This is a genomic window from Paracoccus sp. L-17 (genome assembly GCF_056857655.1).
The window spans coordinates 1-55,268 of the sequence record NZ_JBSXNM010000036.1 but is presented as its reverse complement, the minus strand read 5'-3'; the positions used below and the strand labels follow the sequence as shown (position 1 = coordinate 55,268).

Here is a 55,268-nt window from a genome sequence, read left to right as displayed (position 1 = left end):
GCGCGGGTCATGCCGATCAACAATTACATCGTCGCGACCGAACCCCTTGGCGACGATTTCCCCGAGATCCTGCCCGAACGCAGCGCCGTCGCCGATACCAAGTTCGTGGTGAATTACTGGCGGATGGATGAGGATCGCCGGCTGATCTTTGGCGGTGGCGAGACCGTGCGCTACAAGTTTCCCCAGGACATCGCCTCGGTGGTCCAACCGCACCTGTTGTCGGTCTATCCGCAGCTTGAAGGCGTGCGGCTGACCCATGCCTGGGGCGGGACTCTGGCGATCACGATGAACCGGATGCCCTGTTTCGCCCGGCCGGCGCCGAATTGCCTGTCGGCCAGCGGCTTTTCGGGGCACGGGGTCGCGATGGCGACGCTGGCGGGCCGGCTGATGGCACAGGCCGTGACCGGCCAGGCCGGGGGCTTCGATGCGATGGCCGCCGTTCCCACGCGCGCCTTTCCCGGCGGCCGCGTCCTGCGCAGCCCGCTGCTGGTTGCCGGAATGGCGTGGTACGGGCTGCGCGACCGGCTGGGATTCTAGCCCGATTTCAGGCCCAGACCTTCCAGCACGCGCTGGCGCAGCAGGCCGGAATCGCGATCGGGGATACCCAGCAATCCCGCCACCAGCCGGATCAGCGTCTCTTCGTCGGCGGCGCGGCGGGAATCGGCATAGGCGACCTCCCACATGGCCGACAGGACGCCGGCGCGGTCCTCCAGCGGGATCCGGTCCTTGATCAGCCGGGTAAAGCGCACCGTGTCGGGGGCCTCGGCCTCGATCATTTCCGCAACGGCGCGGCGTTCGGCGGCCTCGGCCATGTTCAGACCACGGCGGCGCGCCAGGATCTGGTCGATCCTCTGCCTTTCGCTGGTCTCGTAGCGATCATCCGCCCGGGCGACCCGGACCAGAAGCGCCGCGATCGCGACCTCCGCATCCTGAGCCTGCAAGGGTGCGTCGTCGGTATCGTCGGCAAAGAGGCGGGACAGGAGATTGCGGAACATGCACGTGATCTTATGGGATTTGTCGGCGGCTGCAAGCACTCAGTCCCAGCCCTCGACGATCACCAGATCGACCTGGGAGACCGGATCGCGCAGCGCCTTGGCCCTCCGGTATTCCGGGCTGTGATAGCAGGCCCGAGCCGCCTCGATCGAGGGAAATTCCAGCACCACGCTGCGCGGCCGGGCGGCACCCTCGACCACGTCCTGCGGCCCGCCCCGGACCAGAAACCGCGCCCCGTATTTCGCGAAGGCGGCGGCATTGGCCTGCCTGTAGGCCTCGTAAGCCTGCGCATCATCGACCGAGACATGCGCGATCCAATAACCCTTCATTCGACCTCCGGTATGGTGATGCGGCCTTCCGCGACCTTCGCCGCCCGGCCAGAAATCCGAATTTCGGTCAGGGCGCCGTCCCGCACGATGGCGGTCAGGCCGATCCGCGAGGGTCGCCCCATCTCGATTCCCTGTCGAAGCGCGATCCGGTTCTCGCCCCTGCTCAGCACGCCCGATGCCAGCAGCGGCCCGGCAAGGATGGCCGAGGCCGAACCGGTGGCCGGGTCTTCGGGTATGCCGGCCGTGGGCGCGAACATCCGGGCGCGATAGCCGCCCCGATCCGGGGTATAGAGATAGGCGCCCACGATCCCCGGCACCACCGCCTGCGACCAGCAGGGTTCGACCGGGCGGGCGGCGGCCAGAGAGGCCGGATCGCGAATGGGAACGAACAGGAATGCCGGACCGCCCTGCCAGATGCCCGGCTGATGGCCGTCTGGCCCGATCGCATCCGCCGGCAGATCAAGCGCCCGCGCGATCAGGCCGGGTTCGGCCCGCCCCGGCAGCATGACCGGCAATCGCGGCGCAATGAAATCCGCCTGGCCGTCGCGAACCTGGACCGGAACCGGCCCGGCCTTTTCCTCCAGCACGATCCGCATGTCGCGCCCCTTCGACAGATGCAGGGCGCAGCCGATGGTCGGATGGCCCGCGAAGGGTATTTCGGCGGTCGGCGTGAAGATGCGGACCCGCGCGGTATGGGCCCGATCGCGCGGTGCCATGACGAAGATCGTCTCGGACAGGTTGAACTGGCGCGCCATCGCCTGCATCTGCGCCGTGGTCAGGATGTCCGCGTCCGAAACCACGGCCAGCGGATTGCCGCTGAACGCGCGTTCGGTAAAGACGTCCCAGATCTGGAAGCCCAGCATTCGCCATGTCTCCGTGGTCGGACCGCGCGGCGGTCTCAGTATTTCTGCGGCACGTAGAGATCGCGCGGCAGCACCTCGCGCTCGTAATCGGGGTTGAAGACGCGTTGCGGCAGATGAACCTCTTCATGGGGCACATCGGTATAGGGCATCAGCCCCAGCAGGTGACTGATGCAGTTCAGGCGGGCCCGTTTCTTGTCGTTGCCGGGGACGATGTACCACGGCGCCTCGGCGATGTTGGTGCGTTCGAACATCTCTTCCTTGGCCTTGGTATAGGCTTCCCAGCGGACCCGGCTTTGCAGATCCATCGGCGACAGCTTCCATTGCTTCAGCGGATCATGGATGCGCATCAGGAATCGCATCTGCTGTTCCTCGTCGGTGACCGAGAACCAGTATTTCACCAGTCGAATCCCGGACCGGACCAGCATCCGTTCGAATTCGGGAACGTCCTGGAAGAACTGCTCGATCTCGTCGTCCGAGGCAAAGCCCATGACCCGTTCGACGCCCGCGCGGTTATACCAGGATCGGTCGAACAGCACGATCTCGCCGCCCGCCGGCAGATGCGGAACGTAACGCTGGAAATACCATTGCGTCTTTTCGCGGTCGGACGGGGCGGGCAGGGCCACCACGCGGGCCACGCGCGGGTTCAGCCGCTGGGTGATGCGCTTGATCGCGCCGCCCTTGCCGGCGGAATCGCGGCCCTCGAACAGGACCACGACCTTTTCCTTGTGATAGCTGACCCAGTCCTGAAGCCGGATCAGTTCGGCCTGAAGGCGCAGAAGCTCGTGGAAATAGCGGCTGCGCGGCATCTGTTCGGGATGGTTCTCGCGATAGATGCGGCGCACCTCCTCGGACAGGATCGCGTCTTCCAGCTCGATCTCGATGTCCTCGTCCAGCGTGTCCTGCAATTCGGCTTCCAGCCAGTCCTTGGGCTCGTCCATCATTCGTGTTCTCTGCGCTTTCTCACAACGACATCCAGGGCGGGAATGGAAAGGTTCTGCATCCGTCGGCATCCCGACCGGGCCGCGCCGCGGCCGGGATCAGGGGGCGCGGCGGCGATGGCGGGCCCGCCGGGGCCTGCCAGCAGCGCAAGCAAGATGGCGGTGGGGCACATCCCAAGCTTCCGTGTTGCGAACAGCAGGATGTTCCCACGCGGTCGGGCCCGGTGCAAGCGGGCTCAGCCGATCTCGGCGATATCGACGCCGTGGCTGCCGATCTGGCTGCCCGAAAGGCGCAGCGAGCCGGTGATCGGCGCGGTATCGGAATAGTCGCGGCCGTAGCCGATCACCACATGATCGGCCGAGACGAAACAGGCATTGGTCGGATCATATTCGGTCCAGCCCGCCTCGATCCCGGTCCAGGCCCGGACCCAGGCATGCATCGCGTCCGCGCCTTCCAGCCGGGGCCGTCCGGGCGGCGGCTGCGTGCGCAGAAAGCCCGAGACATAGCCCGCCGGAATGCCCAGGGCGCGCAGGCCCGCGATCATGATCTGCGAGAAATCCTGACAGACGCCGTGGCGGTGTCGGAACGCCTCGGCGATGGGGGTATCGACCTGCGTGGCACTGGCGTCGAACCGCATCACCTCGTGCAGCGCAAGGCCCAGCCTCTCGGTCGCCGCACGCGCCGTGGGGGCGCCCGCGGTCGCGCGCGCGGCGAAGGCGGCGATGTCTGGCTCGGGGGCGATGCGCGGCGAGGGGCGCAGGAAATGATGTGGCGAATGGCGGCCGAGATCGGCAATCTCGGCCAACTCGGGGGCCAGGCGGGGCAGGGGCGCTGAAAGGTCCAGCACCGAATCGATCCCGTGCCGCGTCACCTGGCCGGTCATCTCGAAGCTCAGACTGGTCATGCCGGCGGGCAGGACCAACTGGATCACCTCGGTGCCGAAAAAATCGGCGAAGGTGCCGCGCTCGACCGGGGCGGGGGTGATCTCGACCTCGCAGCGCTCGACGCTCTGGATGGCGGGGATCGTTGTCGGGCAGATCCGCAGCAATTGCCGCCCGGCGCCGGTTGGCCGGGCAAAATCATAGCGAAGCGTCAGGCGAAGGCGATATCGCATCAGTGGAAGTAGTCCGTGGTCAAGAGATCCGACAGCGCGGCGATCCGCGACCGCATCGACCACAATGCCGCGGTCGTCAGTGCCTCGGGTTCGGCGGTGGCGATCTCGGCGTGAAGGCGCAAAACCGCCCGGGCCAGCGGCGACAGGGCGCCGTGATCATTGGCGGCGGGCAGCGCGTCGATCTGGTCGCGCAAGCCGTCGATCTGATGGCGCAGCGCGCGCGGGTTCAGCCCATCCAGCGCCAGCAGATCCAGCACCGTTTCGCGCGTGGTCGCGGTGGCGAAGCGGCGGCGATGGGTCAGGACGCTGTCGGCCATGTCGATGGCCAGATCCAGCGCCCCCTCGGGCGCATCCGGATCGGCCAGAACCGCCAGCGCCGCCGAGATGCCCATGGCGCGTTCATGCAGCCGGCCGATGGACAGGAAATGCCAGCCGGTAAAGCGATACATGTTCTCGTGGACCAGTCCCGAAATGCCCGCCAGCTTGCGCAACAGCGCGCTGAGCGCGCGGGCGGCGTCGTCGCCCGGCGTTACCCGCAATGCCATGCGCCGGGCGCTGCGGTCCAGATCGTGCAGCGCCAGCCATGCATCGGGCGAGAAACGGTCGCGCACCGCGCCGGCGCTGGCAATGGCGGCGGCCAGATTGTCCAGCAATGCCTGCGGAATGCCCTTGTCGGCTGCAAGGCCCATCAGGCGGAACAGCGGCGTCGCGGCCGCCCTCAGCGCGTCGCTGGTCGCGTCGCCTTCGGCAAGGCGGCCGTGATACGCCCGCATCAGCCGCACGATGGTTTCGGCCCGTTCGACATAGCGGCCAAGCCAGAACAGGTTGTCGGCGGCGCGCGCGGGCAGGGCGCCGGGCGTCCGCCGCGGCCGGTCGGCACGGGCCGGGCGGCTCAGCGTCACCGCGGCCACGGGTTCGGGACTGATGACCCAGACATCGGCGGCGCTGCCGCCCTGCTGCATGGCGATGGCCGAGGCGTCCTCGGATGCGCCGATGCGCGCGAAGCCGCCGGGCATGGCCGTCCAGCCCTGTTCGGTCCGCGCCAGATAGACCCGCATCGACATCGGACGCGGCACCAGCCGCCCCTCGACCAGCGCCGGCGTGGTGGACAGCGTCACCGCCTCTTGTGCGACCAGATCCGACCCCCGCGCCGCCAGCCGCGCCGCCAGCGCCCGGGGCGCCAGGTCCGAGGCGCGGACCTGGTCGGCATTGCGGTCGAAGGGCATCGCCGTGGCCAGCGCGTCCGACAGAAACATCCGGTCCGGCGCATCCAGGACGGCGGCGCGGGCGCTGGCATCGCCGCACCACCAGGTCGCGATATTGGGCATGGCCAGCGGGGTGCCGGTCAGATCGCGGGCCAGTTTCGGCAGGAACGCCATCAGCGCGCGCGTTTCCAGCACGCCCGAACCGATCTGGTTGACCATCGTGACCTGCCCGGCGCGCAGGGTCGCGACCATGCCGGGCGTGCCGATCCGCGAGGCCGGATCCAGTTCCAGCGGATCGGCATAGCTGGAATCGAGCCTGCGCCACAAGACCTCGACCGGCCGCATTCCGGAGACGGTTCGCACCGTCAGCCGGTCGCCCGCAACCGCCAGATCGCCGCCCTCGACCAGCGTGATGCCCAGATAGCGCGCGATATAGGCATGTTCGAAATAGGTCTCGTTCATCGGGCCGGGGGACAGGATCGCCACCCGGCCGCCGCCGCGCCCGGCCTGGGCCAGCAGCGCATCGCGGAAATCGCGAAAGAAGCCGGCCAGCCGGTGCACGTTTTCCTGACCATAGACTTCGCCTAAGGCGCGCGCGGTGGCGACGCGGTTTTCCAGCGCGTAGCCCGCCCCCGAAGGCGCCTGTGCCCGGTCGGCCAGCACCCACCAATTGCCGCGCGGTCCCCGGCCAAGTTCGAAGGCGAGGAAATGCAGGTAATGCCCCGAACGCGGCCGCACCCCCACCATGGGGCGCAGCCATTCGCGATTGCCAGCCACCAATTGCGCCGGAAGCCGCCCCGAGGCGACCAGATCATTCGGTCCGTAAAGATCGGCCATGACCGATTCCAGCAGATCGGCGCGCTGGATCAGGGCGGCCGAAATCTGCGCCCAGTCGGCCTCGGACAGCAGGACGGGAATATGGCTCAGCGGCCATGTCCGCTCGGTCGATTGCCCGGCGCCGTATTGGCGAAAGAACACCCCGCTATCCAGCAGGTACCGGTCGGCGCGGGCCAGATCGCGGGTCAGTGCCTCGGCGTCCAGGGCGCCGATATGGCCGGCCAGACGCCGCCACAGCGGGCGGATCGCGCCTTCGGCATCGACCATCTCGTCGGGTAGTCCCGGCAGCGCGCGATAGAGGCCCCGCCCCGCCCCGTTCAGGCCGTCGATCCGCACATCGCCCGGCATGATGCCTCAGATCCCGACCGCGCGCCGCAGATCCAGCGTCATCGGAAATTCGCGATGCGGCCGTTCGGGCGCGACGACATGGAAATGGCCCGGACGATGGCCGAACGGCTGGAACCGGGCCAGTCGGCGCGCCTCGGCCTCGTTGTTGTTGACGGGGAAAGTCTCGTAGTTGCGCCCGCCGGGATGGGCGACGTGATAGACGCAGCCGCCAAGCGCGAGGGCCGACCAGGTGTCGAAGATGTCGAAGGTCAGCGGCGCATCGACCGGGATGACGGGATGCATCGCGGAGGCGGGCTGCCATGCCTTGAAACGCACACCGGCCACGGCCTCGCTCGCGCCGATATCTGTCAGCGGCAGCGCGCGGCCATTGCACAGCACCTGATAGCGGGTCGGATCGGCGGCGGACAGCTTGACCTGCAAACGCTCGGTCGAGCTGTCGGTATAGCGCACGGTGCCGCCAAGCGCGCCGGTCTCGCCCAGGACGTGCCACGGCTCCAGCGCCTGGCGCAGTTCCAGATGCACGCCCTCGACCTGAGTCTCGCCGCAGAAGGGAAAGCGGAATTCGGCCTGCGCCCTGAACCATTCCCGTTGCATCGGAAAGCCGTGGTTCGTCATGTCCTGCAAAACGTCGCAGAAATCGGTCCAGACGAAATGCGGCAGCATGAAGCGGTCATGCAGGGCCGTGCCCCAGCGGGTCAGATCACCGGTCAGCGGTTCGTTCCAGAACCGCGCGATCAGGGCGCGCAGCAGCAATTGCTGGGCCAGGCTCATCCGCGCATCGGGCGGCATCTCGAAGCCGCGAAACTCGACCAGTCCCAGCCGCCCGGTCGGGCCATCGGGGGAATACAGCTTGTCGATGCAGATCTCGGCCCGGTGGGTGTTGCCGGTCACATCCGTCAGGATGTTGCGCAACAGCCGGTCGGCCAGCCATGGCAGCGGGGCGGGGCCGCGACCGGGCGCGGGGATCTGGGACAGCGCGATTTCCAGTTCGTAGAGCGCGTCGTGGCGGGCCTCGTCGATGCGCGGGGCCTGAGAGGTCGGACCGATGAACAGGCCCGAGAACAGATAGGACAGCGAGGGATGGCGGTTCCAGTACAGGATCAGGCTGGCCAGCAGATCCGGGCGGCGCAAGAACGGACTGTCATTCGTGGTCGCGCCGCCCACGACGACATGGTTGCCGCCGCCGGTGCCGGCATGCTTGCCGTCGATCATGAATTTCTCGGCCCCCAGCCGCGACTGGCGGGCATCGTCATAGACGCCCTGCGTGATCCGGACGCAATCCTGCCAGCTTTCGGCGGGATGGATGTTCACCTCGATCACGCCGGGATCGGGGGCGACACGGATCACGTTCAGCCGCGGATCGTGCGGCGGCGCATAGCCTTCGACATGGACCTTCAGATCCAGCCGCAGGGCGGCGGCCTCGACCGCGCGCAGCAGATCCAGGTATTCCTCCAGCGTGGCGACGGGGGGCATGAACACGCAGAGCCGGCCGTTCTTGGGCTCGACCGACAGCGCGGTGCGAACCAGCCCGGACAGGTCGTGTTCGCCATCGCCCCGGGGCTGGCCCTGTTCGACGACCCCCTGAACCGGGCCGCCGGCCACGAAACTGGCCATCGGCTGGGACTTGCGCGCCGGCGGGATCGGCGACGGATCGGCCAGGGGCGGGCGGTCCACGGCGGGATCGGTCGGGTTGATATAGGGATAGACCGAGGGTGGCAGCCAGGGCAGCGAATTCAGCGGCAGGCGATAGCCGACCGGGCTGTCGCCGGGCACCAGGAAGACATGTCCGCGCCGCAGCCGCCACTTTTCCGAATACCAGCGCAGGTGGGATTTCGATTGCCAGCTTTGCACCGGCAGCACGAAGCCGACGGGTTCGGTCAGGCCGCGATCGAAGACGGCGGCGATGCGGTGCCGTTCCTCGGTATCGTCGAGCTTCGAGTTTTCGGGCGTCACGTTGGGCGGCAGCTTCGCTTCGCGCACCAGCCATTCGGCCGGGTCTTCATAGGCGGGCATGACATTGGCGTCGCTGACATCCAGTTCCCGCGCGACCTCGCGCAGCAATTCCTGCGCCTGCAACGGCGTGACCGCGCCCTCGTCGACCTCTTGCGCGATCAGGTCGGGGTTCTGCCAGACCGGCTGGCCGTCCCGCCGCCAGTAGATAGAGAAGGTCCATCGCGGCAGGGTTTCGCCCGGATACCATTTGCCTTGCCCGTAATGCAGAAATCCGTTCGGTGCGAAACGCTTGCGCAGCCTGCGAACCAGCTTGTCGGCCAGGACGCGCTTGGCCGGGCCGACGGCGGCGGTGTTCCATTCCTCGCTTTCGAAGTCGTCGATCGACACGAAGGTCGGCTCGCCGCCCATGGTCAGGCGCACATCGCCCTTGCGCAGGGCGGCATCGACGGTCTCGCCCAGCCGGTCCAGGCTGGCCCATGCCTCGTCGCTGAACGGTTTGGTAATGCGCGGATGCTCGGCCACCCGGCGCACCTGCATGTCGAAGTTGAAATCGACCTCGGCAAAGCTGGCCGCGCCGCTGATCGGGGCGCAGGACCGGTAATGCGGCGCGGCGGCCAGCGGGATATGGCTTTCACCGGTCAGCAGGCCGGATGTCGGATCCAGCCCGATCCAGCCCGCGCCGGGCAGATAGACCTCGGCCCAGGCATGAAGGTCGGTGAAATCGACCTCGGTGCCCGAGGGACCGTCCAGCGCCTTCAGGTCGGGCTTCAACTGGATCAGATAGCCCGACACGAAGCGCGCCGCGAAACCCAGGTGGCGCAGGGCATTGACCAGCAGCCAGCTGGAATCGCGGCAGGATCCGCTTTTCAGCGACAGCGTTTCCTCGGGCGTCTGGACGCCCGGCTCCATCCGGATCGTATAGCCGGTTTCGCCCGCGATCCGGGCATTCAGGTTGACCACGAAATCGACTGTTCGGGTCTTCTGGCGCGGGATGCTGTCCAGCAGCTTGCGCAGCAGCGGTCCCGCCGGTTCGGCCTGCCGGTAGGGCACCAGCTCCTCGGCCAGGTCGGGGGCGTAATCGAAAGGCCATTGGTCGGCGCTGTCCTCGACGAAGAAGTCGAACGGGTTGTGGATGCTCATGTCCGCGACCAGATCGACCTCGATCTTCAATTCGCGCACCGGTTCGGGAAAGACGAAGCGGGCCAGCCAGTTTCCAAAGGGATCCTGCTGGTGATTGACGAAATGATCCGCGGGCGAGACTTTCAGCGAATGCGACAGCACCCGGGTGCGCGAATGCGGCGCCGGCCGCAGGCGGATGATCTGTGGACCCAGGCTGACCGGGCGGTCGTATCTGTAGTGGGTCAGGTGGTAGATGCTGGCCTTGATCGACATGATCCGTCCCTGTTCGGCTTTTGCTCAGCTTACACAATGCGCAGCCGAGGGCGAGACACAAAGCCGGCTTGTCCTTGCCGGCGTGCCGGCAGGGGCGCTGCCCCTCTTGGCCTGCGGCCAATTCACCCCGAGGTATTTGGCAAGAGCGCGAGGCGGCCGAGGGCATCCTGCAGCCGGTCCCATTCGGCGGCGCTGCCGGGAATGCCAAGGCGAAGCCAGTGGCGCGAATAGGGGAAGCGGCGGGTCCAGATACGGGCATGGGCCAGGCCGTCGCGCGCCTGTCCAGCATCCGGCGTGTCATAAAGGCGGAACAGGTGAGTGCCGCCCAAGGGCTGCCATCCGGCGCGCTGCGCCACATGGTCCAGATGCAGGCTGGCCTCGGAATGATAAAGGATCGCATCCTCGGCCCAGTCGCGATCGGCCATGGCCCTGGCGCCGATCTCGAGCGCGGGGCCGTTGACGGGCCAGGGCCCCGATTCTTCGGCGATCCGCGAAAGGATGGCGGGGGCGGCGATGACGAAGCCGAGGCGCAGGCCCGCGAGGCCCCAGAACTTGCCGAAGCTGCGCAGAATCAGGGTATTGTCGGGACATGTGGCGGCCAGCGACAAGTCCGGGCGTGGATCGGCGAAACTTTCGTCCACCAGCAGATGGCCGACCCGGCCCGCGAGGCGGCCGAGGGTTTGCGGCCGCCATTCGCGGCCGTCGGGGTTGTTCGGGTTCACGAGAACCGCCAGATCCGCCCCCGCCATGTCCTGCGGGTCTTTCACCTCGTCGACCGTCCAGCCCGCCGCGCGCAGGCTGGCCGCGTGTTCGTTATAGCTGGGCGCCAGGACCGAGGCGCGTCCGCGCGGCAGCAGCCGTGGCAACAGCTGGATCGCCGCCGAGGCGCCGGCGACCGGCAGCACGCGGGAAGGATCGCAACCCAGCCGGCCGGCGGCGACACCGATCAGACGATCGCGGGCCGCGGCGGTCGGCAGGGCCCGCCAGACGTGATCGGGAAGGGTGCCAACCGGCCATGGCCTGCGGTTGATCCCGGTCGAAAGGTCCAGCCAGTCCCCCGTGCCAAAGCGCCGCGCCGCGCGGTCGATATCGCCCCCGTGATCGCGGTCCATGCCGTTCTCCCCGTTCCGTCCACGCCATTCGTTAACGAATTTTCACTTTACTCGCGAGAGATTCGCGCCCACGATATATGGTAGGAACATTCGGGCACCTATGCCCGGTATTGTCCACAGACCGAGGGTTAGCGGCGACAGAATCGCTCCCGCAGAGAGGCAGGATCCAGGCTATGGCTCAGACCGATCATTTCATTCCCAGCGACGAGATCCATCCCATCGATATCGTAGAGGCTGTCGCCGCCCATCACGAATGGGATTTCGACCGTCTCGCCGACGACCAGATCGCGATGGTGGTCGAGGGGCAGTGGCGCAGCTATTCGCTGACGCTGGCATGGTCGCCGCGCGAAGAGGTGCTGCGCCTGATCTGCACCTTCGACATGGACCCGCCAGCCGACAAGCTGCCGCTGGTCTACGAGACGCTGAACCTGGCCAATGATCAGGTCTGGGACGGGGGCTTCACCTTCTGGGCGCAGCAACGGCTGATGGTCTGGCGCTATGGGCTGGTTCTGGCCGGCGATCAGGTCGCCTCGGCCGAGCAGGTCGACCGGATGATCGGCAATGCCCTGATCGGGTGCGAACGGTTCTATCCCTCGTTCCAGCTGGTCGGCTGGGGCAACGCGGAACCCGCAGCCGCGCTGGACATCGCCCTGGGCGAAGCCTTCGGACGGGCCTGAGGGTCCGTTGCGCCCTGCCGATGCGAGAAACCGCGCATGATGATCGGTTTCGACGATTTCATGAAGGTCGATATCAGGGTCGGCACGATCGTCCGGGCCGAACCTTTCCCCGAGGCGCGAAAGCCAGCCATCAAACTGTGGCTGGATCTTGGGGAACTGGGCCAGCGCAAATCCTCGGCCCAGATCACGAAACATTATACACCCGAAGCCCTGGTCGGAAGGCAGGCCCTGTGCGTGGTGAATTTTCCGCCGCGCCAGATCGGTCCGGTCATGTCCGAGGTGCTGGTTCTGGGCGTGCCCGACGATGCCGGCGAGGTGGTGCTGATCGCGCCGGATCTGTCCGTGCCTGACGGGGGAAGGTTGTTCTGATGAAGCTTCTGGTCACGCGCCCGATGACGGATCGGGCGACCGCATCCATCGCCGCGCAGTTCGATGCGACCTTCCGCGACAACACGCCGCTGGACGAGGCGGGCGCGGCGCGGGCCTTGCGCGACTATGACGCGATCCTGCCGACGCTGGGCGACGCCTTCACGGCGGGTGCCTTTGCCGGCGGCGATCTGCGCTGCCGGATGCTGGCGAATTTCGGCGCCGGCTACAACCATATCGACATTGCCGCGGCGCGGGCGGCGGGGGTTGCGGTTTCGAACACGCCGGACGTGGTGACAAACGCCACCGCCGATATCGCGCTGACGCTGATCCTGATGGCGATGCGTCGGGCCAGCGAGGGCGAGGCGCTGCTGCGCGCGGGCAAATGGACCGGCTGGAACCCGACGCAGCTTCTGGGCGGCCATGTCAGCGGCGCGACGGTCGGCATCATCGGCATGGGCCGGATCGGCAAGGCGATCGCCCGGCGCTGCCATCTGGGATTCGGGATGCGGGTCGTCTTTCACAACCGCTCGACCGTTTCCTCGCTGGATATTCCCGCCCAGCAGATGCCCGGCCTGTGCGAGACCCTGGCGGCCGCTGATGTGGCAGTGGTCGCGGTTCCCGGCGGCGGCGGCACCCGGCACATGATCGGCGGGCCGGAACTGCGCGCCCTGGGGTCGGCGGGCTATCTGGTCAATATCGCGCGGGGCGACGTGGTCGAGGAAGCGGCGCTGATCGAGGCACTGAACAGCGCAACGATCGCCGGGGCGGGGCTGGATGTCTACGAGGCCGAACCCCACATTCCGCAGGCCCTGATTCAGGCGCCCAATGTCACCCTGCTGCCGCATCTGGGCACGGCCACGGAAACGGTGCGGACGGATATGGGGATGCGGGCATTGCAGAATCTGCTGGACCATCGCAACGGAGGACGGGCGCGCGATCTGGTGAACTGACTTATGTTGGTTCTTGGAACCGCGGCCTCTGTCCGGCCGTTGTTCCCGCGATCATCAAGACCAAAGGAGGTCGCTATGAATTGGGATGTTGTCCAAGGCAAGTGGAAACAGGTCAAGGGTTCGGTCCAGGAAAAGTGGGGCGAACTGACCAATGACGAGCTGGATCAGATCGACGGCAACAAGGATCGTCTGGCTGGAAAGCTTCAGGAGAAATACGGCTGGAGCAAGGACGAGGCCGATCGCGAGATCGACAATTATTTTCGCGACAGCGTCTAGGGCCGATCCTTGACGCGCGACAGCGAGGGGCGCCGGGAAGGCGCCCTTTTTCATGGCGCCCGGCTGTTCGATGATGCGGCCGGCGGCGGTCGGGCTTGCTCCGGGGCTCTTTCCATCCGGCCGCAAATCCCGGAATATGCAGCCATGACCAAGACAGACCATCCTCTGGCTTCGAAGGCGCTTGCGCTTGTCTGGATCGGGATCGGGGCCGCCGATCCGTCGCTGGCCGTCAATGCGGCCATGCCGTCGGTGATCGCTGATCCGCCGCGTTCAGGCGGTTCCTGGCGGATTATTGCAGTGGGAAAGGCCGCGCGCGCCATGGCGATGACGGCGATGAAGCAATTGCCCGACGCGCAGACGCTGATCGTGACCAATGCCGGCAACGATGCGCCGCTGATGCGGGCCGAGGTGCTGCGCGCCGGGCATCCGGTGCCGGACGAGGACGGCGCGCAGGCCGCCCGCCGGGTTGCGGAGAGACTGGCTGAAAGCCGCCCGGCAGATCGGATCCTGGCGCTGATCTCGGGCGGCGGTTCGGCGATGTTGCCCGCCCCGGTCGAGGGGGTGACCCTGACCGAGAAGCAAGAGGTCAACAGGCTGCTGCTGGCATCGGGCGCCGACATCCGCGAAACCAACCTGATCCGGCAGGCCTTGTCGCGACTGAAGGGCGGCGGCTGGCTGCGTCAGGGGCCGGCGCCGATCACGGCGCTGATCCTTTCGGATGTTCCGGGTGACGATCTGCGGGTGGTGGCCTCGGGGCCGACGGTCGCGCCGATCGGAACCATCGCCGAAGCGGCACGGACGGCGCGCGCGCTGGAGATATGGGATCGGCTGCCCGATGCTGTCCGCGCCGCCCTGTCGCGGTCCGATGATCGCGGCGATCTGCCCGAGGCGCGCAATATTCTTGTCGGCTCGAACAGGCACAGCGTTCAGGCCATGGTCGCAGCCGGAGGATGTGACGGGGCCGTGCCGCTGGAGGGCGATGTCGAGGATTGCGCCCGTGTCTTGGTCGCTGCGGCGCGGCAGGCACGTCCCGGTGTTCCGCTGGTCTTCGGTGGCGAGACGACCGTGCGCCTGACCGGCAAGGGCATGGGCGGACGCAATCAGGAATTGGCCTTGCGGTTCGCGCGGGCTGCGGCGGAAGGGGGATTGAAGGGTGACTGGTGCTTTGCCTCGGTCGGCAGCGACGGCCGCGACGGGCCGGGCGAGGCAGCAGGCGGCATCGTCGATCCCGGTACGCTGACGCGGATCGAGGCGGCGGGCATCGATCTGGACCGGGTGCTTGCCGACAACGATTCCACCCCCGCGCTTGCCGCCGCAGGCGGTTTGGTCCAAACCGGACCGACAGGCACCAATGTCGCCGATCTGGCCGTTTTCCTGCGCGGCGCCGAAATCTAGACCCGGACCGCAAGGGAACGATTGCCGATGATCTACGCCTACGAGATTCGCAATGGCCGCTTGTCGCGTCTGGCGGACCTTGCCGATCTGCGCCGCGCCGTCTGGATCGACGCGGTCGTTCCCACCGAAGACGAGGTGACGCAGATACGCCAGCTTGGCCTCGAGGTTCCCAGTCTGGCCGAGATGGAAGAAATCGAGATCTCCAACCGTCTGTATCGCGAGGACGGCTTCGACTACATGACGGCCGTTCTGCCCGGCGAACGCGCTGATGGCCAGCGCGCGGCGATGCCGGTCAGTTTCATCCTGTCGTCCGAGCGTCTGGTGACAGTCCGTCACCATGCGCCCCGGCCGTTCCTGACCTTTCCCGCGAGGGCCGAACGATCGACCCTTGGCTGCGGCACGGTGGACAGGCTGTTCTCGGGGCTGGTGGAAGAGATCATCGCGCGCCTGGCCGACATCCTCGAAAATTCGGGTCGGCTGCTGGACGAGACGACCGCGGGCGTGTTCGAAAGCCGCCCCGGCGCGACCGGGCGCCGCGCGCGCGGCACGGCCGATCGCCTGCAAACGGCGCTGCGCGAGGTGGGGCGCGAGGCGGACCTGATGGCTCGGGTGCGCCTTGGCCTGCTGACGGTCGAACGGATTCTGGCCTTCTATACCGCGACCATCGACGAACGGCCCGAACCCGAAAGGCTGCGCCCCGTGATCCGGGGCCATATGCGCGACATCCAGGCGCTGGAAGTCCATGCCGATTTTCTGGGCTCACGGGTCAGTCTGGCGGTGGACACGACCCTGGGCATGATCAATCTGGAACAGAACAACACGGTGCGCATCCTGTCGGTGATCGCAGCCCTCTTCCTGCCGCCGACGCTGATCGCCAGCATCTACGGGATGAACTTCACCTCGATGCCGGAACTGGACACCGCATGGGGCTATCCCGCCGCGCTGCTGCTGATGGCGGCAACGGCCGGGGGAACGTGGCTGGTGCTGCGCTGGAAGAACTGGCTGTAGCCCGGAGGCGGCTATCGGCCTGCCGCACTTGGGGCAGGGACGGCCAAGATCCTACATCTGGTCGATCAGGTCCAGCATCTGGGGTGGAAGCTGATCCTCGCGAATCGTGAAGACATGCGCGCCGGCCTGCCGGTCGGTGACGGTGATGCGATAGGTCATCATGTCAGCGCCCCGGCGCGCGCCAGATTTCGAGGCAAGCTGGCTCAGATCGCGCGGCTCGAACGCCTCGCAGATTTCCTGCCGCATCTGCGGGGTCTGCTGATCCACGTCGATCCGCTTGTTCATGGCGGCGGCCGGAACTCCGGCAAAGCCGCCGCTGGACGATATTTCGATGATCATGGCAACACACCCGGCGCCTATCGCTGCACAACCCATATGCGCAGAAGATAAGGCGGGAAAGGCGGTCCGGCAAGATCACCGAAAGGATAGGGGCAGGCCGGACGCGCCGCCGGACCCCGGAAAACGACCGAGGTCGCCCTAGCCCGGCAGTCCGACCAGCTTCCAGGCCCGTCGCAGCAACACCATCTCGGGGCTGCCCATGCCGTAAAGCGTGATCGCGGCGGCGACGGTCTGGTCAGACCATTCGGCGAAGGTGGCCAGCGGATTGTTCATCTCTTGCAGGGCGCGATACCAGATCTGGCCCGGCTTTTCCCAGGATGGCCCGCCCAGCAACATGCAATACAGATAGAAGGCATGGTTCGGGATCCCGGAATTGATGTGGACGCCGCCATCGTCGTCCTTGGTGGACAGGAAATTGTCCATGTGAAAGGGTTGCGGATCCTGACCCAGAAGATCGTCGTGATAGGCTGTGCCTGGCGCCTTCAGACTGCGCAGCCCGACGCCCTTGATGTCCGGACCCAGCAATTCGCCCCCGATGATCCAGTCGGCCTCCGCCGGTGTCTGCTTCAGCTGATGCTGGACCGAGATCGCGGCGAAGACGTCGGCCAGGCTTTCGTTCAGCGCGCCCGACTGATCCTGATAGATCAGCCCGCCGGAATACTGGATCACGCCATGGGTCATTTCATGCGCGATCACCGTGGGGTCGATGAAACTGCGAAACAGCTTTCCGTCGCCATTGCCGAAGGCCATCTGATCGCCATCCCAGAAGGCGTTGTTGTAGTTGCGCCGGTGGTTCACGGTCGCCAGCAGCGGCATCCCGTGACCGTCCAGCGAATCGCGGTCGAACTGATCGGCGTAAAGCGAAAACACCTCGCCCATCGCATCATACATGCGGTCGGCATCCGCGATCCCGGCGGGCGGATCGCCTTCCGCCCGGACCAGCGTGCCGGGAAGGGCCGCCTTGTGCTGGCCGTCATGGACGCGGCGGTCGGGGCGGTACCGGCTGGCCCTTGCGCCACGCTTTCGTCGCGCGACAGCGGCGGCTGGCGGCATATCGGGGCCGGGCGTGCCGGGATGGACGTGATCCTCGCGTTCCTGGCGCAGTTGCTGCGTCTGCTTCAGCAGGCTGCGCGCCATTTCGGCAGTGCGTTCATCGCCCCGCAAGGCGATCACGCGCAGCATGTGGGGCGGGACGATGCACTGGATCGAGCGGATGGGGTCGCGCGAACAGACCGAATGGCACATGCGTATTCACCTCTGGCTGGAGAATCGAGGTTAACACAGCCCGTACCCGGAACAAAGACGGAACATGAGTCGCTGCTCACCGATCACCCGCGGCCGAAAGGGCGTTCAGTCCAGCCGCTTGCCGCTTTTATCGTCGAAGCGATGCAGGGCCTCGGGGGCGGCATTCAGGCGCAGCCTGTCGGACAATTCGCCATGCGAGGGCAGGGCGATCGTCACGTCGGCGCCGTTGACCTTGCCGTGGACCAGGCGCTGTGCGCCCAGTTCCTCGATCGCGCCGACCTGCATCTCGATCGGGCCGTCGGGATCGGGAACCAGATCCTCGGGGCGGATGCCGATCACGGCGGCATGGGCGCTGCCGGGCAGATGCGGCACGGCGCGGGCCGGAATCAGGTTCATTGCCGGGCTGCCGATGAATCCGGCCACGAAGGTCGAGGCGGGACGGCGATAGACATCCAGCGGGGTGCCGATCTGTTCGACCTGACCGGCATTCAAAACGACCAGCCGATCGGCCAGTGTCATCGCCTCAAGCTGGTCATGGGTAACGTAGATCGAGGTCGTCCGCAGTCGTTTCTGCAAGTCCTTGATTTCCAGGCGCATCGCCACGCGCAACTTGGCGTCAAGGTTGGACAGCGGTTCGTCGAACAGAAAGGCTGCCGGTTCGCGCACGATGGCGCGGCCCATTGCCACGCGCTGACGCTGCCCGCCCGACAGGGCACGCGGCTTGCGGTCCAGAAACGGGCCGATTTGCAGGATTGCGGCGGCCTCGTCCACGCGCCGGGTGATCTCGGCCTTGGGCGTGCGGCGGTTCTTCAGGCCGTAAGCCAGGTTCTGACGCACCGACATATGCGGATAGAGGGCGTAGTTCTGAAACACCATCGCGATGTCGCGGTCGGCGGGTTCGACCTTGTTGACCACGCGGTCACCGATCCGGACCTCGCCTTCGGTGATGCTTTCCAGTCCCGCGACCATGCGCAGAAGCGTGGATTTGCCGCAGCCCGATGGCCCGACCAGAACGATGAATTCACCGTCAGCGATATCAAGCTTGACGCCGCCCACGGCGCGGCTGCCGCCGGGATAGATCTTGCCGAGATTGTCCAGTTTGATGGATGCCAACTTATTTCTCCGTCTCGACGAGACCTTTGACGAACAGCTTCTGCATTCCGATCACCACCGCGACGGGCGGCAACATGGCCAGCACCGCGGTCGCCATGACCAGATGCCATTGCGGCAGACCGTCGACGGCGTCTGCCATGCGCTTGATGCCGGCGACGATGGTGTAATATTGCGCATCCGTGGTGATCAGCAGCGGCCACAGATATTGATTCCAGCCATAGATGAACAGGATCACGAACAGGGCCGCCATGTTGGTTCGTGACAGCGGCAGCAGGATGTCGCGAAAGAACTTCATCGGCCCGGCGCCGTCGATCCGCGCGGCCTCGACCAACTCGTCGGGCATGGTCAGGAACACCTGTCGGAACAGGAAGGTGGCGGTGGCGCTGGCGATCAGCGGAACCGAGAGCCCGGCATAGGAATTCAGCAGGCCCAGCCCCGCCACGACCTGAAAGGTCGGCACGATGCGGACCTCGACCGGCAGCATCAGCGTCACGAAGATGCACCAGAAGGCCAGCCCGCGAAGCGGAAAGCGGAAATAGACGATGGCGAAGGCCGACAGGATCGAGATGGCGATCTTGCCGATGGCGATCGACAGCGCCATGACAAGGCTGTTGAACATCATCCGCGCGACCGGCGGTGTGCCGCTGGTCGAGACGCCGCTGTCCAGCATCCGGGCATAATTCTCGACCAGATGGGGGCCGGGCCACATCGGCACGGTGCCCGACATGAAATCGGTCGCGGACCGGGTCGAGGCGACGAAGGCCACCCACACGGGCAGGGCGACGATCACGACGCCGAGGATCAGCACCAGATGGGCGAGGATGTTCAGGCCGGGGCGATTTTCGATCATCAGTATTCGACCTTCTTTTCGACCCAGCGGAACTGGATGATCGTCAGCGTGATCACCAGCAGCATCAAGACCACCGATTGCGCCGCCGAACTGCCGATATTCTGTCCCACGAAACCGTCGAAATACACCTTGTAGACCATGATGTTGGTGGCCCGCGCGGGTCCGCCCTCGGTCGTGGCGTCGATGACGCCGAAGGTCTCGAACATGGCATAGACGATATTGATCACGAGCAGAAAGAAGGTCGTGGGCGACAGCAGCGGAAAGGTGATGTCGAAGAAACGCCTGACGGGGCCGGCGCCGTCGATGGCGGCGGCCTCGCGCATGGAGGCCGGAATGGCCTGCAGGCCGGCGACGAAGAACAGGAAGTTGTAGCTGATCTGCTTCCACGCGCTGGCGATGACGACAAGGATCATCGCATCGGTCTTGGAACTGACATGGTTCCAGTCATAGCCGATGACATCCAGCACATAGGGCATGATGCCGATGGTCGGGTTGAAGATGAACCACCACAGGATGCCGGCCACGGCCGGCGCGACCGCATAGGGCCAGACCAGCAGGGTTGTGTAGACGCGCGCCGATTTCAGCATCCGGTCCACGGCCACCGCCAGCAGCAGCGCCACGCCCATCGACACGACCGTCACGGAGACGGCGAAAACCGCCGTGACCTTCACCGATTCCAGGTATTCCGGACTGTCCAGCAGCGCCCGGAAATTCGCCAGCCCCACGAAGCTTGTATTGATGCCAAAGGCGTCTTCGCGCAGGAAACTTTGCCTGATCGCCTGGCCGGCGGGCCAGAGGAAGAAGATGAAGGTAATGGCCAGCTGTGGGGCCAGCAGCAGCCATGGCAGCAACTGATTGCTGAAAATTGTGCGCTTCATCGCATCTCCGGGTGGTGCGGGCCGGTCGGCAAGGGATGGGGACCGCGACCGATCGCGGCCCCCGATCCGTTCCTACTGGTTTTGCGCCTGGAATTCCTCGAGCAGCTTGTTGCCCCGCTCGACCACCGAATCCAGCGCGCCCTGGGCGTCTTTCGAACCGGCCAGAAGCTGTTCGAATTCCTCGTCGATGATGCCGCGGATCTGGACGTAATTGCCAAAGCGCAGACCCTTGGAATTCTCGGTCGGCGGGTTCAGCGTGATCTCTTTCAGGCCGGTATCGGCGCCGGGATTGTCGGCGAAGAAGCCCGACATCTGGTCCGCCGCAGCCTGCGTGATCGGCAGATAACCCGAGAACGAGGCCCAGTCGGCCTGAACATCGGGCGAAGAGAGATATTCGAAGAACCTGGCGGCGCCCTTGTATTCCTCCTCCGGGCGTCCCGACAGAACCCACAGGGTCGCGCCGCCGATGATGGTGTTTTGCGGCGCGCCCTCGACATCGTCGTAATAGGGCAGCATCCCGAAGCCGACCTGGAAATCCTGGGCATTGGCCAGGACACCGGCACGGCTGGCCGAACTGTTCATGATCATCGCGCATTCCTGCGAATAGAACATGGGCGGTGCGTTGTCGCCGCCGACCGGGCCGCCATATTTGAAGATGCCTTCATCGGCCCATTTCTTGAGGTTTTCCCAATGCTTGACCTGAACCGGGCCGTTCAGCGACAGCCGCGCATCCAGTCCGCCGAAGCCGTTCTGTTCGGTGCCGACCGGCTGGTTGTGCCAGGCGCTGAAATTCTCGGTCTGGATCCAGCTGACCCAGCCGGTGGTGAAGCCGCAGGACGCGGCGCCCGAATCGATGATCTTCTTCGAGAATTCTTCCATCTCGCCCCAGGTCTTCGGGGGCTGTTCCGGGTCCAGGCCGGCCTTCTCGAACACATCCTTGTTGTAATACAGGATCGGCGTCGAGCTGTTGAACGGCATCGACAGCATGTTGCCGTCAGTGTCCGTATAATAGCCCACGACCGCCGGCAGGAAGGCGTTCGGGTCGAACTGGACATCGTTGTCCTGCATCAGTTGATAGACCGGGACGATGGCGCCCTGGGCGGCCATCATGGTTCCGGTGCCGACCTCGAAGACCTGCACGATGGTCGGCTGCTGCTTGGCGCGGAACGCCGCGATGGCGGCGGTCATCGTCTCGGGATAGGTGCCCTTGTAGGACGGGACGACCTTGTATTCGTTCTGGCTGTCATTGAAGCCCTGGACGATTTCTTCCAGCTTGGAGCCCAGCTCGCCGCCCATGGCGTGCCACCACTGGATTTCGGTCTGGGCATTGGCGGCCGACAGCGACGCGATCAGCGCCACCGCGGAAGCGGTAATCAGGCGTTTCATGTTCTTCCTCCCCTCAGGAGTTGTGGATCGCTACCGGACCTAGCGGTCTCGCATGACGGAAGCGCAACTCTTTCGTGAGGCAAATGTGACAGTCTTTGACCAGACGGTCAACGCGGATCGCCGCTGCTCTTTTCCTCGGCCTTTTGCGGGCCTTTGCCGCCAAGGACCCGCCTTGCCGAAGCGATCAGCGGAATGATTGTGGCCGACAGCGCGGGATTGATCAGGTATTCGACCAGCGGGATCAGAATCAGCCCCAGCAGCAGGCCGAAGATTCCGTCGAAAAAGGCGGTGGTCATCCAGGCGACTGCGCCCGGCGCCCGTGGAACCGCCTCGGCAGCCTTCGCCGCGGTCTCCTCGATCCAGCCATAGATGACTTGCCAGCCCATCTCGGAGAGGCCGTGCAGGATGATGTTGCCGCCGACCCACAACATCGCGGCGGTGCCGACGATGGTCAGAGTCTTCATCAGGCCCGGCATCACCTTGACGATGCCGCGACCAAGCGAGGCCAGCGCACCGCTGCGCCCGGTCGCCAGATGCACGCCCAGATCATCGGCCTTCACGATCAGCGCCACCGCGCCATAGACGGCCACGGTGATCCCGATGGCCACGACGAACAGGATCAGCGCCTTCGTCCACAGCGTGTCGCTGGCCGGAATGGTCGACAACGCGATGGTCATGATCTCGGCCGAGAGGATGAAATCGGTCTTGATCGCCCCCGCCACGCGCTTCTCCTCCAGCGCCGCGCCGGCGCCTTCGGGGCGGATGTGTTTCTGGCTGTCGTGGCGGTCTGTGCGGACAAAGATCTGGGCGACCTTCTCGGCGCCTTCGAAACACAGATAGCCGCCGCCGATCATCAGAAGCGGCGTGATCAGCCAGGGCGCGAAGGCCGACAGCAGCAGGCCGACCGGCAGCAGGATCACCAGCTTGTTGAAGATCGACCCCTTGGCGATCTTCCAGACGATCGGAATCTCGCGGCTTGCATCGAAGCCGTCTACGTATTTCGGCGTCACCGCCGCATCGTCGATCACGGCTCCGGCCGCCTTGGCGCCGGCCTTGGCGGCCTGTCCCGCCACATCGTCGATGGACGTGGCCGCGACCTTCGAGATGGCCGCGACATCGTCCAGAAGCGCAATGAGTCCGCTCATGCCCGCATCTGTCCTTGCCCCGTTTTCCGTCCCAACCGTGACGATGCAACGCGCGGCGCGCAAGGCGGTTCGGGGGTTCGGACAGGAAAGTTCGGGGGTTCGGACAGGAAAAAGGCCCGCGCGGAAGGGGATTCGCGCGGGCCAGTCGACCCGCCGGGGAAGGCGGGCCGGTCTGTGCCGTATTACATCATCTTCGGCATCAGAACCGTGTCGATCACGTGGACGACGCCGTTCGCCTGCTTGACATCCGGCGTGGTCACGGTCGCGACAGTGCCGTTTTCGTCGGTCAGCTGCAGCGCCTGATTGTCGGGGTTGATCGAGGCAGTCAGTTTGCAGCCGCCCACGGTGTCGATTGCATAGCTGCCGCCATTATCCTTGATCATCTTGCCGATGGCGGGCGACATCGCGTCCGCGGCGGCGACATGGCAGGTCAGGACCTTGGTCAGCATGTCCTTGTTTTCAGGCTTCAGCAGGTCAGCCACGGCTTTCTCGGGCAGTTTCGCGAAAGCGGCGTTCGTGGGCGCGAACACGGTGAACGGTCCGGGTCCCATCAGCGTTTCGACCAGACCCGCGGCCTTAACCGCCGAGACCAGCGTGGTCAGGTTGGGCGCGTTCGAAGCGTTCTCGACGACGTTGTTCGTCGGCAACATCTCGACGCCGCCGACCATCGTGTTGTCGGCGTAGGCGCCTCCGGCAAGGCTGAGGGCGATGGCGGATGCGGCAAGCGCGGTGGTGAAGCGTTTCATGAATCTTCCTCCGGGTTGGAACAGCCGGTTTTCGGCTGCGATACCCACAGGCACGGAAGCATTCAGGATAAGTTGCGCGGCCGGCGGGGCCGCCCGGATCACGTCGGCGTGAGCGGCGCTATCGCGACGATGGGCCCGGTTGCCTGCCCGGTGGGCGAGCCGCCCTGAGGTTCGTCCGACAGCGCGATCTGGACGCCCTCGTCGGGGTTCAGATCCGAGGGCAGTTCCATCCGCGCATTGCCCGATCGCGGCACCAGGCCCAGCGAGATCGGGTCCGAACCGTCGGGCTTGATCCACCAGATCTCATAGTCGCGGCCCTCGGCGGCGGTCCCCTGTTCCAGCGCGATCTCCATCTCGCGGCCATCCAGCCGGGCGGCGACGCGCAGGCTGTCGTCTTCGGACACGAGTTGTGCCTGGTAATCGGCGGCGACGGGCGCGGTGGTCGGCGTCTGTCCGGGCATCCACAGGAACAGGGCGACGGCCGCGACCGCCACCAGGCCGGTCAGCGCGCCGATGGGCCCGCGCCACCACGGCGCCGCGCGCGCCGACGGGTCGTCGGCCAGCGGCGCGCGTCCATGGCCCAGCTGTTCGCGGATGCGCTGCCGCGCACGGGCAGGCGCCATCACCGGCGTCAGGTTCAGCGCAAGGCCCGCCAGTCGCTCTTGCCAGTCGCGCACGGCCTGGGCGAAGGCCGGATCCTGCGCCAGCCGCGCGACGGCGGCCTGTGCCTCGTCCCCGTCAAGCAGGCCAAGGGCCAGTTCCGCCGCCAGCGCGTCGTCTTCCTGTTCCGGGGTCAGGGGCGTGTCCTCGTTCATTGACCCACGCAATCCTTCAGGCGCAACAGGCTGCGGCGCAGCCAGCTGCGGACGGTGTTGATCGGCTTGCCCTCGCGGGCGGCCAGATCGGCATAGGTTTCCCCTTCCAGATAGACGGCGCGGACGGCACCGGCCTGCGGCTCGCCCAGTTGTGCAAGGCATTCATCCAGCATCCGGCGCTCCTGGGCGCGGATCGTCGCGGCCTCGGGGCCGGGCTCGGCCGAGGGGACCGCGTCGGCGGCCTCGGCCGGCGCCGTGGCAGGACGGGACTTGCGCGCCCGAAGCCGGTCGATCGAGCGGTTGCGGGCGATGGTGATCAGCCAGGTCATCGGCGACAGGCCGTTCGAGGCATAGCGCGCCGCATTCTGCCAGATCCTGACATAGACCTCTTGCAGGGTCTCTTCGGCTTCGGGACGGTCCTTCAGCAGCGACAGGCAGACCGCATGCAGTTTCGCCGAGGTCGCGTCATACAGCGCATCGAAGGCCTCGCGGTCGGCCAGGGCCACCCGCGCGATCATTTCCTCCAGCTCGACCCTGCGCGCCTCTTTCAAAGCCACGTTCATTCCCATCCTTGTTCGCAGGGCAGATTAGGCAGGGTCTTCGCACACGTCAACGCGACCCTGTCTTGCGCGCGCCGCACGAATGCGCGATCAAGGCGGCGTTGCGAGGAAAGGGCCCGATGATGCTGGACATGAACGCCAAACCCACCGAGGAAATCGACCTGCGTGAAACCTTCGGGCTGGACAGCGACATGAAGGTCAGGGGCTTTGCCGAGCGCAGCGACCGGGTGCCCGAGATCGACAGCACCTACAAGTTCGACCCCGACACCACGCTCGCGATCCTCGCGGGCTTTGCCTATAACCGCCGGGTGATGATCCAGGGCTATCACGGCACCGGCAAGTCCACCCATATCGAACAGGTGGCGGCCCGGCTTAACTGGCCGTGTGTGCGCGTCAACCTGGACAGCCATGTCAGCCGCATCGACCTGATCGGCAAGGACGCGATCAAGCTGGTCGATGGCAAGCAGGTGACGGTGTTTCACGAAGGCATCCTGCCCTGGGCGCTGCGCAACCCGACCGCGATCGTCTTCGACGAATACGATGCCGGCCGCGCCGACGTGATGTTCGTGATCCAGCGCGTGCTGGAAGCCGACGGCAAGCTGACCCTGCTGGACCAGAACGAGGTCATCACCCCCAATCCCTGCTTCCGGCTGTTTGCGACCGCCAACACCGTGGGCCTGGGCGATACGACCGGCCTCTATCACGGGACCCAGCAGATCAACCAGGGACAGATGGACCGATGGTCGCTGGTCTCGACGCTGAATTATCTGTCCCACGACGCCGAGGCCGCCATCGTGCTGGCCAAGAACCCCAACTACAACAACGAGAAGGGTCGCAAGGCGATCAACCAGATGGTGACGCTGGCGGATCTGACGCGGACGGCCTTCATGCAGGGCGATCTGTCCACCGTGATGTCGCCGCGGACGGTCATTTCATGGGCACAGAACGCGCGCATCTTCGACAATGTGGGCTATGCCTTCCGCCTGACCTTTCTCAACAAATGCGACGAACTCGAGCGTCAGACGGTGGCCGAATTCTACCAGCGCCTGTTCGACGAGGAATTGCCGGAAAGCGCCGCCGCCAGCGCGAAATAGCCGTCCCGCCGCCTGCGGGGGCCGCGCCGCGGGCCGGATGGGCGTGAGATCGTCCGTGATCAGGATCACGGCATCCCCCCCTTGTGGCGGCCGGCGCCGCGCGTCAAGCCCGGTCTTTTCCGGTGAAAAGGCCGGTCCCAGCGTTCCGGCCCCGGACAGGAAAGCACCGGCGTCCGGGCTTGCATGACCTCCGGGCAGGTCAAATCATGCCTGCGTCCCTGCCGTGCGGATCTGCGCCAGACCGCGCTTTGTCTCGGCCAGAACGAACAGCCGCAACGCGGTGGCCAGTCCGACCTCGGGCGGCCGGGCGTGGTCGATCCTGCCGATCAGGCTTGCCCGAGTCTCGCCGCGCCGCTTCGCGAGCGCCGCCAGGTCATGCCAGAATGCATCCTCCAGCGAGACCGAGGTGCGGTGCCCGTCGATCGTCACCGACCGCTTGAGCGGCGGGGTCACGGGGGGCAGGATCGGCTCAGCCATCCGGGCCGGTCTCGTCGGTCCGGTCGATCCTGTGGCTGTCATGGTCGCGCAGGGCGCGGTCCTTTTCCGCCTTGCGCAGATCGCGCAGCGGCTTCGCCTCGCCGAATTTCGCCGCATTCGTGTCGCCCGCCGCGCGGCTGGCATTGCGGGCGCGGTGTTTGCGGGCCTGTCGCAGGTTGATGATTCGGGTCATGGCGTTCCGATGGAAAGGGCCGGGGCGGAGCGGCATACTACCCCGGACCGGCCCGATCCGGTCAAGCGCTGTTCATTCCCTGGGGCCGATCATGTCCTCGGGACGAACGATCCGGTCGAAGGTCTCGGCATCGACGAAGCCAAGCGCGACGGCTTCCTGGCGCAGGGTCGTGCCGTTCCGGTGCGCGGTCTTGGCGACCTTGGTGGCATTGTCATAGCCGATGGAAGGCGCCAGCGCCGTGACCAGCATCAGCGATTCCTTCATCAGCTTGTCGATGCGGGCTGTATTGGCCTGCGTGCCCACCACCATGTTGTCGGTGAAGGACGAGGCCGCATCGCCCAGAAGCTGCATCGACTGGATGACGTTGTAGGACATCATCGGGTTGTAGACGTTCAGTTCGAAATGACCCTGGCTGCCGGCAAAGGTCACGGCGGCGTCGTTGCCCATCACATGCGCGCAGACCATGGTCAGCGCCTCGGCCTGGGTCGGGTTGACCTTGCCGGGCATGATCGAGGATCCGGGCTCGTTTTCGGGCAGGATCAGTTCCCCCAGGCCCGATCGCGGACCCGATCCCAGCAGGCGCATGTCATTGGCGATCTTGAACAACGAGGCAGCGACGGTCTTCAGCGCGCCGGAAAAGAACACCATCGCATCATGGGCGGCCAGCGCCTCGAACTTGTTGGGGGCCGTGACGAAGGGCAGGTCGGTGATGGCGGCGATCTCGGCCGCGATTTCGGTGTCCCAGCCCTTCTTCGTGTTCAGGCCGGTGCCCACGGCGGTGCCGCCCTGCGCCAGTTCGTAGATGTCGCCCAGAGCCAGCTTCACCCGCTCGATTCCCTTGGCGACCTGATGGGCATAGCCGCCGAATTCCTGACCCAGCGTCAGCGGCGTCGCGTCCTGCGTATGGGTGCGGCCGATCTTGATGATGTCCCGGAATTCCTCGGCCTTCGCGGCCAGCGCCTGATGCAGCTTTTCCAGACCGGGAATCAGCACATCGCGCGCCATCATCGCGATGCCGACATGCATCGCCGTGGGAAAGGTATCGTTGCTGGACTGGCCCATGTTCACATGATCATTGGGATGAACCGGGGCCTTGCTGCCCATCTGGCCGCCCAGAATCTCGATCGCGCGGTTGCCGATGACCTCGTTGGCGTTCATGTTCGATTGCGTGCCCGATCCCGTTTGCCAGACGACCAGCGGGAAGTTGTCGTCGAACCGGCCCTCGTAGACCTCGGTCGCGGCCTGTTCCATCGCGCGCCCGATTGCCGGGTCCAGATCGCCGCTTCGCATGTTCACCCGCGCCGCCGCCAGCTTGATCGCGCCAAGCGCGCGGATGATCGCGACCGGCTGGCGTTCCCAGCCGATGGGAAAATTCCTGATCGAACGCTGGGTCTGCGCACCCCAGTATTTCGAGGCATCGACCTCCAGCGGGCCAAAGCTGTCGGTCTCGGTGCGGGTCGTGGTCATCCTGTCGCTCCCATCCTTTGTCGCGCGGGTTTGTAGCGGCCAGCCACTGGACAGGCAATTCGCATCTGTCGTGCAACAGCGACACAGCGACATGGCGTTCCACTGATTGACAGGGTGATTTCAGCCTTTGGTTGTGCTAGGCGCATATTTTCCGGGGTTGACGCTGCCTCGGCCCCCGCCGGGACGGCCCGGCCAACGCTGCAGGCTATCAGGAAAGAAACGTATCATGCCAACGCAAACCTGGCTGTATTTCGGAAAGCGGTCGCTTCTGGACCCGACGTCGAAGAACAACATCACCCAGACGCAGGCGAACGCCGCCGTGGGCTGGAACGCCGAGGACAGTTCGCAGTTCGCTCTGACCGACACAACGGGAAGCCCCGTGTCTTCAAGCGGCGGATATCGCACGACCTATCAGACCAGTCCCGGGACCGCCGCCGAATTTTCGTATCGGAATCCGCTGACCGAGGCGAGCGTATCGGGCCAGAAAGTCCAGTCCTTTGTCCAGGCCACGTTCCAGATCAAGGTGCCTGATTATGCCGGCGGCCAGGTGCTGACCAGAAGCGGCGTGGTCATTCAGATGCAGAACGGCGACGTGTTCCTTCGCCCGCGAACCGACGCGCTTGAAAGCTGGGACAATATCCCGGCGATCCAGAAAATCACGGTCGCTTCCGCCACGCCTTTTGCTTCTGACACCAACATCGCGACAACCGGGTTCGGCGCGGCTTTCGCCAATGTGCCGGTCGCGTGCTTCGCGCGTGGGACCATGATCCAGACCGCGACCGGGCCGGTCAGCGTCGAGAATCTGGGCATCGGCGATCGCGTTCTGACGGCCGAGGGTGATCTGAAGCCGATCATCTGGATCGGCAGCACCGTCAAATGCGCCGATGCGCTGGCCGCGGCACCGCATCTGCGTCCGATCAGGATTGCCGCGGGCGCCCTGGGCGCGGGCAAGCCCCATGCCGATCTGGTCGTGTCGCCCCAGCATCGGGTTCTGGTCCGGTCCCGGATCGCGCAGCGCATGTTCGGCACCGACGAGGTTCTGGTCGCCGCCAAGCAATTGCTGGAAGTTGACGGCATCGCCCTCGCCGGCGACATGGCCGAGATCGAGTATTTCCACTTTCTGCTGGATTGCCATTCGATCGTCGTCTCGAACGGTGCCGAAACCGAAACGATGTTCACGGGCCCCGAGGCGCTGAAATCGGTGGGACGCCAGGCACGGCGCGAAATTCTGGACCTGTTACCCGAACTTGCGGATGCGGATTATCGCCCGGTCCCGGCGCGTGAACTGGCGCCGGGTCGCAAGGCCCGCCAGCTTGCATCGCGCCACGCCCGCAACGGATCAGCCCTGATCGAACAGTAAAGCATGGTCGGGGCGGGCCTGGGCCCGCCTTGCCGCTGCGCGCGGCGCAAGCGGTCTATTTGCGCCAGCGGTCCAGTTGCACGACCTCGCCGCCGCCCGGCGGAACATCATCCGGGCCATCGTCGCTGCTGTCTGCGACGTCCAGATCGAATTCGGCGCCGGCTTCTTCATCCTCATCTTCGTCCTCGTCGCCGTCCTGCGTTTCGAATCGCAGGCCGAATTCGACCGAGGGATCGACGAAGGTGCGCAGGGCGTCGAAGGGGACGCGCATCGGTTCGGGCGAATTGCCGAAATTGAGCGTGATGGTGAACCCCTGGTCATCGACGGTCAGATTGTCGAACCAGTGCTGGATGACGATGGTCATTTCTTCGGGATACCGTTCCCGCAGCCAATCGGCCATCTCGACGCCTTCGTCGCGGGTGTCGAAGGTGATGAAGAAGTGATGCTCGCCCGGCAGACCATTTTCCGCAACGCCTTCAAGGACGTCGGCAATCAGACCTTGCATCGCCCGATGCATCATGCCGCCATAATCGATCCCGGATCGTGCCATGCCGTCATCCTTTTGCTTGCGCGTCAGCATAGGCATATGGACGTCGATGAAAAGAGGGGGGCGCGACTTTCGTGAAAGGCCGTCGCCCCCACGGATGCGATCAGAACACGCCGAACAGATACAGGATCACGATGATCACGACCGGCACGCCCAGCCACCACGCGACAAGCCCCTTCATGGAAAATCTCCTTTTCCGGATGTCTTGGCAAACGTGATGGATTACGCGGCAGTTCCGCGCGGACAGGCTGATGAAAGGGTGAAGGTGCAGGATTCTGTTGCCAGGCTCCTGCGGGCCCCGCCTTACGCTGCTAGGCGGAAGGGCTTAGGTTTCGATCTCTCGAACTGCTTACGCAGCCAGAGCGACCGGAGCACGGTTGTCGTTGGCAACTGTACATTTTGCACCGATAACGGTGGTGGCTCACCGGGACAAAGCATAACCCCTTTAGACGTTCGTCGATCCTGTTTCGGCCCCATGTTCCCCCAACGAGGGTTTTTGGTGGAGCCGCCGGGTACCGCCCCCGGGTCCGATCCGCGTATTACGAGCGCGTTTATGTCCATAGTCCGGCTTGCACCGGACATCATGAATATAGGCAGGCGGCCCCGTCTTCGCAACCGCAACCATGGTGGGATTCAGGCGAAACCTTCCGATCGCGGCAGGCCCGATCCGGCCAAGCGTGGATGACGAGATCCGGCAGGTTTCGAACCTGTCCCGGATGATCTTGCCGCTCGCAGATGTCATCGCCGCATTGTCGCCTCCGGGCAGGCGCGCGCCCGGCGATCCGATCGGCGCCGGCTCGGCAGACGGGACGGGCGGCCGTCGCGGGCCGGCCTGATAGTCATCAGGATCGTCGAAACCGGCGGCCAGGCGGATCGCGCCGCCAGTCCTTCGCAGACAGCGAAAAGGCCCCTTCGCCGGGGCCTTTTGCTGGTCATCTTCGCTATCGGTACTCAGGCCGCGCGTTGACTGGTTTCGCGGACGCCCTGGACAAGGGCGCCGTGCAGCGACCTGATGACGGGCTTCATCTGATCGCGTTCGACGATGAACTGCACATCCACCTGACGCGGCCCCTGCGTGGCGCCGATCGCCTCCAGCCCGTTCTCGGCCAGAGCGTTCAGCCCACGGCTGAGCACCGAAAGGCCATCCATGTCGCGCCCGACCGCTGCGACCATCGAGATCGCGCGCGAGGAGATTTCGGCCGAAGGATATTTCTCGGCCAGATCCTTCTCGACCCGGCGCAGCACCTTGAGGCTGCTGTCCACGTAATGCGTGATCGTGTTGGCGTTCGACACCTTGGACACGATGCGCACGCTGTGGCGCGTCAGCGTGTCGATGATCGCCGCGTCATAGCCCTTGACCCCGACCATGTCCTGTTCGAACAATTCGAAGGCGAAAAGATCCAGCCCGGTGACGATTTCGACCGCCGCTTCCTCGGCAGGCTGGTCGTCGATCAGCGTTCCGGGATCCTCGGGCTCGAATGCATTGGTCACGCGCAGCGGCACGCCGGATTGACGCAGGGTCTTGGCGGCCTTCGGATGGATCGCCTCCATCCCGAGGTTGGAAAGCTGGTCGGCGACATCGTAATTGGTCCGGCCCAGCTTGCGCACGGCATCGGGTCCGACCAGATTCGGATCGGCCGAGGACAGGTGGAATTCCTTGTGGATGATCGCCTCGCGCGCGCCGGTCAGCGCCGCCAGCCGCGAGAAGGTCACTTCCGAATAGCCGCGGTCGAATTCGTGCATCAGCCCTTCGGCGCATTGCGCATAGCCGGTGACGACGGGCATCTCGGATGCCGGATCGACACCGTTCATCGCACCCTGGATGCGTTCGTCCAGCGAAACCTCGCCTTCGTCACGCCAGCCCGACAGATCGACGAAGCGGGCGTTCACGCCAGCGCGTCGCAGCATCAGCGTGGTGGCGTAGGCCGAATGCGATTCGCCCAGGCCGGACAGCAGTTCACGGATCTGCAGCATGTGCTGGGACAGGCGGAAATGGCCATAGGAACACAGGCGTTGCAGGTCGATCAGGCAGTTGCGGGCGCCCAGGATCCGTTCGCGCACGAAAGTGTCGGCGCTTTCGATATCGGCGGGGTGATCCAGCACCTTGTTGTGGGCCGCGATCATCCGGGTTTCGACCCGGTCCAGCGCGTCGTGCCAGCCATAGCCGCTGTCGGATTGCGCGAACGAGGCGTAGACGCCGGATTCGCCCGATTTCTTGTGTTCCAGCAGCAGGTCGGTAATGCCGCCAAAGGCGGAGACGACGAAGATGCGGTTATAGAGATCGGCGCCCGAGCGACTGCCGATCAGCAGCGTGTCGCGCAATTCGTTCACCCGCGACATGGTCGTGCCGCCGATCTTTTCGACCGTATGATGGTTCGGGGTGCTGTTCATGGCTCAGGCCGTTTCTTCCACCGGGGCGTAGGAACCATCCTCGCGATGGACTTCGGTTCCGGTGACGGGCGGATTGAAGCAGCAGGCCATGACCAGTTCTTCCTCGGCCCGAAGGGTATGCCTGTCATGCAGGTTCAGCGCATACATGACGCCGGGCCTGATCTCGTGCGTCTCGCCCGTGCCCAGGTCGGTGATCGACCCGCGACCGGACATGCAATAGACGCTTTCGAAATGGTGCTTGTAGTGGAAGGTGTGTTCCGACCCTGCCTCCAGAGTGGTGATGTGGAAGGAAAAGCCCATTCCGTCATCGGCCAGAAGCATCCTCACCGAATTCCAGCGCGCGTCGCTGACCGAACGGTCGGTGTCTTTCAGCTTGTTGAAATCGCGAACAATCATGTCTTCTACTCCGCAGCGATCCTGGTGGTGTCGAGGGTGTCGTGCGCTGCCTGCAGCAGGATGTCGAAACCCTTTTCGAATGTGTCGGCGGGCGTGGTCAGAGGGGCCAGCACCTTGACGACCTGTCCGTCGCTGCCCGAGGTCTCGATCACAAGGCCCATCTCATAGGCGCGGCCACAGATCTTTCCGGCCAGATCACCCGTTCCGACATCGACACCGCGCATCAGCCCGCGACCCTTCAGGAAGGCGCCGGGAACCAGGTCCGCCAGTTCGGTCAGACGGCGTTCGATCAGTGCGGCCTTGTCGGCCAGTTCCGTCTGGAAGGCATCATCCGACCAGAATTTCTCGATCGCGACGCGGGCCGTCACGAAAGCATGGGTGTTGCCCCGGAAGGTGCCGTTATGTTCGGCGGGGCCGAAGATGTCATGTTCGGGACGAACCAGAACCAGCGCCAGCGGCAGGCCGAAGCCCGAAATCGACTTGGCCATGGTGACGATATCCGGCGTGACATCCATCTTTTCGAACGAAAAGAACGTCCCCGAACGGCCACAGCCTGCCTGGATGTCGTCGATGATCAACAATGCGCCGTGTTTTCTGGCGACCTCCGCCACGTCGCGAACGAAGTCGGCCGATGCGGCGTTCAGGCCACCTTCGCCCTGGATCGTTTCCAGCATGATCGCGGCCGGCGCGTCGATTCCGCCCGAGGCGTCGGACAGCATCTGATCCAGCAAAGCGGCTCCGTCGATGCCCTTGGCAAACCCGTCATAGGGCATCCGTGTCACGCCCTGTGTGTCCATCGCGGCGCCGCCGCGGTGATAACTGTTGCCCGTCGCGGCCAGCGCGCCCATGGTCACGCCGTGAAAGCCGTTGGTGAAGGCAATGATGTTGGTGCGCCCGGTCTTCTTGCGGGCGATTTTCATCGCTGCCTCGACGGCGTTGGCGCCGGTCGGGCCCGTGAACATCACCCGGTGATCCATGCTGCGCGGCGACAGGATGTGGCGATCCAGCGCGTCGAGAAAGCGCGCTTTTGTGTCGGTATGCAGGTCCAGACCGTGTGCAATCCCGTCGCAGGTGATGTGGTCGATCAGCGCGGCCTTCATGTCGGGATCATTGTGGCCGTAGTTCAGCGACGAGCAGCCGGCGAGAAAGTCGATATATTCCGCGCCCTCGGCATCTTTCAGGATCGAGCCGCTGGCCGATGTGAAGACCGCGGGGATGCTGCGGCAATAGGACCGCGCTTCGCTTTCGCGTCGGGTGAAGATGTCGGTTTGGATTTGAATGTCTTTCGGCATGACGTGTCCTTTCGCACCTCGGTGCGTCGGTGAAAATCTGGTTCGGATGGCGGCCTTCAGGCGGCGCTGGAGACGTCGCCTTCGTCGGGAAGCGTGATCGTGACCATGTGTTCGGTCGCGTGCTGACCGTCAAAGTGATCGTCGCGCTTGTAATGCGCCTCGTCCGACAGATCGCCGCCCATGCGGCGGGCAAAGCTGCGAAACAGCGCCCAGGACGCCTCGTTGTCCCGGGTGATCGTGGTGTTCAACTGCGACGCCTCGGCGCAGGCGTCGCGGCCGATCAGGTGTTCCAGCATCCGCCGGCCGAGGCCCAGCCCGCGCGCCTTTGGGCTGACCGCCACCTGCCACACGAACAGGGCATCCTCGTTGGGGATCATGTGCCCCGAGACCCAGCCCACGATGTCACCCTCCATTTCGGCGACGACGCAGGTGTCGCGGAAATGTTCGGCCTGCACGATGTTGCAATACATCGAATTCTGATCCAGCGGCTTGCACGCGCGGATCAGTTCCCAGATGGCCGAACCGTCGGTGCTTTCCGGCTTGCGCAGCGTCAGCGTCCGACGGCGGGGGGGGTCGATGTTCAACACGTCCTTGGGCATGTGATCTGTCCTCATTTGCTTTGACAGTCTAACTAGTAAAACCGCCTTCCGGTTGCAACATCTAAGGGAAAATTTGGGCGAAAACAGCTAAATAGCTATAATTCAATGGCTTTCGGGGAGGTTGTGCCGCGAGACATGCAAAAATGCGCTTAGTCAAGTAAAATATTTTACGCCGACACTTGCCGATTGCGCCGGATCGGGCCTTCCGGCATGATCCTGCCATGAGACAGGCCGACCCTCATCGCGTTGACGAGGCGCTGATCGCGCTGCGCCGCATTTTGCGTGCAACGCAGCTGCATGAGCGGGAACTGGCCCATGCCGCGGGCCTGACCCCGGCCAAGCTGCGGGTTCTGCAGATCCTCGAAGGACGAGAGGGCGGCAGCGCCACACCGACGGCTCTGGCCGGACAGATGGGGGTCAGCCAGGCGACGGTCACGACGCTGGTCGATCAGCTCGAACGGCGCGGCCATGCCGGGCGGCATCGGTCGCACAGCGACCGGCGGCAGACCAATGTGGTGATCACCGAACGGGGTCGGCAGGCATTGCAGACTGCCCCCGATGCGCTGCAACAGCATTTCGTGCGCAGCTTCGCGCAAATGGCCGATTGGGAACAGGCGATGCTGATTGCCAACCTGGAACGCGCCGCCGCGATGCTGAACGCGGATGGTTTCGACGCCTCGCCGGTCCTGGCGACCGGCGAGATCCATATCGTCCCGCGCTAGGGTTTACGCGCCCCAAGGACCGTGCTTGTCGTCGATCCCGTCCACACGCTCGAATCCGTGGGCGCCGAAGAAATCGCGCTGCGCCTGGATCATGTTGGCGGTGCCGCGCGCGGTGCGCATCATGTCGAACCAGATCAGACCGGCCGACAGGGCGGGCAGGGCATGGCCCGCGCCGACACCCTGGGTCACGACCTGACGCAAGGCCGGCAGACCGTCCGCGACCAGCCGGGCGAAATCGGGGGCAAGGACCAGATTGCGGCCGGGATCCTCGCTCAGCGCCTTTGCCATGTCGTTCAGCATCGCGGACCGGATGATGCAGCCGGCCCGCCAGACCCGCGCGATCTGCGGCAGTTCCAGCGTCCAGCCGAATTTGCCCGAAGCCGCCGCCAGCATCGAAAAGCCCTGCGCATAGCACAGGATCTTGCCGGCGATCAGTGCCTTTTCCAGCGTCTCGGGCGCGATCCGGCAGGGCTGGGGCGCGGCGCCGAATCGGTCCTGCCAGCTGCGCCGTTCCTCCAGCCGGGCCGAAACATTGCGCGCCATCACCGCCGCCTCGATCACCGGAATCGGTGCCGCCAGATGCTGGGCTTCGATGGCGGTCCAGCGACCGGTGCCCTTCTGGCCGGCGCGGTCCAGGATCATGTCGATGACCGGCTTGCCGGTATGGCTGTCTACGGCCGCCGTGACCCTGGCGGAAATCTCGACGAGGTAGGATTGCAGGACGCCCTTGTCCCAGCCTGCGAAGATCCCCGAGATCGCGGCGGCATCCATTCCCATCCCGTCGCGCATGATGCCATAGATCTCGGCGATCATCTGCATGTCGGCATATTCGATGCCGTTATGGACCATCTTGACGAAATGGCCCGCCCCGGCATCGCCCATCCGCGCGGCGCAGGGGGTGCCGTCTTCCGCCTTGGCGCTGATGGCGGTCAGGACCGGGGCCACGCGGTCCCAGTCGGCCTGGGTGCCACCGCCCATGATCGAGGGGCCGTGCCGGGCGCCTTCCTCGCCGCCCGATACGCCCATGCCGAGAAAATGGAAGGGCAGGCCGGCGGCAGCGCGGCGGTCGGTGTCGCGGAAATCGGCATTGCCGGCGTCGATGACCAGATCCTCGGCGTCCAGCAAAGGGCTCAGCGCCTCAAGCTGATCGTCCACCGGCTGACCGGCCGGCACCATCAGGATGATGGCCCGCGGCGGCTGGATGGCGGCCACCAGCTGGGCCAGGGTTTCGGTCGCAATCACCCGGTCCGCCAACGCGGCCGCTTCGGCCTTGAAACGGTGCGTGACGCTGGTCGTGCGGTTCCAGACGGCGATGGGAAAGCCCTTCTCGGCGATGTTCAGCGCCAGGGCCGCGCCCATGGTGCCCAAGCCGATCAATCCGATTTGTGCCTTGTCCGTCATGGCGAAAGCCTCCGATTCCGATGGTTCCGCAAGCCATAATCCGCGCGGCGGCGGAAGTCACGCGACCGCGCTTTTGCAGAACGTGCATTTTTTCCTTTTCTTTATACGAACACTTATTATATGTGCCCGTATGAAAACGCAAAGCGAGTCGTTCGAGGCCAAGAAGCGCTGCGGTCTGCTGTTGCAGGAGGCCGCAGCCCTGCTGCGCCGCGAATTCGAGCATGCGGCCGGCCCCGAGGGGCTGACGCTGACCCAGTGGCGGGTCATGGGCCAGCTTGCGCAGCACCCGGACGGGCTGCGGCAGGCGGCGCTTGGCAAGGCGATCAATGCCTCGGCGATGACGGTCAGCGATGTGGCCGAACGGCTGGAGGGCGCGGGCTTCATCCGTCGCGAACCCGATCCCGGCGACAGCCGCGCCAAGCTTGTGCGCGTGACGCCGCAGGGCGCGGTTTTGCTGGACCGGATGCGCGAGACGGCTTCGGGCATCCTGGGGCGGGCGCTGGCCGGGCTGGCCGAGGATGACAGGACAATGCTGGCCGATCTGCTTGGGCAGGTCATCGCGAACCTTCAGGATCGGCCGTGACGGAAAGGGCGAACGGGATGAATGCCGAGACGGGAAAGATGAAGGATGCCGAGGCCGTGCCCGCAAGTGCGGCGGTCGCGGCGCAGGCCGCGCCTGTGCCGAAAAGGCGCAAGGGGCGGCGGCGGATGCTGATGGCTGCGGTGCCTCTGGCGCTGGTGCTGGCCGGGGGCGGTTACTGGCTGACGGGCGGGCGCTACGTGACGACCGACAATGCCTATGTGCATCAGCCGATGATTCCGGTCTCGGCCGATGTCAGCGGTCGCATCACCGAGGTTGATGTGACCGAAAACCAGCAGATCGCGGCCGGCGCGCCGATTTTCCGGCTGGATCCCGAACCTTACCGGATCGCGGTGGCACAGGCCGAGGCGGCGCTGGCGTCGGCGCGGCTGGCCGTCGAACAGCAGCGCGCCGCCTATGCCACGGCCGAGGCGCAGCTCGAGGCGGCCCGGAGTATCCTCGAGGTGCAGAATCGTGAACAGGAACGCCGGCAGGCGCTGGTCAAGCGGGGCGTCAATTCCGCCGCTTCGCTGGATGACGCGACCGTGGCCACGCGCAATGCCAGCAACGATGTCGCCATCGCCCGGCGTCAGCGCGATGCGGCGGCGGCGGCCCTGGGCGGCGATCCGACGGCACAGACCGACGATCTGCCCGCCGTTCGCGCCGCCATCGCGCGACTGGACGCGGCCCGTCGCGACCTGGCCAAGACCCGGATCGACGCGCCGGTTTCCGGCACCGTGGCCCAGGTCGGCAGCCTGAATGTCGGCCAGTTCGTGCAGGCCGGATCGGGGATCGCCACCCTGGTCGATGCCAACGACACCTGGATCGAGGCGAATTTCAAGGAGACCCAGCTTCAGGGGATCCGGACCGGTCAGCCCGTCTCGGTCGAACTCGATGCCTATCCCGATCTGGAATTGCGCGGCAAGGTGGGCAGCATCGGCGCCGCGACCGGATCGCAGTTCTCGCTGATCCCGGCGCAGAATGCGACCGGCAACTGGGTCAAGGTGGTTCAGCGTCTGCCCGTGCGCATCCAGCTTGACGGCGCGCCTGCGGGCGTTCTGCGCAACGGCTTTTCGGCCCGGGTCTCTATCGATACCGGCAAGAGCCGCCTGGACCAGCTGAGATGAGCGCCGCGCCCGTCCTGTCCGCACCCAACCTGCGCGTGGCGGCGCCGGGCTGGCTGACGGCCGCGATCATCATCGCGACCGTGATGCAGGTGCTGGACACCACCATCGCCAATGTCGCGCTGCCGCACATGGCGGCCAGTCTGGGCGCCACGCAGGAGGAAAGCACCTGGGTGCTGACCTCTTATATCGTGGCCGCTGCCATCGCCACGCCGCTGACCGGCTGGGCCGCCGACCGGTTCGGCCGGCGCATGGTTTTCGCCGCCGCCATCGCGGGCTTCGTCCTGACCTCGGTTGCCTGCGGATTGTCGACCAGCCTGCCCGAGATGGTGCTTTTCCGCGTTCTGCAAGGCATCACCGGAGCGGTTCTGATCCCGCTGGCGCAGTCGGTGCTGCTGGACATCAACCCGCGCGAGAAGATCGGGCAGGCGATGGCGATCTACGGCGCGGGGATCATGGTCGGCCCGATCATCGGTCCGACGCTGGGCGGCTGGCTCACCGAAGTCTTCAACTGGCGCTATGTCTTCTTTGTCAACCTGCCGGTGGGCCTGATCGCGCTGACCGGGGTGCTGATCTTCATGCCGCGCGAGGAAACCCGCGCCCGCCGCTTCGACGTGTTCGGCTTCGCGATGCTGGCTCTGGCGGTCGGCGCCTTGCAGATGCTGCTGGATCGCGGGCAATCGGTGGACTGGTTCCAGTCGGCCGAGATCTGGCTTTACCTGGCGCTGGCGATCTCGGGGCTGTGGGTCTTTGTGATCCATTGCCTGACCGCCGAGGATCCCTTCATCAATCTGGGCATGTTCCGCGACCGCAATCTTGTCATGGGGCTGATCTTCATCTTCGTGATCGGGATGACGCTGTTTTCCGGTCTCGCGCTGCTGCCGCCGCTGCTGCAAAAGCTGATGGGCTATCCGGTGATCTCGACCGGCCTGGTCATGGCCCCGCGAGGCGTCGGCACGATGCTGTCCATGGTGCTGGTGGGACGCCTGGTGGCGCGATACGACGCCCGCCTGCTGGTGGTCTTCGGCCTCGCCATGACGGCGCTGTCGCTGTACATGATGACCGGCTTCGAGACACAGATGAACGCGCGCCCGATCATCCTGTCGGGGATCCTGCAAGGCTTCGGGCTGGGCTTTGTCTTCGTGCCGCTGTCCACGCTGACCTTCGCCACGATCGCCGCCAGGTTCCGGGGCGACGCGACCTCGATGTTCAGCCTTGTGCGCAATGTCGGGTCGGGCGTCGGGATATCGCTGGTCACGACGGTTCTGGCGCGGATGAGCGTGATCAACCACGAGGAAATCGCCAGCAGCCTGACGGCCGGGTCGCCGCAGGTCCGCCTGCAGCTTGCGGGGCTGTTGTCGGGCAATCCGTTGACAGCCAGCATCGCCGACATGCTGGTCAGCCAACAGGCCGCGATGATCGCCTATATCGACAACTTCATGCTGATGATGCTGCTGACCGTGGTGGTGTTTCCGATCGTGCTGCTGCTGCGAAAGCCCGGACAGGCCCCCAGGGGCGCGGCCGAGCCGGTGCATATGGAGTGATCGGCCGCGGCGCGGTCAGCCCCGCGCCCGGCGCCCGCCGCGACGGCTGCCGCTGGTACCGGTGCCGGCGGCGGCCTTGCTGGCTTCGGCATAGGTCGCGCCGGCCCCGACCGCCTCGATCACGCGGGCAAAGCGGATCCATTCGCCTCCATTGGGATCGTGGTTCATCAGCATGTTGGCGGCGCGGATCGCCTCCATCTCGACCATGCGGACCGGGTTCATGATGGCGCTGGTCATGCCCGCGCCGATGGCCATCGGCAGGAAGGCCGCGTTGACGCCGTGGCGGTGGGGCAGGCCGAAGCTGATATTGCTGGCCCCGCAGGTGGTGTTCACGCCAAGCTCGTCGCGCAGGCGGCGGATCAGGGCGAAGACCTGTCGGCCGGCCGTCGCCATCGCGCCAATCGGCATGACCAGAGGATCGACGACGATGTCATGGGCCGGGATGCCGAAATCGGCGGCGCGCTCGACGATCTTTCTGGCCACGGCGAAGCGCACCTCGGGGTCTTCGCTGATGCCGGTATCGTCGTTGCTGATCGCCACGACGGGCACGTTGTATTGCTTGACCAGCGGCAGGACCAGTTCCAGACGTTCCTCTTCGCCGGTCACGCTGTTCAGCAGCGGGCGGCCGTTGCAGGTCTCCAACCCCGCCTTCAGCGCGCCGGGAACCGAGCTGTCGATGCACAAGGGCACATCGACCAGCGCCTGAACGCGCGCGATCAGTTCGGGCATCAGCACCGGTTCCACGAAATTGTTGTCGGCATAGCGCGGGTCTTCGGCCATCCTGTTGGTGAAGACCGCGCCGGAATTCACATCCAGCACCATCGCCCCGCAGGCCACCTGTTCCAGCGCGTCTCGTTCCACGGTCGAGAAATCGCCCGCCTCCAGTTCCGCCGCCAGCTTCTTGCGGCCGGTCGGGTTGATGCGTTCGCCGATCACGCAGAACGGCTCGTCAAAGCCGATGATGACGGTCTTGGTGGCGGATTCCAGAACGGTGCGGGTCATGGGCGTGCCTTCCTATTCGCCGCGGGCGCGCGACAGCCAGTCGGTCGAGGCGGCGATGCCACCCAGCGGGAAGACATGCGCGGCAGCGATGGGAAAGTCGGGATCGTCCTGCCTGGCGCGGGCAAGAGCGCCGACGAAATCGGTCGGCTCATAGGGAAGCAGCAGCTTGGTCACGTCGCGGGCGCGGCGCTGAAGAACCCGCAGGCTGGGGCCGACGCCGCACATGATGGCGAATTTCAGCATGGTCTGCAGTTTGGCCGGGCCGGCGACGCCGATGCGGATGGGCATGTCGATACCCGCCGCGCGAAGGCGTCCGGCCCAGTCGATGCAGGGCTGCGCCTCGAAGGCGAACTGGGTCACGATCTGCATGTCGGCATCGGTGCGGGCGGCGAAATCGGCTTTCCAGCGCAAAGCGCGCATCACTTCGGCCTCGCCGCCATCGGGGTCGATGTCGCGGTTGCCCTCGGGGTGGCCGGCGATGAACAAATGGCGGAAATCGCCGAAAAGGCCGGTCTCCAGCAATTGCATCGAATCGCGGAATTCTCCCTTCGGCGCAGACAGACCGCCGCCCAGCAGCAGCGCGCCCTCGGCGCCCGCATCGCGATAGCCGGCGACCCATTCGTTCAGCGCCGCGCGGCTGGGAACGATTCGGGCCGGGACATGCGGCACCGGCCGAAAGCCGTCGCGCGCCAGACGGGCGACGGTGGCCTGCATGTCGGCGGGCGCGGTGCCATCGATATGGGCCACGAAGACCAGCGTTCCGGCGGGCAGACGGTCGCGCAGATCGGAAACGCCCGCAGCACTGCGTGGCATCACCTCGATCGAGGCGCCTTGCAGGAAGGCCGCCATCGGGGCCGCGCTGCGCGAAGGGGTCCGGAATTGCATCAGGGCCATCTTGTCCTGCCTCCTGCCAAAACGTGTCGTCAATCCTTGCGCCCGCCCGACGCGATCAGGTCGCGCAGACGGGCGGTGTCGTATTCCGTCTCGATCCGTGTCGCCAGCGCCTGCGCATCCTCGGCCTGAACCGTCTCGCGCCGCCATTCGCCCAGATAATCGTCGGTGCCCGAAAGCCCCGCCTTCATTGCCGCCCGGTCGATCGCCTGCTCGAACCGCTCGTCCAGCGTGATCCGAACCGCGCCCCGGCCCTTGCCTTGCAGCACCTGCGCGGGAATATCGCGCCACAGAACCAGCGTCACATCGGCCATCGTCGGCGTCCTCCGTCTCGCCCCCTCATAGCCACGGATCGCGCCGCCGCGCCGCGCATTTGCGACCATGGCGCGGGGGATTTGCGACCTGTGTCGCAAACTGGCGCCCGAAACGCCGCTCTCGCGTGGCGGCGCACCCTTGATCGCAGGCGGGCGGCAGGCTACCTTTCGGACAACTTGTCATCGGAGGGCGTGTGTCATGACGCCCAGGCGTCCTGCGGGTGCGGACGCGTTCCCGAAAAATACGGTCGAGCCGTCAGGCACCCGACAACCCGAGGAAGGGGCGCTGTATGCTGCCCTCGACCTCGGCACAAATTCGTGCCGGATGCTGATTGCGCGACCGCGCGGCAGTCAGTTTCAGGTCATCGACAGCTTTTCCAAGCCGGTTCAGCTTGGTCTGGGGCTGGAGGCTTCGGGGCGGCTGTCCCGCGGTTCGATGGCGCGCACCGTTCACGCCCTGCAGGTATGCCGGCGCAAGCTGGATCAGCATCGGGTTCGCAACATGCGCCTGGTCGCGACCGAGGCCTGCCGGCGCGCGCGCAACAGCCGCGATTTCCTGCGCAGCATCCGCCGCGAGACCGGCCTGCCGGTCGAGATCATCGATGCCGAGGAAGAGGCCCGGCTGGCGGTGATTTCCTGCGCGCCGCTGGTCAGCCAGAAGACCGAGACGCTGATGGTCGTCGATATCGGCGGCGGCTCGACCGAACTGGTCTGGATCGATCTGGAAGATGTCGAGCCCAAGGAACGGCCGCGCGCGATCATGCGGCTGTCGGAAGGTTTTGCCAAGCCGCAGCCGGGCGGCGCGCGGGTGGTGGACTGGATCAGCGTGCCGTTGGGGGTGGCCACGCTGCGCGACCAGTTCGCCGATGTCGAAGACGATCAGGGCCGCTTCGCGCTGATGAGCTGGTATTTCGAGGAAATGCTGGCCGATTTCGCCCCCTATGCGGATGGCTCGCCCGAGGAGGGTTTCCAGATCATCGGCACCTCGGGGACGGTGACGACGGTGGCGGCGTCCTTTCTGGGGCTCAGACGCTATGACCGGACCAAGGTGGACGGGCTGGAAATGAGCAGCGCCCAGATCGACAAGGTGATCCATTCCTATCTGACGCTTGGTCCCGAAGGGCGGCGGGCCGATCCGCGTATCGGCCGTGAACGCCATGCGCTGATCATGTCGGGGGTGGCGATTCTTCAGACGCTGATGCGGGTCTGGCCCACCGACAAGCTGTCGGTCGCCGATCGCGGGCTGCGGGAAGGGTTGCTTTATGCCCAGATGGTGCGCGATGGGGTGCTGACGCCGGATGGGCTGAACGGAGTGGCATGATGGCGAAAGAACCCGGCAGCCGCGCGGGCAAGACCAGCGGACGCGGCCAGCGCGACCTCAAGGTGCGGGTCAAAACCGCCAAGGGGCGCAAGCTGTCTTCGAAATTGTGGCTGGAACGGCAGCTGAACGACCCTTATGTGGCCCGCGCCAGGCGCGATGGCTTTCGCGGGCGGGCGGCCTACAAGATCCTGGAACTGGACGACAAGTATCGGTTTCTGCTGCCCGGCGCACGGGTGGTCGATCTGGGCTGCGCACCCGGCGGCTGGTGTCAGGTCGCGGTGGACCGGGTGAACGCCCTGGGCGACCAATCGGGCAAGGCCGTGGGGCGCGTCATCGGCATCGATCTGCAAGAGGTCGATACCATCGCCGGGGCCGAGATTCATCAGCTCGATTTCCTGTCGGACGGCGCCGACGACAAGGTCAAGCACTGGCTGGGCGGGTCCGCCGATGTGGTCATGTCCGACATGGCGGCCTCCGCGTCGGGGCACAAGGGCACCGATCATCTGCGCATCGTCGCGCTGGTGGAAGCCGCCGCGCAACTGGCGCTGGACATCCTTGAACCCGGCGGAACCTTCGTGGCCAAGGTGCTGGCAGGCGGTGCGGAATCCGAAATGCAGGCTTTGCTGAAGCGCAGCTTTTCCAAGGTCGCCAACGTCAAGCCGCCGGCCAGCCGCAGTGATTCATCCGAGAAATTCGTGGTCGCGACCGGCTTTCGCGGCCGGGGCGGGGAAAATGCCGAAAGCGGCGATCAGCCGGACTGAGCGCGGAAGATTTCGGGCGTGCGGCCGGTTGCGGCGACGCAGGCGCGGGCGAAATGGGCATGGCTGACATAGCCCAGGCGCTCGGCGATCCGGACCGGGCTTTCCTGGCCGTCGCGCAAGGCCTGGAACGCGCGCTCCAGCCGCAGGCGGTTGACAAAGTCGATGGCGCGACAGCCCTGCGTCGCCTGGCAGGCCCGATCCAGTGCTCCGGTGCTGCAATGCAGATCGCGCGCAAGCTCGGCGATGGTGGACTGGTCGCTGCCCATCCGGCTCAGCACCAGGTCCCGGAAACGGGCGATCAGCGACATGTCGGGCCGCGAGCATGCAAGCGCATCGGCGTGGCTGTCGCGTCTGACCCGAGGCGGTAGCCCGGCGATGCAGCGTGCCAGCAGCCCGACCCCGCCGGCATCGGCGCCGGTCGCGGCGGCGAGGTCGCGCAGAATGGTCAGCAATCGTGGCCCCTCCAGGGCGATCTCGGTGGCCAGCGTCGCCGTGGGCAGGCAGGGCCAGGCCAGTTCGGCAAGGCCGCGCGGAAGGATGGCGACATGACCCTGGTCGTCCGGGCCGGGCAGGGCCGCGAAGGCGGTTCCGGCGGGGATATAGTGCAGATCGCCCGCCCCAAGCGTCTGGTCCCGTGCCGGAAAGCGCAGCCGCACCCGTCCCGACATCACCCACAGGATCACGTGATCGCTGCGGATCTGCGGGCGCGGCGGGGTGCCATCGCTGCCCCAGACGAAGCTGGCCAGCGGCAGCAGTTTCAGCGGGCGATGCGCGGCCGGCCGGCGCCCGGCCTGCCATCCCCCCTGCCGCCGGCGCCGGGGGGCATCGGAATCCTCGATCGGTGCAGGCGTGGCGGGAAACGCCGCGACGCCTTTGAAGCCGGGGGACGTGAAGGGAAAGCGAACCGTTTCGCCGGCTTGGGACAGATTCACCGACAGACCTCACCAAGAGTAAACAACCATAGGTAGAATGGCCTGTTTTCGTGGCGTTTTCAATCCTCGGTTCGATACAATTCAAGCGATATCAAGGGGATTCTCCGGCGGGCCACGGTTGCCAGTCATGCATTCGACTGCGAAACCAGATGCGCTGCGACTTGGCATATTGGCGGGTGGCGATCACCGCGCGCTGCACGGCCTCGGCCCGATCGGTTTCGCCGCGCAGGCTGGCCGCCAGTTCCGGCGCGCCGATGGCGCGGGCCCATTGCCGGGACATGTCCCACAGCGGCAGCATGGCGCGCACCTCGTCCAGGGCACCCTGTTCCATCATCAGATCGAAGCGCCGCGCGATCCGGTCCGCCAGCCAGTCGCGATCGGCGGTGACGACAAGGCGCTGGCTGCGCGCGGGCGTGATCAGGGGCGGCGGCGTATCGGCCTGCCATTCCGCAAGCCCGCGACCAGTCGCGCGCCAGACCTCCCAGGCGCGCTGGACACGGGCCGGATTGCGCAGGTCGATCCGGTCGCGGGTCCGCGCATCCAGCCCCGCGATCATCCGCGCAAGTCCTTCCTTGCCTGCCACCAGGGCATCGCCCTCGAACCTGATTTCAGGCGGGACGGGGGGCACATAGGCCAGACCCCGCGTCAGGGCCGTCAGGTAAAGCCCGGTTCCGCCGACGACGATCAGCCTTCGGTCCGTCAGCCGGCCGACATCCTTCAGCCAGTCGCCGACCGAATAGCTGCGATCCGGTGTGACATGACCATAAAGCGCATGGAGTGCCGCGGCCTCGTCGGCGGCCGAGGGGCGCGCCGTCAGAACGCGCCAGCAGGACCAGACCTGCATCGCATCCGCATTGACGATCAGCCCGCCCTGCCGCTCGGCCACCTGCAGCGCAAGCGCGGATTTGCCGCTGGCGGTCGGCCCCGCGATCAGCAGGTGGCGCTCGGCGTCGATCTGATCAAGGCGGGACATCGCCGGGCGGTCCTTGGCCGGTTGAACACGCCCGCCTTTTGCGACATTTTGCGCGGCGATGAAAGCGACCCGCCCCATCAGCCCCATTATCGGCCGCGCTATCAGCCCAGTAGCAGCCGCATTCAGGAAGGATCGGACATGACCGAAGAGAAGGGCGCAGCGCCCGCGCAGTATGGCCGCGTGATGCTGAAGATCTCGGGCGAGGCGCTGATGGGCGACCAGGGCTTCGGTCTGAACCCGCCGACCGTCGCGCGTATCGCCAACGAGGTCGAATCGGTTCAGAAGATGGGCGTCGAGGTCTGCATGGTCATCGGCGGCGGCAACATCTTCCGCGGCCTGCAAGGCAGCGCGCAGGGGATGGAGCGGACGACCGCCGATTACATGGGGATGCTGGCCACGGTGATGAATGCGCTGGCCATGCAATCGGCGCTGGAAGCCAAGGGCCTGCATTGCCGCGTCATCAGCGCCATCCGCATGGACGAAGTCTGCGAACCCTATATCCGCAGGCGTGCCATCCGACATCTGGAAAAGGGCCGCGTCGTGATCTTTGCCGCCGGCACCGGCAATCCCTATTTCACCACCGACACCGCCGCGACCCTGCGCGCCAACGAGATGAATTGCGAGGCGATCTTCAAGGGCACCAAGGTGGATGGCGTCTATGACAAGGATCCGAAGAAATTCCCCGATGCCAAACGCTATGGCGAGGTCAGCTACGACGAGGTGCTGCAAAAGCATCTGGGCGTGATGGATGCCTCGGCCATCGCGCTGGCCCGCGACAACCGGCTGCCGATCGTCGTCTTCTCGCTGGACGAGCCTGGTGGCTTCAGGGCGATCCTGGAAGGTCGCGGCACCTATACCCGCGTTCATAGCTGACCCCCCGGCATGTGGATCGCGGCGATGTGCAATTTCCCCTGAGCCGCGATCCGGCGGCGGCCGGCGGCGGGGTCGAAAAGGTCGCCCGCGGGCTGGCCGGTCGCCGGCGCGATGCCGCCTGACCTTCGGGCAAATGCTTTGCCAAGGCCCGGCAATGCGGTTACAAGCGGTGAAAATTCTACGCAGAGGCAGTGCCACATGGCAGAGGATATCGAAATCGACATCGACGACCTGGAACGGAGGATGAAGGGCGCGATGGATTCGCTGCGCCACGAATTCGGCAGCCTGCGGACCGGTCGCGCCTCGGCTTCGATGGTCGAGCCGGTGCAGGTCGAGGCTTATGGCCAGATGACGCCGATCAACCAGCTTGGCACCGTCAACGTCCCCGAGCCGCGGATGGTCACCATCAACATCTGGGACAAGTCGATGGTCGGCAAGGCCGAAAAGGCGATCCGCGAAAGCGGTCTCGGCATCAATCCCCAGACCAACGGCACGATCATCATGCTGCCGATCCCGGAACTGAACGAGGAGCGGCGCAGGGAACTGACCAAGGTCGCGGCGCAATATGCCGAACACGCGCGCGTCGCGATCCGCAACGTGCGCCGCGACGGCATGGATCAGGTCAAGAAGGGCAAGGCCGAGGGAATGCCCGAGGATGATCAGAAGTTCTGGGAAACCGCGGTGCAGGAGCTGACCGACAAGATGATCGGCCAGGTGGACGAGGCGCTGGAGGCCAAGCAGGCCGAGATCATGCAGGTCTGAGGCACGGGACATGGCCGCGGATACAGCACAGGCATTGAACACGGGCGGATCCAGTCAGAGACCGCGTCATGTCGCCATCATCATGGACGGAAACGGCCGCTGGGCGACCGATCGCGGCTGGCCGCGCCTGGTCGGGCACCGGCGCGGGGCCGAGCGCGTCAAGCAAATCGTCCGCGCCTGCCCGGATCTGGGCGTGAACTGGCTGACCGTCTATGCCTTCTCGACCGAGAACTGGAAACGCTCGACCGAGGAGGTGCTGGGTCTGATGAAGATCTTCCGCCGCTATATCGAGCGTGAGGCCGAAGGCATGTCGGCCGAGGGCGTGCGGCTGCGCTTCATCGGCGGCCGGGATCGGCTGGACGGCAAGTTGCAGGCGCTGATGTCCTCGATCGAGGCACGGACGGCGGGCAACACGCGGCTGAACCTGACCGTGGCGATCAATTACGGGGGGCGCGACGAATTGCTGCGCGCGGCCACCAAGCTGGCCTGCAAGGTTGCCCAGGGCGAGGTCGCCGAGCCGACGGAAAACGATCTTCATGCCTGTCTGGACACGGCCGGCCATCCCGATCCCGATCTGGTCATCCGCACCAGTGGCGAGACGCGGACCTCGAATTTCCTGCCATGGCAGGCAGCCTATTCGGAATATGAATTCACGCCGACATTGTGGCCCGATTTCTCGCCCGACCATCTGGCCGCGATTCTGGACCGGTTCGGCCTGCGCGACCGCCGTTTCGGGGGCGTATGAGTCCGGGCGCGGGGACAAGGCCCGGGCTGCCCGCCGCGAAGGGCAAATGGGCTGACCTGTCGCGCCGTATCGCCTCGACCGCTGTGCTGCTGGGGATCGGCGTGATGTTGGCCGTGGCGCAGGGTGTCTGGTTGCGGCTGGGCATGTCACTGATCTCGGCCATCACGTTCTGGGAACTGGCGGCGATGACGGGCTGGCGCCACCCCGAGATGCACCTGACCGCCTTCGGCCGCTGGCGCCCCGTGTCGCTGGCGGTGATCGCCGGGCTGGCCCAGTTCATCGCCCTTGTTGCCTTTTCCCCCTTCGCATCGCTGGCCTTGCTGCTGCCTCTTCTTGCCGGGCTTCCCGGCGCCGCGCGTCGCGACCGGCCGACCTATGCGATCTTCGGCATCGCGATCCTGCTGGTGGCCTATGGTCTGGTCTCGTTCCGCGAGGAATTCGGTCTGGGATTCGTGATGTGGCTGATGGGCATCGTGATCGTTTCGGACACGGCGGGTTATTTTTTCGGCCGCATTCTGGGCGGGCCGAAATTCTGGCCGTCTCTGAGCCCGAAGAAAACCTGGTCGGGCACGATCGCGGGCTGGATCGGCGCGGTCGTTCTGGGTGCGCTGATCTGGCTTTCGGGGCGCGGCGACGCGACCTTGCTATGGGTTTCTCCGCTGGTCTGTTTCGCCGGGCAAATGGGCGATATCGCCGAAAGCTGGCTGAAGCGACGCGCCGGGGTCAAGGACAGTTCGAACCTGATTCCGGGTCACGGCGGCTTCATGGATCGTTTCGACGCAGTGACAGGCGCGGTTCTGGCGGCCATGCTGATCGGGCTTCTGAACAGCCTGCCGGCGGTGACCTGACCCATGCGACGCATTTCGATCTTCGGGGCGACCGGCTCGGTCGGCTGCAACGGTGTTGATCTGATCCGGCGCGCCGGCGGGGCCGAGGCCTATCACGTCGTCGCGCTGACCGGCGGGCGCAACATCGCGCGCCTCGCGCGCATGGCGCGCGAGTTGCGGGCCGAGATCGCCGTGACCGCGCACGAGGATCTGCTGGACGATCTGCGCGACGCGCTTGCGGGCAGCGGGATTCAGACGGCGGCGGGCGCGCGGGCGCTGGCCGAGGCCGCCGCGCGCCCCGCCGACTGGATCCTGTCGGCGATCATCGGCGCGGCCGGGCTGGTGCCGGGCCTGACGGCATTGGCTCAGGGCGGGATTCTGGCCCTGGCCAACAAGGAATCGCTGGTTTGTGCCGGCCCGCTGATCCACCGCACGGCGACCCGAAGCGGAGCGAGAATCCTGCCGGTCGATTCCGAACATTCTGCCATTTTTCAGGCTCTTGGATCGGAAAACCTTGAGCATGTCGAGGTTGTGACCATCACCGCCTCGGGCGGCGCCTTCCGGGACTGGCCACTGGAACGGCTGGCGGCCGCGACGGTGGCTCAGGCCTCGACCCATCCCAATTGGGCCATGGGCCAGCGGATCACCATCGACAGCGCAAGCATGTTCAACAAGGCGATGGAAGTCATAGAGGCGAAAGAATTTTTCGGTCTTGGACCAGATCGGATCAAGGTGCTGGTCCATCCGGAATCGATCGTTCACGCCATGGTCAGCCATGTCGATGGCGGCACGATCGCGCATCTGGGGGCGCCCGACATGCGACACGCGATCGGCTATGCGCTGAACTGGCCGGACCGTGCACCGCTGCCGGTTGCCGCGCTGGATCTGGCGCGGATCGGAAGCCTGACCTTCCGCGAACCCGACGAGACGCGCTGGCCCGCGCTGCGCCTGGCGCGCGAGGTGATGTCGGCGGGCGGTATGGCGGGGGCGGTGTTCAATGCCGCCAAGGAGCAGGCGCTGGACGATTTCATCGCCGGGCGCATCGGATTCACGCAAATGGCGCCTCGCGTGGAAATGACCTTGGAGGCGCTGTCGGGGCGCGCCGGTTTCGGCGATGATGCCGCCGATCTGGAAACGGTCCTCGACTGGGACCGCGAGGCAAGAGGAAGGGCCGCCGCATGACCGATCTGATCCCCTTATTCGGGGGCACCTTGTGGACGCTGGCGGCTTTCGTGGTCGCACTGGTGGTGATCGTGACGGTCCATGAATACGGCCATTACATCATCGGCCGGCTGTCGGGAATCAGGGCCGAGGTCTTTTCGGTCGGCTTCGGACCGCGCCTGATCGCGCGCCGGGATCGTCACGGCACCGTCTGGCAGGTCGCGGCGATTCCGCTGGGAGGCTATGTCCGCTTTCTGGGCGACGAGAATGCGGCCAGCGCCGGTTCCGGGTCGCGGGTCGATCCGGCCTTGCGGCGGCAGACGCTGTCGGGTGCGCCGCTCTGGGCGCGGTTTTCGACGCTTCTGGCCGGACCGGTCTTCAACTTTGTCCTGTCGATCCTGATCTTCGGCGGATTCGCGCTGTTTCAGGGCCTGCCTGCCGATCGGGTCGAGGTCGGTGCCGTCAGCGAGGTGCCGCCGGGCGTGATGAACGGCTTGCGCCCCGGCGACCGCATCGTCGCCCTGGGTGGCCAGCCGGTCGAGACCTGGGCCGATCTGGGCCAGGCGGCGCAGGACCTGCCCATCGCGCCGCAGCAGGACTGGACCGTGATCCGCGACGGCGCCGAGGTGACGGTGACCGGCCCGGATCCGATGCCGGCGCGGATCAGCGGCGTCGCCCCGCGCGGCGCCGCAGCCGATGCCGGGCTGATGGCCGGTGACGTGGTGATCAGCATCGAGGGCAAGCCGATCACCCGCTTTACCCAGATGCGCGAGGCGGTCGAGGCTGCCGAGGGCGATCCGATCCAGTTGCAGGTCTGGCGGTCCGGCCAGGGCACCGCCAGCTATACGCTGATTCCGCGGATGCAGGATCTGCCCTCTGCGGGCGGCGGATACGAACGGCGCTGGTTGATCGGCGTCACCGGTGGCGGCGGTTTCTTCGAACCAGCGATGCGTCGCGCGGGCCCGCTGGAATCGCTGTGGCTGGGGGTGATGCAGACCTGGGGGATCATCGTGTCATCGCTGGCGGGGCTGTGGGCGATGATCTCGGGCCAGATCGGCGGCTGCAATCTGGGCGGCGCGATCAGCATCGCCGAAAGCACCGGCCAGGCGGCCAGCGCCGGCGGCGCCAGTTTCCTGTGGTGGATCGCGGTCCTGTCGGCGGCGATCGGGTTTCTGAACCTGCTGCCGATCCCGGTCCTGGATGGCGGGCACCTGATGTTCTATGCGTGGGAGGCCCTCACCGGACGCCCACCCTCGGACCGGGCGCTGAACCTGCTGACGGCGGCGGGCATGGCGGCGGTGCTGGCGCTGATGATTTTCGGCCTCACGAACGATCTTTTCTGCCCCTAGGGCGCGATGCGCTTTTGACAGGGCCGGGCGTTTCGGGCACAAGATTTGGCCAAGAGGGCGTGAAAACACGCAACAGAAAGAAGGCGCCAGAAAAGGCGCGTCCGCAGGCTGGAACATAGAGGGGCGGCAATGACACGGAAACTGGGCAAGGGCGCGGTTGCGCTGGTCACGGCCTTGACGATCGCGACACCGGCGGCACTGGTGCCCAATGCGGCTGTGGCCTATGTCTTCAACGACGTGCGAATTCAGGGCACGCAGCGGATCGAACCGGCCACGGTCCTGTCCTATGCCAATATCGCGCGCGGCCAGAACGTCTCGGCCGGCGAGTTGAACGATGCGCTGCAACGGTTGCAGAATTCCGGTCTGTTCGAGACGGTCGAGATCGTTCCGCAGGGCGGCACCCTGATCATCACCGTTTCGGAATATCCGACAATCAACCAGATCAGCTTCGAGGGCAACCGCCGCCTCAAGGATGACGAACTGGCCCAGATCGCGCAAAGCCAGTCGCGCCGGGTCTATCAGCCCAGCCAGGCCATCCAGGACGCGCAGAACATCGCGCAGGCCTATGCCAGCCGGGGCCGTCTGGCTGCCCGCGTCGATCCGCGCATCATCCGGCGCAGCGGCAACCGCGTCGATCTGGTCTTCGAGATCCGCGAAGGCGACGTCACCGAGATCGAGCGCATCAGCTTTACCGGCAATCGCGCCTTTTCGGACCGTCGCTTGCGGCAGGTGCTGGAAACCAAGCAGGCGGGTATCCTGCGCACCTTCATCCGCGCCGATACCTTTGCGCCGGAACGGATTCCGCTGGACGAACAGCTTCTGACCGATTTCTACCGCTCGCGCGGTTATGCCGATTTCAAGGTGCAGGGCGTCGCGCCGGAAATCGCCCGCGAACGCGATGCCTTCTACATCACCTTCAACATCCAGGAAGGCCCGCGCTACCGGTTCCGCAACGTAAGCACGATCTCCGAGATCGCAGGCGTTGATGCCGCACCCTTTGCGGCGCAGAACCGTGTCGGCGGCGGCGATGTCTACAACCCCGCCGCCATCGACAACACCATCCGGCGGATGGAAACGGTGGCGATCCAGCAGGGGCTGAACTTCGTCAATATCGAGCCGCGGGTGACGCGCAATCCGCAGACGCAGACGCTGGATCTGACCTTTGCGCTGACGCGCGGCCCGCGCATCTTCGTGGAACGCATCGACATCGAGGGCAACACGACCACGCTGGACCGGGTGATCCGGCGGCAATTCACCACGGTCGAGGGCGATCCGTTCAACCCGCGCGAGATCCGCAATGCCGCCGAACGCATCCGCGCGCTTGGCTATTTCTCGGATGCGCAGGTCAACAGCCGGCAGGGCAGCAGCGCCGAACAGGTGATCGTGGATGTGAATGTCGAGGAACAGCCCACTGGCTCTCTGTCCTTCGGCGCATCCTACGGTGTCAATTCCGGCTTCGGCCTCAACGCCTCGCTGAACGAGACCAACTTCCTGGGTCGCGGGCAGACGCTGGGCCTGACCATTTCCACCGCGTCGGGCGACCGCGAGGGTCTGATCAACTTCGTCGAACCCTATTTCCTGGGTCGCGATCTGAAATTCGGCTTCACCGCGCGCTATAACGAAACCAGCAACCTGAATTCGGACTACGACACCCGCACGATCTCGGTCCAGCCGTCGATCGAGTTTCCGATTTCGGCCAATGGCCGGCTGGAACTGCGGTATCGACTGGAACAGAACCGTCTGAACAATGTCAGCGACGACAGTTCCGTCATTCTTCAGGACGAACAGGGCACGCGTCTGAGTTCAGCGGCGGGCTACACCTACCTGTGGGATACGCGGGTGGCCGGTCTTGATCCCCTGACAAGCTACAAGCTTCGGTTCTCGCAGGATTTCGCGGGGCTGGGCGGCGACGTGAAGACGGTCACCAGCACCGCGCTGGCCGGTGTGGAAAGCAATGCCTGGCGCGAGGAGGTCACCCTCCGCGCCGAGATCGAGGCCGGCGGTGTCTACAGCTATGGCGATTACTCGTCCTGGATTCTGGACCGGTTCCGCGGCGGCGGCAAGGTGCGCGGCTTCGAGCCGAACGGCATCGGTCCGCGTGACCTGTCGGCCCCGAATCAGGACGCGCTCGGCGGCAAGTATTACTGGGCCGCGCGCGCCGAAGCGCAGTTCCCGCTGGGCCTGCCCGAGGAATACGGGATCACGGGCGGCCTTTTTGCCGATATCGGCTCGGTCTGGGGGCTGGACACAAGGACCGGCAGCGACGGGTCCGAAGTCGACGACAGTATGCGGGTTCGCGCCGCCATCGGCGCCTCTGTCTTCTGGACCACCCCGATCGGCCCCTTGCGGTTCAACTTCTCCAAGGCGGTTCGCAAAGAGGATTACGACAAGGATCAGAATTTCGACCTGACCATCTCGACCCGGTTCTGATGCGGGGACGGGCGCGCCCTGTCGTCCTGCTGGCGGCCCTGTTTCTGGGCATGGCATGGGCCGGGGGCGCATCAGCGCAGGATCCGGCGCCCTCCGTGCCCGCCCAGCCCATCGCACCCGTGGACCGGATCGCCCCGGCCGACGGGGCCGGTGCGGAAGGCGGGATGCCGACGCGCACCATCGAGACGCCGCCGGATTCGCCGCAGATGGTGGCTGCGCCGATCCTGACCGTGGATCAGAACACCTTGTTCACCGGCTCGGCCTGGGGCCGTCGCACGCAATCCGTCCTGGAAGAGGAGGGCGGCAAGATCGCCGCCGAGAACGAAAGGCTGGCCGCGCAGTTATCCGATGAAGAGGCGGCGTTGACCAGCCGTCGCGAAACGCTGGATCCGGCCGAGTTTCGCAAGCAGGCCGAGGCGTTCGACGAACGCGCCACGCGGGTCCGGCGCGAACGCGCACAGGCGGTGCAGGCGCTGAACGATTGGGCCGAGGCGGACCGCAGCGCCTTCTATCGCGCCGCGCTGCCGGTCATGGGCGAGATGATGCAGGATCGCCGCGCGGTGGCCGTTCTGGACCGCCGCACCGTCTTCGTCTCGCTCGACGCCATCGACATTACCGCCGATCTGGTGTTGCGGCTGGACGAGAGGCTGGGCGACGGTGCCGGACAGGTGCCGTTGCCGTCAGCGCAGGGCGATGGCCAGGCACCGGCCGCCGAAATCCCGCAGCCGCCCGCCGCCGCGGATTGATGCAGAATTTATCCGTTTTGATCAAGGGGCGGTTTCGGCCCATTTTCGGTCATCCCTGATCAGGGCGTTTGCGAGGATCAGGAGCTTGCGCATGACGGCGGTGAGCGCGACTTTCGCCGGCTTTCCCGCGCTGCAGAGCGCCTGATAGGTCTGGCCG

Annotated in this window: 55 protein-coding genes, 1 other RNA gene and 1 pseudogene (1 of these 57 running past the window's edge); 23 read left to right on the top strand and 34 right to left on the bottom strand. The window is 65.7% G+C overall.

What is annotated here, in order from left to right:
* A protein-coding gene (locus AC13CR_RS09160) for an NAD(P)/FAD-dependent oxidoreductase (protein ID WP_446232224.1) crosses the window boundary here: on the top strand, positions 1–537 show its 3' end. 774 nt of this gene lie to the left of the window's left edge; the window shows 537 of its 1,311 coding nt (coding positions 775–1,311); the start codon falls outside the window, past its left edge; the stop codon is at positions 535–537.
* On the opposite strand, the gene AC13CR_RS09155 is transcribed toward AC13CR_RS09160, so the two are convergent.
* From AC13CR_RS09155 to cobD, 8 genes are all read right to left on the bottom strand, one after another.
* Complete coding sequence (locus AC13CR_RS09155) at positions 534–995, bottom strand: tellurite resistance TerB family protein (protein WP_292958735.1); 462 nt, start codon at positions 993–995, stop codon at positions 534–536. The two genes, AC13CR_RS09160 and AC13CR_RS09155, sit on opposite strands and share 4 nt — an antisense overlap.
* Positions 996–1,034: 39 nt before the next feature.
* A complete protein-coding gene (locus AC13CR_RS09150; protein WP_292958737.1) occupies positions 1,035–1,322 on the bottom strand; it encodes a DUF1330 domain-containing protein in 288 nt (95 codons plus the stop codon).
* Positions 1,319–2,185 (bottom strand): PhzF family phenazine biosynthesis protein, encoded by an 867-nt coding sequence (locus tag AC13CR_RS09145; protein WP_292958739.1) that lies wholly within the window; start codon positions 2,183–2,185, stop codon positions 1,319–1,321. The genes AC13CR_RS09150 and AC13CR_RS09145 overlap by 4 nt, the downstream gene beginning before the upstream one ends.
* Positions 2,186–2,220: 35 nt before the next feature.
* Complete coding sequence (gene ppk2 / locus AC13CR_RS09140) at positions 2,221–3,123, bottom strand: polyphosphate kinase 2 (RefSeq protein ID WP_292958741.1); 903 nt, start codon at positions 3,121–3,123, stop codon at positions 2,221–2,223.
* A gap of 236 nt (positions 3,124–3,359) precedes the next feature.
* On the bottom strand, positions 3,360–4,238 hold the full coding sequence (locus AC13CR_RS09135; protein WP_292958743.1) for a transglutaminase family protein: 879 nt from the start codon (positions 4,236–4,238) through the stop codon (positions 3,360–3,362).
* On the bottom strand, positions 4,238–6,628 hold the full coding sequence (locus tag AC13CR_RS09130) for a circularly permuted type 2 ATP-grasp protein (protein WP_293013790.1): 2,391 nt from the start codon (positions 6,626–6,628) through the stop codon (positions 4,238–4,240). Before AC13CR_RS09130 ends, AC13CR_RS09135 begins: the two co-directional genes overlap by 1 nt.
* 6 nt (positions 6,629–6,634) lie before the next feature.
* Positions 6,635–9,973 (bottom strand): transglutaminase family protein, encoded by a 3,339-nt coding sequence (locus tag AC13CR_RS09125; RefSeq protein WP_292978303.1) that lies wholly within the window; start codon positions 9,971–9,973, stop codon positions 6,635–6,637.
* A 122-nt stretch (positions 9,974–10,095) separates the two neighbouring features.
* Complete coding sequence (gene cobD, locus AC13CR_RS09120) at positions 10,096–11,085, bottom strand: threonine-phosphate decarboxylase CobD (RefSeq protein ID WP_292958749.1); 990 nt, start codon at positions 11,083–11,085, stop codon at positions 10,096–10,098.
* A 173-nt stretch (positions 11,086–11,258) separates the two neighbouring features.
* Between cobD and AC13CR_RS09115 the strand changes: the two genes are divergently transcribed.
* The 6 genes from AC13CR_RS09115 (at position 11,259) to AC13CR_RS09090 (ending at position 15,760) form a co-directional block, all read left to right on the top strand.
* Positions 11,259–11,762: a type III secretion system chaperone family protein gene (locus AC13CR_RS09115; protein WP_292958751.1), complete on the top strand. Its 504-nt coding sequence runs from the start codon at positions 11,259–11,261 to the stop codon at positions 11,760–11,762.
* Between the two features lie 39 nt (positions 11,763–11,801).
* Positions 11,802–12,131 (top strand): tRNA-binding protein, encoded by a 330-nt coding sequence (locus tag AC13CR_RS09110; RefSeq protein ID WP_292958842.1) that lies wholly within the window; start codon positions 11,802–11,804, stop codon positions 12,129–12,131.
* Complete coding sequence (locus AC13CR_RS09105; protein WP_292958753.1) at positions 12,131–13,081, top strand: NAD(P)-dependent oxidoreductase; 951 nt, start codon at positions 12,131–12,133, stop codon at positions 13,079–13,081. The genes AC13CR_RS09110 and AC13CR_RS09105 overlap by 1 nt, the downstream gene beginning before the upstream one ends.
* 75 nt (positions 13,082–13,156) lie before the next feature.
* On the top strand, positions 13,157–13,357 hold the full coding sequence (locus tag AC13CR_RS09100) for a CsbD family protein (RefSeq protein WP_292958755.1): 201 nt from the start codon (positions 13,157–13,159) through the stop codon (positions 13,355–13,357).
* Positions 13,358–13,501: 144 nt separating this feature from the next.
* Positions 13,502–14,752, top strand: coding sequence for a glycerate kinase type-2 family protein (locus tag AC13CR_RS09095; protein ID WP_482900786.1), 1,251 nt, complete (start codon positions 13,502–13,504; stop codon positions 14,750–14,752).
* A 27-nt stretch (positions 14,753–14,779) separates the two neighbouring features.
* Positions 14,780–15,760, top strand: a complete 981-nt coding sequence (locus tag AC13CR_RS09090; protein WP_292958759.1) for a CorA family divalent cation transporter — start codon at positions 14,780–14,782, stop codon at positions 15,758–15,760.
* A 51-nt stretch (positions 15,761–15,811) separates the two neighbouring features.
* Here AC13CR_RS09090 and AC13CR_RS09085 read toward each other — a convergent pair whose 3' ends face one another.
* The 10 genes from AC13CR_RS09085 to AC13CR_RS09040 form a co-directional block, all read right to left on the bottom strand.
* Positions 15,812–16,099, bottom strand: coding sequence for a protealysin inhibitor emfourin (locus AC13CR_RS09085; RefSeq protein WP_292958761.1), 288 nt, complete (start codon positions 16,097–16,099; stop codon positions 15,812–15,814).
* A 138-nt stretch (positions 16,100–16,237) separates the two neighbouring features.
* Positions 16,238–17,344, bottom strand: a complete 1,107-nt coding sequence (locus AC13CR_RS09080) for a M4 family metallopeptidase (protein WP_292958763.1) — start codon at positions 17,342–17,344, stop codon at positions 16,238–16,240.
* 105 nt (positions 17,345–17,449) lie between these two features.
* Positions 17,450–18,457 (bottom strand): sn-glycerol-3-phosphate import ATP-binding protein UgpC, encoded by a 1,008-nt coding sequence (locus AC13CR_RS09075; protein WP_292958765.1) that lies wholly within the window; start codon positions 18,455–18,457, stop codon positions 17,450–17,452.
* Between the two features lies 1 nt (position 18,458).
* The gene (gene ugpE, locus AC13CR_RS09070; RefSeq protein WP_292958767.1) at positions 18,459–19,307 is read right to left on the bottom strand and encodes a sn-glycerol-3-phosphate ABC transporter permease UgpE; all 849 of its coding nucleotides are present in this window, start codon (positions 19,305–19,307) and stop codon (positions 18,459–18,461) included.
* On the bottom strand, positions 19,307–20,185 hold the full coding sequence (ugpA, locus tag AC13CR_RS09065) for a sn-glycerol-3-phosphate ABC transporter permease UgpA (protein ID WP_292958769.1): 879 nt from the start codon (positions 20,183–20,185) through the stop codon (positions 19,307–19,309). Before ugpA ends, ugpE begins: the two co-directional genes overlap by 1 nt.
* 72 nt (positions 20,186–20,257) lie before the next feature.
* Positions 20,258–21,571: a sn-glycerol-3-phosphate ABC transporter substrate-binding protein UgpB gene (gene ugpB / locus AC13CR_RS09060; protein ID WP_292958771.1), complete on the bottom strand. Its 1,314-nt coding sequence runs from the start codon at positions 21,569–21,571 to the stop codon at positions 20,258–20,260.
* A 107-nt stretch (positions 21,572–21,678) separates the two neighbouring features.
* On the bottom strand, positions 21,679–22,716 hold the full coding sequence (locus AC13CR_RS09055) for a DUF808 domain-containing protein (RefSeq protein WP_446232614.1): 1,038 nt from the start codon (positions 22,714–22,716) through the stop codon (positions 21,679–21,681).
* A 182-nt stretch (positions 22,717–22,898) separates the two neighbouring features.
* Positions 22,899–23,462, bottom strand: a complete 564-nt coding sequence (locus AC13CR_RS09050; RefSeq protein ID WP_292958775.1) for a fasciclin domain-containing protein — start codon at positions 23,460–23,462, stop codon at positions 22,899–22,901.
* A gap of 98 nt (positions 23,463–23,560) precedes the next feature.
* On the bottom strand, positions 23,561–24,277 hold the full coding sequence (locus tag AC13CR_RS09045) for an anti-sigma factor (RefSeq protein ID WP_292958777.1): 717 nt from the start codon (positions 24,275–24,277) through the stop codon (positions 23,561–23,563).
* On the bottom strand, positions 24,274–24,840 hold the full coding sequence (locus AC13CR_RS09040) for a sigma-70 family RNA polymerase sigma factor (protein WP_292958779.1): 567 nt from the start codon (positions 24,838–24,840) through the stop codon (positions 24,274–24,276). The genes AC13CR_RS09045 and AC13CR_RS09040 overlap by 4 nt, the downstream gene beginning before the upstream one ends.
* A 119-nt stretch (positions 24,841–24,959) precedes the next feature.
* Here AC13CR_RS09040 and cobS point away from each other — a divergent pair, with 119 nt between their 5' ends.
* A complete protein-coding gene (gene cobS / locus AC13CR_RS09035) occupies positions 24,960–25,931 on the top strand; it encodes a cobaltochelatase subunit CobS (protein WP_292958844.1) in 972 nt (323 codons plus the stop codon).
* Positions 25,932–26,135: 204 nt separating this feature from the next.
* On the opposite strand, the gene AC13CR_RS09030 is transcribed toward cobS, so the two are convergent.
* The 3 genes from AC13CR_RS09030 to fumC all read right to left on the bottom strand — a co-directional run bounded on the left by AC13CR_RS09030 (position 26,136) and on the right by fumC (position 28,068).
* Positions 26,136–26,408 (bottom strand): ribbon-helix-helix domain-containing protein, encoded by a 273-nt coding sequence (locus tag AC13CR_RS09030; RefSeq protein WP_292958781.1) that lies wholly within the window; start codon positions 26,406–26,408, stop codon positions 26,136–26,138.
* Complete coding sequence (locus AC13CR_RS09025; RefSeq protein ID WP_292958783.1) at positions 26,401–26,601, bottom strand: DUF4169 family protein; 201 nt, start codon at positions 26,599–26,601, stop codon at positions 26,401–26,403. The genes AC13CR_RS09030 and AC13CR_RS09025 overlap by 8 nt, the downstream gene beginning before the upstream one ends.
* A 72-nt stretch (positions 26,602–26,673) precedes the next feature.
* The gene (gene fumC, locus AC13CR_RS09020) at positions 26,674–28,068 is read right to left on the bottom strand and encodes a class II fumarate hydratase (RefSeq protein WP_446232374.1); all 1,395 of its coding nucleotides are present in this window, start codon (positions 28,066–28,068) and stop codon (positions 26,674–26,676) included.
* 226 nt (positions 28,069–28,294) lie between these two features.
* On the opposite strand from fumC, the gene AC13CR_RS09015 reads away from it, so the two are divergent.
* Positions 28,295–29,428, top strand: coding sequence for a Hint domain-containing protein (locus AC13CR_RS09015; RefSeq protein WP_482900785.1), 1,134 nt, complete (start codon positions 28,295–28,297; stop codon positions 29,426–29,428).
* Between the two features lie 55 nt (positions 29,429–29,483).
* On the opposite strand, the gene AC13CR_RS09010 is transcribed toward AC13CR_RS09015, so the two are convergent.
* From AC13CR_RS09010 to ectA, 6 genes are all read right to left on the bottom strand, one after another.
* Positions 29,484–29,978 (bottom strand): SspB family protein, encoded by a 495-nt coding sequence (locus AC13CR_RS09010; protein WP_292958791.1) that lies wholly within the window; start codon positions 29,976–29,978, stop codon positions 29,484–29,486.
* Between the two features lie 261 nt (positions 29,979–30,239).
* Positions 30,240–30,594, bottom strand: a transfer-messenger RNA (tmRNA) gene (gene ssrA / locus AC13CR_RS09005).
* 332 nt (positions 30,595–30,926) lie between these two features.
* Positions 30,927–32,366, bottom strand: coding sequence for an aspartate kinase (locus AC13CR_RS09000; protein WP_446237408.1), 1,440 nt, complete (start codon positions 32,364–32,366; stop codon positions 30,927–30,929).
* A 3-nt stretch (positions 32,367–32,369) separates the two neighbouring features.
* Positions 32,370–32,762 (bottom strand): ectoine synthase, encoded by a 393-nt coding sequence (locus tag AC13CR_RS08995; RefSeq protein WP_292958795.1) that lies wholly within the window; start codon positions 32,760–32,762, stop codon positions 32,370–32,372.
* Between the two features lie 5 nt (positions 32,763–32,767).
* Positions 32,768–34,054 (bottom strand): diaminobutyrate--2-oxoglutarate transaminase, encoded by a 1,287-nt coding sequence (gene ectB / locus AC13CR_RS08990; RefSeq protein WP_482900784.1) that lies wholly within the window; start codon positions 34,052–34,054, stop codon positions 32,768–32,770.
* A 56-nt stretch (positions 34,055–34,110) separates the two neighbouring features.
* Positions 34,111–34,653: a diaminobutyrate acetyltransferase gene (ectA, locus tag AC13CR_RS08985; protein ID WP_482900783.1), complete on the bottom strand. Its 543-nt coding sequence runs from the start codon at positions 34,651–34,653 to the stop codon at positions 34,111–34,113.
* A 221-nt stretch (positions 34,654–34,874) separates the two neighbouring features.
* Between ectA and AC13CR_RS08980 the strand changes: the two genes are divergently transcribed.
* Positions 34,875–35,375 carry a MarR family winged helix-turn-helix transcriptional regulator gene (locus AC13CR_RS08980; protein ID WP_446233548.1) on the top strand — a complete coding sequence of 167 codons (501 nt, stop codon included), beginning with the start codon at positions 34,875–34,877 and terminating at the stop codon, positions 35,373–35,375.
* 3 nt (positions 35,376–35,378) lie between these two features.
* On the opposite strand, the gene gndA is transcribed toward AC13CR_RS08980, so the two are convergent.
* Entirely contained in the window at positions 35,379–36,776 is a 1,398-nt protein-coding gene (gene gndA / locus AC13CR_RS08975; protein ID WP_482900782.1) for an NADP-dependent phosphogluconate dehydrogenase, read from the bottom strand.
* A 130-nt stretch (positions 36,777–36,906) separates the two neighbouring features.
* Between gndA and AC13CR_RS08970 the strand changes: the two genes are divergently transcribed.
* The 3 genes from AC13CR_RS08970 to AC13CR_RS08960 are packed head-to-tail and all read left to right on the top strand — an operon-like array spanning position 36,907 to position 40,024.
* Positions 36,907–37,359 carry a MarR family winged helix-turn-helix transcriptional regulator gene (locus tag AC13CR_RS08970; RefSeq protein WP_292958804.1) on the top strand — a complete coding sequence of 151 codons (453 nt, stop codon included), beginning with the start codon at positions 36,907–36,909 and terminating at the stop codon, positions 37,357–37,359.
* Entirely contained in the window at positions 37,356–38,483 is a 1,128-nt protein-coding gene (locus AC13CR_RS08965; RefSeq protein ID WP_292978307.1) for an HlyD family secretion protein, read from the top strand. Before AC13CR_RS08970 ends, AC13CR_RS08965 begins: the two co-directional genes overlap by 4 nt.
* Complete coding sequence (locus AC13CR_RS08960; RefSeq protein WP_292958806.1) at positions 38,480–40,024, top strand: DHA2 family efflux MFS transporter permease subunit; 1,545 nt, start codon at positions 38,480–38,482, stop codon at positions 40,022–40,024. Before AC13CR_RS08965 ends, AC13CR_RS08960 begins: the two co-directional genes overlap by 4 nt.
* Before the next feature lie 15 nt (positions 40,025–40,039).
* On the opposite strand, the gene AC13CR_RS08955 is transcribed toward AC13CR_RS08960, so the two are convergent.
* Genes AC13CR_RS08955 through AC13CR_RS08945 form a run of 3 tightly spaced genes read right to left on the bottom strand, consistent with a single transcriptional unit; the run spans position 40,040 to position 42,231 of the window.
* Positions 40,040–41,026, bottom strand: a complete 987-nt coding sequence (locus AC13CR_RS08955; protein ID WP_292958807.1) for a methyltetrahydrofolate cobalamin methyltransferase — start codon at positions 41,024–41,026, stop codon at positions 40,040–40,042.
* Positions 41,027–41,038: 12 nt separating this feature from the next.
* The gene (locus AC13CR_RS08950; protein WP_446233547.1) at positions 41,039–41,920 is read right to left on the bottom strand and encodes a methylenetetrahydrofolate reductase; all 882 of its coding nucleotides are present in this window, start codon (positions 41,918–41,920) and stop codon (positions 41,039–41,041) included.
* 29 nt (positions 41,921–41,949) lie between these two features.
* Positions 41,950–42,231, bottom strand: a complete 282-nt coding sequence (locus AC13CR_RS08945) for a virulence factor (RefSeq protein ID WP_292958846.1) — start codon at positions 42,229–42,231, stop codon at positions 41,950–41,952.
* A 199-nt stretch (positions 42,232–42,430) separates the two neighbouring features.
* Here AC13CR_RS08945 and AC13CR_RS08940 point away from each other — a divergent pair, with 199 nt between their 5' ends.
* Together AC13CR_RS08940 and AC13CR_RS08935 are read left to right on the top strand one after the other, a co-directional pair.
* The gene (locus AC13CR_RS08940; RefSeq protein ID WP_292958811.1) at positions 42,431–43,552 is read left to right on the top strand and encodes a Ppx/GppA phosphatase family protein; all 1,122 of its coding nucleotides are present in this window, start codon (positions 42,431–42,433) and stop codon (positions 43,550–43,552) included.
* Complete coding sequence (locus AC13CR_RS08935; protein ID WP_292958813.1) at positions 43,552–44,313, top strand: RlmE family RNA methyltransferase; 762 nt, start codon at positions 43,552–43,554, stop codon at positions 44,311–44,313. The genes AC13CR_RS08940 and AC13CR_RS08935 overlap by 1 nt, the downstream gene beginning before the upstream one ends.
* Here AC13CR_RS08935 and AC13CR_RS08930 read toward each other — a convergent pair.
* Positions 44,301–45,245: a helix-turn-helix domain-containing protein gene (locus tag AC13CR_RS08930; protein WP_293013819.1), complete on the bottom strand. Its 945-nt coding sequence runs from the start codon at positions 45,243–45,245 to the stop codon at positions 44,301–44,303. The two genes, AC13CR_RS08935 and AC13CR_RS08930, sit on opposite strands and share 13 nt — an antisense overlap.
* Before the next feature lie 91 nt (positions 45,246–45,336).
* Entirely contained in the window at positions 45,337–46,218 is an 882-nt protein-coding gene (gene miaA / locus AC13CR_RS08925; protein WP_292958816.1) for a tRNA (adenosine(37)-N6)-dimethylallyltransferase MiaA, read from the bottom strand.
* A gap of 138 nt (positions 46,219–46,356) precedes the next feature.
* Between miaA and pyrH the strand changes: the two genes are divergently transcribed.
* The 8 genes from pyrH to AC13CR_RS08885 all read left to right on the top strand — a co-directional run bounded on the left by pyrH (position 46,357) and on the right by AC13CR_RS08885 (position 55,111).
* On the top strand, positions 46,357–47,091 hold the full coding sequence (pyrH, locus tag AC13CR_RS08920; RefSeq protein WP_292958818.1) for a UMP kinase: 735 nt from the start codon (positions 46,357–46,359) through the stop codon (positions 47,089–47,091).
* Positions 47,092–47,289: 198 nt separating this feature from the next.
* Entirely contained in the window at positions 47,290–47,853 is a 564-nt protein-coding gene (frr, locus tag AC13CR_RS08915) for a ribosome recycling factor (RefSeq protein WP_292958820.1), read from the top strand.
* Between the two features lie 10 nt (positions 47,854–47,863).
* The gene (gene uppS / locus AC13CR_RS08910) at positions 47,864–48,598 is read left to right on the top strand and encodes a polyprenyl diphosphate synthase (RefSeq protein ID WP_292958822.1); all 735 of its coding nucleotides are present in this window, start codon (positions 47,864–47,866) and stop codon (positions 48,596–48,598) included.
* Positions 48,595–49,446, top strand: coding sequence for a phosphatidate cytidylyltransferase (locus AC13CR_RS08905; RefSeq protein WP_292958824.1), 852 nt, complete (start codon positions 48,595–48,597; stop codon positions 49,444–49,446). Before uppS ends, AC13CR_RS08905 begins: the two co-directional genes overlap by 4 nt.
* A 3-nt stretch (positions 49,447–49,449) precedes the next feature.
* Positions 49,450–50,607, top strand: a complete 1,158-nt coding sequence (gene dxr / locus AC13CR_RS08900) for a 1-deoxy-D-xylulose-5-phosphate reductoisomerase (protein WP_292958826.1) — start codon at positions 49,450–49,452, stop codon at positions 50,605–50,607.
* Positions 50,604–51,935: an RIP metalloprotease RseP gene (gene rseP, locus AC13CR_RS08895; protein ID WP_292958828.1), complete on the top strand. Its 1,332-nt coding sequence runs from the start codon at positions 50,604–50,606 to the stop codon at positions 51,933–51,935. The genes dxr and rseP overlap by 4 nt, the downstream gene beginning before the upstream one ends.
* Positions 51,936–52,064: 129 nt before the next feature.
* Positions 52,065–54,365: an outer membrane protein assembly factor BamA gene (bamA, locus tag AC13CR_RS08890; RefSeq protein WP_292958830.1), complete on the top strand. Its 2,301-nt coding sequence runs from the start codon at positions 52,065–52,067 to the stop codon at positions 54,363–54,365.
* A complete protein-coding gene (locus AC13CR_RS08885) occupies positions 54,365–55,111 on the top strand; it encodes an OmpH/Skp family outer membrane protein (protein ID WP_292958832.1) in 747 nt (248 codons plus the stop codon). Before bamA ends, AC13CR_RS08885 begins: the two co-directional genes overlap by 1 nt.
* 21 nt (positions 55,112–55,132) lie before the next feature.
* Here AC13CR_RS08885 and AC13CR_RS08880 read toward each other — a convergent pair.
* A pseudogene (locus tag AC13CR_RS08880) lies at positions 55,133–55,268 on the bottom strand (IS110 family transposase); the annotation flags it as partial.

Coding starts and splice junctions, on each gene's coding strand:
- AC13CR_RS09155 (WP_292958735.1), bottom strand. CDS start 995: ATGTTCCGCAATCTCCTGTCCCGCCTCTTTGCCGACGATACCGACGAC.
- AC13CR_RS09150 (WP_292958737.1), bottom strand. CDS start 1,322: ATGAAGGGTTATTGGATCGCGCATGTCTCGGTCGATGATGCGCAGGCT.
- AC13CR_RS09145 (WP_292958739.1), bottom strand. CDS start 2,185: ATGCTGGGCTTCCAGATCTGGGACGTCTTTACCGAACGCGCGTTCAGC.
- ppk2 (WP_292958741.1), bottom strand. CDS start 3,123: ATGGACGAGCCCAAGGACTGGCTGGAAGCCGAATTGCAGGACACGCTG.
- AC13CR_RS09135 (WP_292958743.1), bottom strand. CDS start 4,238: ATGCGATATCGCCTTCGCCTGACGCTTCGCTATGATTTTGCCCGGCCA.
- AC13CR_RS09130 (WP_293013790.1), bottom strand. CDS start 6,628: ATGCCGGGCGATGTGCGGATCGACGGCCTGAACGGGGCGGGGCGGGGC.
- AC13CR_RS09125 (WP_292978303.1), bottom strand. CDS start 9,973: ATGTCGATCAAGGCCAGCATCTACCACCTGACCCACTACAGATACGAC.
- cobD (WP_292958749.1), bottom strand. CDS start 11,085: ATGGACCGCGATCACGGGGGCGATATCGACCGCGCGGCGCGGCGCTTT.
- AC13CR_RS09115 (WP_292958751.1), top strand. CDS start 11,259: ATGGCTCAGACCGATCATTTCATTCCCAGCGACGAGATCCATCCCATC.
- AC13CR_RS09110 (WP_292958842.1), top strand. CDS start 11,802: ATGATCGGTTTCGACGATTTCATGAAGGTCGATATCAGGGTCGGCACG.
- AC13CR_RS09105 (WP_292958753.1), top strand. CDS start 12,131: ATGAAGCTTCTGGTCACGCGCCCGATGACGGATCGGGCGACCGCATCC.
- AC13CR_RS09100 (WP_292958755.1), top strand. CDS start 13,157: ATGAATTGGGATGTTGTCCAAGGCAAGTGGAAACAGGTCAAGGGTTCG.
- AC13CR_RS09095 (WP_482900786.1), top strand. CDS start 13,502: ATGACCAAGACAGACCATCCTCTGGCTTCGAAGGCGCTTGCGCTTGTC.
- AC13CR_RS09090 (WP_292958759.1), top strand. CDS start 14,780: ATGATCTACGCCTACGAGATTCGCAATGGCCGCTTGTCGCGTCTGGCG.
- AC13CR_RS09085 (WP_292958761.1), bottom strand. CDS start 16,099: ATGATCATCGAAATATCGTCCAGCGGCGGCTTTGCCGGAGTTCCGGCC.
- AC13CR_RS09080 (WP_292958763.1), bottom strand. CDS start 17,344: ATGTGCCATTCGGTCTGTTCGCGCGACCCCATCCGCTCGATCCAGTGC.
- ugpE (WP_292958767.1), bottom strand. CDS start 19,307: ATGATCGAAAATCGCCCCGGCCTGAACATCCTCGCCCATCTGGTGCTG.
- ugpA (WP_292958769.1), bottom strand. CDS start 20,185: ATGAAGCGCACAATTTTCAGCAATCAGTTGCTGCCATGGCTGCTGCTG.
- ugpB (WP_292958771.1), bottom strand. CDS start 21,571: ATGAAACGCCTGATTACCGCTTCCGCGGTGGCGCTGATCGCGTCGCTG.
- AC13CR_RS09055 (WP_446232614.1), bottom strand. CDS start 22,716: ATGAGCGGACTCATTGCGCTTCTGGACGATGTCGCGGCCATCTCGAAG.
- AC13CR_RS09050 (WP_292958775.1), bottom strand. CDS start 23,462: ATGAAACGCTTCACCACCGCGCTTGCCGCATCCGCCATCGCCCTCAGC.
- AC13CR_RS09045 (WP_292958777.1), bottom strand. CDS start 24,277: ATGAACGAGGACACGCCCCTGACCCCGGAACAGGAAGACGACGCGCTG.
- AC13CR_RS09040 (WP_292958779.1), bottom strand. CDS start 24,840: ATGAACGTGGCTTTGAAAGAGGCGCGCAGGGTCGAGCTGGAGGAAATG.
- cobS (WP_292958844.1), top strand. CDS start 24,960: ATGCTGGACATGAACGCCAAACCCACCGAGGAAATCGACCTGCGTGAA.
- AC13CR_RS09030 (WP_292958781.1), bottom strand. CDS start 26,408: ATGGCTGAGCCGATCCTGCCCCCCGTGACCCCGCCGCTCAAGCGGTCG.
- AC13CR_RS09025 (WP_292958783.1), bottom strand. CDS start 26,601: ATGACCCGAATCATCAACCTGCGACAGGCCCGCAAACACCGCGCCCGC.
- fumC (WP_446232374.1), bottom strand. CDS start 28,068: ATGACCACGACCCGCACCGAGACCGACAGCTTTGGCCCGCTGGAGGTC.
- AC13CR_RS09015 (WP_482900785.1), top strand. CDS start 28,295: ATGCCAACGCAAACCTGGCTGTATTTCGGAAAGCGGTCGCTTCTGGAC.
- AC13CR_RS09010 (WP_292958791.1), bottom strand. CDS start 29,978: ATGGCACGATCCGGGATCGATTATGGCGGCATGATGCATCGGGCGATG.
- AC13CR_RS09000 (WP_446237408.1), bottom strand. CDS start 32,366: ATGAACAGCACCCCGAACCATCATACGGTCGAAAAGATCGGCGGCACG.
- AC13CR_RS08995 (WP_292958795.1), bottom strand. CDS start 32,762: ATGATTGTTCGCGATTTCAACAAGCTGAAAGACACCGACCGTTCGGTC.
- ectB (WP_482900784.1), bottom strand. CDS start 34,054: ATGCCGAAAGACATTCAAATCCAAACCGACATCTTCACCCGACGCGAA.
- ectA (WP_482900783.1), bottom strand. CDS start 34,653: ATGCCCAAGGACGTGTTGAACATCGACCCCCCCCGCCGTCGGACGCTG.
- AC13CR_RS08980 (WP_446233548.1), top strand. CDS start 34,875: ATGAGACAGGCCGACCCTCATCGCGTTGACGAGGCGCTGATCGCGCTG.
- gndA (WP_482900782.1), bottom strand. CDS start 36,776: ATGACGGACAAGGCACAAATCGGATTGATCGGCTTGGGCACCATGGGC.
- AC13CR_RS08970 (WP_292958804.1), top strand. CDS start 36,907: ATGAAAACGCAAAGCGAGTCGTTCGAGGCCAAGAAGCGCTGCGGTCTG.
- AC13CR_RS08960 (WP_292958806.1), top strand. CDS start 38,480: ATGAGCGCCGCGCCCGTCCTGTCCGCACCCAACCTGCGCGTGGCGGCG.
- AC13CR_RS08955 (WP_292958807.1), bottom strand. CDS start 41,026: ATGACCCGCACCGTTCTGGAATCCGCCACCAAGACCGTCATCATCGGC.
- AC13CR_RS08950 (WP_446233547.1), bottom strand. CDS start 41,920: ATGGCCCTGATGCAATTCCGGACCCCTTCGCGCAGCGCGGCCCCGATG.
- AC13CR_RS08945 (WP_292958846.1), bottom strand. CDS start 42,231: ATGGCCGATGTGACGCTGGTTCTGTGGCGCGATATTCCCGCGCAGGTG.
- AC13CR_RS08940 (WP_292958811.1), top strand. CDS start 42,431: ATGACGCCCAGGCGTCCTGCGGGTGCGGACGCGTTCCCGAAAAATACG.
- AC13CR_RS08935 (WP_292958813.1), top strand. CDS start 43,552: ATGGCGAAAGAACCCGGCAGCCGCGCGGGCAAGACCAGCGGACGCGGC.
- miaA (WP_292958816.1), bottom strand. CDS start 46,218: ATGTCCCGCCTTGATCAGATCGACGCCGAGCGCCACCTGCTGATCGCG.
- pyrH (WP_292958818.1), top strand. CDS start 46,357: ATGACCGAAGAGAAGGGCGCAGCGCCCGCGCAGTATGGCCGCGTGATG.
- frr (WP_292958820.1), top strand. CDS start 47,290: ATGGCAGAGGATATCGAAATCGACATCGACGACCTGGAACGGAGGATG.
- uppS (WP_292958822.1), top strand. CDS start 47,864: ATGGCCGCGGATACAGCACAGGCATTGAACACGGGCGGATCCAGTCAG.
- AC13CR_RS08905 (WP_292958824.1), top strand. CDS start 48,595: ATGAGTCCGGGCGCGGGGACAAGGCCCGGGCTGCCCGCCGCGAAGGGC.
- dxr (WP_292958826.1), top strand. CDS start 49,450: ATGCGACGCATTTCGATCTTCGGGGCGACCGGCTCGGTCGGCTGCAAC.
- rseP (WP_292958828.1), top strand. CDS start 50,604: ATGACCGATCTGATCCCCTTATTCGGGGGCACCTTGTGGACGCTGGCG.
- bamA (WP_292958830.1), top strand. CDS start 52,065: ATGACACGGAAACTGGGCAAGGGCGCGGTTGCGCTGGTCACGGCCTTG.
- AC13CR_RS08885 (WP_292958832.1), top strand. CDS start 54,365: ATGCGGGGACGGGCGCGCCCTGTCGTCCTGCTGGCGGCCCTGTTTCTG.